Genomic DNA, 57,671 nt, shown 5'->3' with positions numbered 1-57,671 from the left:
TCAATACGGCTATAAAAACGATTGCAAAGCAGGTTCCCAATGCAAAGCTGTCCAATGTAATGTTGGATTTAGCTGATTTGAATTCTGTATCCAATTGCGCAAAAGAAGTTCAACAGACATATGAACGGATCGATCTGCTGATCAACAACGCTGGCGTAATGATTCCATCTTTTTCCCGTACCAAGCAGGGCTTTGAACTTCAATTTGGAACCAATCATTTGGGCCATTTTGCACTCACGGGTCAGTTGCTCCCGCTCATTTTACAAACGCCCAATTCGCGAATCGCATCGATGACAAGTTTAGCAGGCATAGCGGGGTCTATCGATTTTAGCGATCTCAATTATGAGAACAGGCGCTACATGAAAATGCTGGCTTATGGTCAAAGCAAGCTTGCGAATCTTATGTTTATCAACGAATTGGCTAATCGGTTAAAAAATGCTGGTTCAAAAACTATAGCGGTTGCAGCACATCCTGGAGGTTCCCCCACAAACTTACAGCGAAGCGGTGGATTTTTCTTTCGGCGAATATTAACACCTTTAACTTCACAACCGGCATCAAAAGGCGCTCTCCCCATTCTTCGTGCAGCATGTGACCCCAAGGTTGATAATGGTTCTTTTTGGGCACCTTCTGGCTTATTCGGCTTAACCGGGTCGCCGGTGGAAGTTAAGATGCCACCCAAAGCGGTAAATAAAGCCCAATGTGAACAGCTATGGGATATCAGTGAAAGGTTAACTGGAGTATCTTATGCGAAATTCTTGCCTGCTGGTAATTAGTCTGCAATTCTTTGTTATAACCTTAGGTAAACATAGGTCGGTTCTCCTGCTTTCCCAATTTCTCTCCAACCGTTTGTACGATCAAAGTTAACCTGTGGCTTTAGTATTCTATAATGCTATACTTGTTATAAAGATTGGTTTTTAATTGCTATAGTCTTCCGCAAACGGGCGCAATTGTTGTATAACCCTTAGATTTAAACGACTTTATTGTTTTATTTTTGGTATAGAAAAAATGTTTTACATGAAAATTAAACAACTTTATTTAACACCGCCCACATTTACGGACGGTGTTATGCGAGTTTATAGCATTGAAATTAAATAGTCGCCGATCAAATAGATAAAGCTCAGTTCCTCTTTGGAATTGAGTTTTTTAATTTAGAGTTACCACCGTTGTAATCCTAAAAATGAATATTTCTAAAAGTGGGGTAGAGAATATAGATGCTTTTCATTCTGTAAGAAGGAAGCAAAAAACAATTTGAAAGGAAGTAGCCAATTGCAAAAAAACAAGCGCCGCTAACGTCATCCGAACTTGCAACCCTTTGGATCATTTATCAAAAAAAGACCATGATGGTAAGAGTGATTGAATCTTTTTTATCACATAACCAGGATCCAGAAGCTATAGAAATATTGCAGACGTTTCACGAAGGAGAAAGTAATTTTGTTATTGAATTAGGTAATCTTTTTACACAGGAGGGGGCAGTAGTTCCAATTGGGTTTACAGAAAACGATGTAAACCTTAATGCGCCACAATTGTTTGATGACATTTATGAGGTCATGTAGTATGTACTCAATCTTGATTTAATCAGAAATTAATTAAAATTCGAGGCTGGGTCCAATAGTGGTCCAGCCTTTTTCCTTTGTTCAATATCCTTCCAATCCCTTCTCCAATAAGGGTTTCAGTCGCTTTTTTAATCCATAAATCCCTAGGATTTTCAATATCTACTCAGTTAGTTTCCTAACTGTAACACCATCCCAATATTGCTACATTTCCCGTCTTTTCTCCTAATTCTTTCTTCCATTCAGGGAAGAACTTAATAACATTGCCCGAATATTCGATACAATCCAAAACGAAAATATAGCAGAAGGAAGATTGGAAGAAGGAAGAGGAGAGAGGGAAGAGTCTCAGAGCCACAAGGGTTTGAGAGGAGTGCGGGGGAGGGGTTGGGGAGATACCTACTTTTTGGCAGACTAATATAGTAGAGGTAAGAAAAGACAAGGTTTAAGAAAAAGTAGCACCATTGATTGTTAGATAAAAAGAATCCGTTTTGAAAAAGATTGATCAAAATGGATTCTTATCTTGTGAATTAGTACTCATATGGATATGAACTTTTGGCAATTATGAATGAGCGAAATTATGAGTTGTTATTAAATGATTAAGTTGTTATTTATAAAACGGAAAGAAAAATAGATGTATTCAAATCAGGAGTGCCTTTTGGGCACTTTAATTTATTAGTAAAATAGACACCGTTATGCAATGACTTACATGGCATTTGATGCTTTTTTTCACAAGATACCAGTCGGCGGGATAGCTTGTGCAGAAGCCAACTATCATCTCAATTTGCATCATGAACCAAAAGGCTGCGGTTTTTAGTTCAGGCGTTTCAACAAAAAATACATAATGGGTGAGAGCTATCCATCCGAACATGTTAACTGCGTAATCAGTTAAAAGCATTGGGCCTGCAATGAGAAAACCTGTATAAAACACCAGAGGAGCACCAATCATATCACCAAGTGAACAACCGCTGTTGCAATGCGTGGTTGATACAAAAACACTTTGCCAGAACGGCTTTTCCGCATGTGCAAATGATGGTGCATGTCGCCATGATTCTTATGTTCCATGGGCTGTGATCATGACGATTCAAGCTATTTTTAAAACATGAAGTTATTTGTTGACTTTTTATACTATATGGGGGTATAGTATAAATATAACGAAAAGGAAGTGATTGATTTGGATAAATTGCTACATGATCACCCGAGTCAACCAAGAACAAAAAATGAGAATCGTTGTAAACCGTTTAAAGCGAATTGAAGGTCAAGTTCGTGGAATACAAAAGAGGTGGAAGAAGATCGTTATTGTTGGTGCAAATTCCGCATTAATAAATGTCGGTTTTTCTATCGGCGGAACGACAAATCAATCATTGTGTCAGTGATGCAATTCGACAAGGTGAGGGTAAAGAAACCATTGATGAATTAATGTAGTGTATTAAAGCAGTTTTCTAGGTGAGGAGGATGCTATTATGAGCGAAATAAATCATACAACACTTGGAATAACAGGAATGACCTGTGCCGCATGCTCCAACCGTATTGAAAAAACATTAAACAAAATGGATGGTGTGAAGGCACAAGTTAATTTAACTACAGAAAAGGCAACGGTAGACTATGATTCAGGAAAAACTTCCATTGAAGATATTACAAAGAAAATCGAAAATGTCGGCTACGGAGTTTTAATGGAAAAAACAGAATTAGATGTTTTTGGAATGACCTGTGCGGCATGTTCGACCCGTATTGAAAAAGTGTTGAATAAGCAAGAAGGGGTTAAATTTGCAACCGTCAACTTAACGACGGAAAGTGCGACAGTCGAGTACAACCCCGAAATCGTTGATCAAAAGGCTTTGATTGAGAAGATCCGAAATATTGGTTATGATGCAAAACCAAAAACGGAGACAGAGGAAAAACAAACTTATAAAGAAAAAGAGTTACAGCATAAAAAGACGAAGTTAATCATTTCAGCCGTACTATCTGTACCATTATTATTAACAATGCTCGTTCATTTATTTGGCATGAATTTACCGGAAATATTTATGAATCCATGGTTCCAATTTGCTTTAGCAACGCCCATTCAATTTATCATCGGATGGCAATTTTATGTTGGTGCATATAAGAACCTGAAGAGTGGTGGAGCGAACATGGATGTTCTTGTGGCTTTAGGTACGAGTGCTGCCTATTTCTATAGTTTATATGAAGCACTTAAGACCATTGGAAATCCAACTTATATGCCGCATTTGTATTTTGAAACAAGTGCTGTATTAATCACGTTGATTTTATTTGGTAAGTATTTGGAGGCAAGAGCAAAAAGTCAGACAACGAATGCACTATCCTCGTTACTTAATTTACAGGCAAAAGAAGCTCGTATTATAAGAAATGGGAAGGAGATCATGATTCCTACCCATGAAGTGGTTGTTGGTGACCGATTAGTTGTAAAACCAGGGGAGAAAATACCTGTAGACGGTGTGGTTGTAAAGGGAAAAACATCTGTCGATGAATCGATGATTACAGGTGAATCCATTCCAATTGAAAAGGACATAGACGCTAGCTTAATTGGATCGACGATCAACAAAAATGGCTCGATTGAAATGGAAGCGACAAAAGTAGGGAAAGATACTGCCCTTGCATCGATTGTCAAAGTTGTGGAAGAAGCACAAGGATCAAAAGCACCCATTCAACGTTTAGCTGATGTCATTTCCGGTTATTTCGTACCAATTGTTGTAGGGATTGCCATTCTAACATTTATCATATGGATAGCGTTTGTCCAACCAGGTCAATTTGAACCTGCCTTAGTTGCAGCGATTGCTGTACTTGTTATTGCGTGTCCATGTGCTTTAGGGCTTGCAACTCCCACTTCTATTATGGTCGGAACAGGAAGAGCTGCTGAGAACGGAATTCTTTTTAAGGGTGGAGAACATCTAGAAAGAACGCATCAGTTAGAGACAATCGTTCTTGATAAAACAGGGACCATCACAAAAGGAAAACCGGAAGTAACGGATTTTACTGGTGATGAAGAAACATTACAATTATTAGCTAGTGCAGAAAAAGGATCAGAACATCCACTTGCAGGAGCGATTGTGGCATATGCAACAGAGAACGATATTGATTTTGTGGAAGTCGATGAATTTAACGCCATACCAGGCCATGGTATTGAAGCTAAGATTTCCGGAAAAAGTGTCCTTGTTGGGAATCGAAAATTAATGCAAAATCACCAAGTTGATGTCGGTGGTGCGGAACAAGAATTGATTGATTATGAAGTTGAAGGAAAAACAGCGATGTTGATTGCCGTTAATGGAATGTATCGCGGAATTGTTGCGGTTGCAGATACCATTAAAGAAACAGCACCACAAGCAATTAAAGAGTTACAAGAACAAGGCTTAGAAGTGATCATGTTAACAGGGGATAACGAAAGAACAGCTCAAGCTATTGCAAAACAAGTAGGAATCAACCAAGTGATTGCTCAGGTGTTGCCTGAAGAAAAAGCGGATAAAGTCAAAGAAATTCAAGGTAGAGGTAAAAAAGTAGCAATGGTTGGTGATGGTGTAAACGATGCACCTGCCTTAGTTACTGCCGACATTGGAATTGCCATTGGAACGGGTACAGAAGTGGCAATTGAAGCGGCTGACGTAACGATTCTTGGTGGAGAACTATTACTCATCCCAAAAGCAATCAAAATCAGCCATGCGACGATGAAGAATATCCGTCAAAACCTCTTCTGGGCCTTTGGCTACAATACAGCAGGAATCCCGGTTGCTGCCATTGGTTTACTTGCCCCATGGATTGCCGGAGCAGCCATGGCATTAAGTTCGGTAAGTGTTGTTTCTAACTCACTTCGCTTAAAACGAGTGAAATTATAATTATTCCGATTTAAAGGAGGTGGAAAGGTCATGGAGAAAACGTTAAATGTACAAGGCATGTCATGCGGGCATTGCAAAATGTCAGTGGAAGGTGCATTAAAAAAATTAGATGGCGTATCAGCAGCTAAAGTTAATTTAGAAGCAGGTAAAGTCGATGTTACTTTTGATGAATCGAAAGTAAATGTTGATGCCATGAAAGAAGCTATTGAAGAACAGGGCTATGATGTTGAAGCCTAAATATAAGAATGAAAAGCTGGTTTTCTGTTATGAAAATCAGCTTTTCTATTTGAAAAAAGTAAAGCAATGAAAAAAGCTAGCCGTGGTAGGCGGCAGTAATGATGACTTAGCATTAGTCGAAGCCGCTCTTAGGTAACGTGGCTGATTTCAAACAACTGCTGCTATAATGACAAAGGTTTCGCAAACCAATGTCGGGACATCCATATTGGATAAATCAGGTTTATCACATACAAAGTGGAATTGCATGTATCATATTGTGTTTATTCCTAAATATAGACGGAGAACAATGTATGGAAAGCTGAGAAAAGATGTTCGTGAAATAATAAGAAAGCTTTGTGAGTGTAAAGGAATTGAAATAGTAGAAGGAAGTGTATCTATTGATCATGTCCATTTATGTGTCAAAATCCCACCAAAGCCTAGTGTTTCAACATTTATGGGTTATTTAAAAGGTAAAAGCGCGTTAATGATATTCGATAGGCATCCGGAATACAAGAAGAAAGGGAATAGGCACTTTTGGGCAAGAGGATATTATGTGGATACAGTAGGAAGAAATGAAGAGGTGATTAAAAATCCTGAGCTGACACACCGTGCTCAATCTTTTGCCCACCCCCAAAAACACTTTCATTTCCGCTTTGATTTCCCATATTAATCAAGGTGAATCGGTCCAACCTCAATGCCCATTTTCATTTGTGTATTTTATTGCATTATCAAATAAACATTTAATTTGGAAGGGAAATCTAGGGAAAAAGAAAAAGGAATATTCCTTTATTTGTAGAAGTATATATTTGAATTTATGGAGGTTTTAATCATTTAAATCATACAAATGGGAGGAAACTGAAAATGAACTCAATAAAAAAGGTAAACCATCAACCCGAAGGAATGAAAACAGTCAACCCTTACTTAATGGTTGACAATGTGGAACAGCTAATAGATTTCATAGAAACAGTATTCGACGGAAAATTAAAGTATAAACTTGACAGACCGAACGGAACCATTATGCATGCTGAGATTATTATTGGAGATTCTATCATTATGGCAGGTGAGCCTATGGAGAAATATGGGTTAATGCCGGCATCCATTTATCTTTACGTTCCAGACTGTGATGCCATTTACGAAAAAGCTCTTCAAAATGGAGCTGAACCGATAATGCCTCCAACTGATATGAACCACGCAGGTGAAAGGTACGGTGGAGTAAAAGATATTTCAGGTAATATTTGGTGGATTGCGACTCATATTGAAGACTTGACCCCTCAAGAACAGGCTAAGAGAATTCAAGAAATGAAAAATAACTGGGAATAAAAAAAGAATTGTAATGCCTAATTAGCTAAACAGCTCAATCCTCTTATTATTCTGGAATAGCGCGATTGTTAAAGATAAACAGTAGAAAGTGATCAAACTTTTTTATAAAAATTGGGATAATATTTCACAAATGGGAATTTTTGAGCAATCTTTTTTTTAAACGGGTTCTTTACTAATCCTTGAAATTGTTAATAATAATAGAAATGTTAAATCATTTCAATCCTTAATTTGTGCAGTGCATTTTTTTGACGAGGAGGGATTAACCTTGAAGCAAGTTTCGTTATTTGAAAACGATCAAAACCGTCCCTTGGCCAGCAGAGTTCGACCTCAAAGATTGGATGACTTCGTTGGACAAAAACACTTGTTAGATAAAGGGAAGGTTCTTAGGGAAATGATTGAACATGACCGTCTTTCTTCCATGATCTTCTGGGGTCCACCCGGAGTTGGGAAGACAACATTGGCGAAAATTATTGCTAATCAAACCCAATCAAAATTTATAGATTTCAGTGCTGTCACAAGCGGTATTAGAGATATTCGAAACGTGATGAAAGAAGCTGAGGAATATCGTCAATTAGGTGAAAGGACTATTTTATTTATTGACGAGATCCACCGATTCAATAAAGCACAACAAGACGCCTTTTTACCGTATGTCGAGAATGGTAGCATTACCCTGATAGGTGCAACCACTGAGAATCCATCTTTTGAAGTCAACTCGGCCCTGTTATCCCGTTGCAAAGTTTTTGTCCTCCAACAATTAACAAGCAGTGAAATCGTGGAATTATTAAAACAAGCCATCGTAAACCCAAATGGGTATGGAGATCAAAAAATCCAAATCGAAGATCGAACATTATTGGCCATAGCAGAATTTTCAAATGGAGATGCCCGTATTGCGTTGAATACGCTGGAGATGGCCGCCCTGAATGGAAAAAAACAGAACGGCTCAATTAAAATCAGCAAAGAGGCTCTAACTCAGTTGATCAACAGGAAATCATTATTGTACGACAAAAAGGGAGAAGAACATTATAATATTATCTCTGCATTGCATAAGTCCATGCGAAATAGTGATGTCAATGCGGCTATTTACTGGTTATCACGGATGTTGGAGGCCGGGGAAGATCCTCTATACATTGCCCGCAGGCTTGTCAGATTTGCAAGTGAAGATATTGGTTTAGCGGACAGTAGGGCTTTAGAAATTGCGATATCCGTTTTTCAAGCATGCCAATTTATCGGCATGCCTGAATGTACTGTACATTTAACTCAAGCTGTGATTTATCTTTCACTTGCCCCGAAATCAAATTCAGCCTATTTGGCTTACATGAAGGCGAAGAAAGATGCCCTGCACTCTATGAATGAACCTGTCCCCCTGCATATACGAAATGCACCTACCAAGTTGATGAAAGACTTGAACTACGGCAAGGGATATCAATATGCTCATGATGCAGATGAAAAACTAACGACAATGCAGACGATGCCGGATTCGTTAATCGGTCATGAGTATTACCATCCCACAACTCAAGGCTCAGAAGCCAGGTTCAAAAAAAGACTTGAAGAAATTTCAGAATGGCATAAAAGAAATCGTAAAACGTAATTTGAACAAATCGTATTTATCGTGAACAAACACCAACTAAAGTTAGAGCAGGTTAATAAATAACGGGCCAGATTCATCGCAGTGGCTGACTATTGATATGGCTAATCCCCTAAATGATGTACTTACCCTAACTGGCGTTTAAATTGTTTACTGGCGAAGAAGTAAGCGATGACCATGATGCCGATGCACCAGGCAAGCGCGATCCAGATATTGTTGCCAACAGACCCATCATACAAAAGGGCACGAATCGCATTCACGATTGAAGTCACGGGCTGGTTCTCAGCGAATGCACGGACAATTTTAGGATACGGTTTGGGGGACGGCTAATGCGGAAGTTGGAATTGATGCCATATAACGAAGATTGGGCAAGGAGTTTCAGTGAGGAGTCTAAAAGAATTAAGGCAGTTTATGGTGGAGAACTTCTGAATATATATCACATTGGAAGCACTTCAATAGTTAGATAATCAGCGGTTTTGGGGGGATATTTCACTTCAAAATAATATGTTGCAATGAAAACTTAGAGTGAGTTGATAGTAATTTAGCGTAAGGAGGTAAATGATGTTTATTGTAAATGTTGAGGGTGCAATATTTAAAGATGATAAGTGGTTGATTATTGAACGGAGTAAAAAAGAAGAACATGCAGGTGGTTTGCATTCACTTGTTGGTGGAAAAGTTGAACGGGAAGGAAATTCATCAGAGATATTAGAAAGAACGGTAATACGGGAAATTTATGAAGAAGTGGATCTTAAAGTTAAAGAGGATTTAAAATACATACATAGTACTTTATTTGTTACAGATTCAGGTGAAAATGTAGTTGATATTGTATTTCTATGTGAATATGAGTCTGGCAATGCGGCAATGCAATACCGAAAAGTCCAGATGAAGTAGAGGCTGTGAATTGGATGACAGCTCGACAAGTATATGAACACCCCAATGCTCCCGATTATTTAAAAGAGAGTATTAAACGTGCTGAGAACATGAAGAGTGTAAATGGATCCTTGTGAGGTTTAAAGGAGGAAATATGAATACAAATATTTACATAATTAGGCATTGTGAAGCGGAGGGGCAATCTTCTGATTCACCATTAACAGAAAAAGGGTTCATTCAAGCAAATGAACTATCTGATTTATTATCTGATAGAAAGGTTGAAATAAGCAGTTGATCTGTCTCCGAGCGAGGCGGATTTTCTTTTTCCTGGTGGAGGCATGCATATGGAAGAATCCCAATTATCTGGTTCCTGAGGTAGAGCCATTAGCACAACATTCAGAAAAAACCATAGAAGGTGCCTACCCCGAGAACATTACGATCTCAAACCCGCTCAAAAATCCAGAATTTGGTGAAAAGCGGCCAATCCGTATGTATAATGGCAAAAATTAGGTCGTAATAACGGCGAAACTAATTTAATGTGCTAAAAGTAAAAACTCCCTAATAAACCCCGTATCTACTGAGCTTAACAAACAATCCATTATTTCAACAGAAATTGTGTGCCGTTTAATGGCCCTTTTCTTGAATAACCGCTTGCTTAAACAGTACCACATATCCCTTGCAAGCCCTTTTTTTAGTGCCCTTTTTATTACTCAACTGCAATTTTTTTTCAACAACCTAAGTTCACTTCATCAGCTCAAAAAGCTTTATTCAATTATCTGGCTCTTTTCTAGTCTGGCCCATTTCTGTTTTGTTCATTAATTTTAAATAATAGCACTAGCATGTCACCTTCGTTAATGAGTTTTGTAACTCGCTTTCCTTTTAAAAACGCTAGGTAGAGAATGATCAAACTTTTTTATAAAAAAACAAACTTAATACCGCAAGAAAAGAATTCATTTTGATCATCTTTCAAAATGGATTCTTTTTTATTTAACGTGAAATATGGATTTGAAGGGGTGTTTTTGATCACTTTATTTCAAAGTTACAGTATAAAGAAACGGTGCTATTGCTATTGGCGATGTCAAACCTCAAAAATGTGAAAAATGAAAAAATAATAATTTTACATACCATTTACATACCGTTAGTACATCGTTAATAATTACGATTTATTATAGATATATAGCAACTAGACAAATGATACGAGCAAAAAGACCTCCAATTTAAATAAATTCACGTTTTATCTCAGGACTTTTTTATTGCTCTGTATGTATGGAGGTGAAATATGTGAAAGTAGCACTCAATTATATTGGTTGATAAGTTCATAATCTGTAGACTTTCTTATGACGATGAAATGTCTATTTAATATAATATCATCTACGGTTTAAGAGGAGATTTAACTTCAATAATTAAATTATATTATAAGGAGAAAAAATAATGAATTCATTCATAAAACTGTTAAGTATATTTTCACTAGTCTTTACTTTAGCGGCTTGTAATAGCTCAGGAAAAGCATCAAATGATTCATCAACAAAAGACGGTGAAAAAACGGTTATTGAGTACTGGCACGTTAATGCAGAAACTCAAGGTGGACAAGCAGTAAAAGAATTAGTAGAAGAATTTAATGCTCAAAGTGAAACAACAAAAGTTGTAGCTAAATATAACCCAGATATGTATAAAGGGTTAATGCAGAATTTACAAGCCGAAGCAGCGGCAGGAAATTTCCCGGCGGTTGTACAAGTAGGGTGGGCTTTCTTAGACTACTTTTCAAGTAACTTTAGTTATGTGTCGCCGCAAGAAGTAATCGATCAACATTATCCGAAAGATAAAACATTTTTACAAGACTACTTTTTGAAAAATGTTATGAATCTAGCTGTAAATTCAGATGGGAAACAAGTAGGCATCCCCTATTCTTTAAGTACACCAGTACTTTATATTAATAAAGACATTTTAAGAGAAGCAGGATTAGATGAAAAAGGTCCGAAAACATGGGAAGAAGTGAAAGAATTCTCAAAAGTAATAAAAGAGAAGACAGGAAAATTCGGTGTATATATTCAAGAACCAGCTGATAACTGGGCTACACAAGCTTTACTTGAAAGTAACGGCGCTAAAATGATAACAGATGGTAAAGCAACATTTGCTTCAAAGGAAGGGAATGAAGCGTATCAATTATATGCTGATATGATTTTAAAAGATAAAACAGCCACTCATTTATCTTGGGACCAAGGGGTACAAAGCTTTATCGATGGTAATGTAGCCATGGCTTATACAACAATCGCGCAACGATCAAATATTCAAGATAATGCACAGTTTGACGTGGCTGCCATCAAATCGCCGGCTTGGGAAGGGAAAGAAGTAAAACTGCCAGCTGGTGGCTCAATGTTGGCTATCACAGCACAGGAGGAAGAACAACAAAAAGCAGCATGGGAATTTATGAAATATCTTTACAGTGTTGAATCAATGGCGAAATGGACAGAAGAAACAGGATATGTACCGCCACGTAAGGATGTAGCAGAAGCAGAAAATGGACTTAAAACGTATTTAGAAGAAAATGTAATGATGAACGCAGCTATTGAACAAATGGACAATGTTGTTCCTTGGACATCATTCCCTGGAGATGCTGGGTTGCAAGCTGAACAATTATTATTAGACGTACGCGATCAAATCCTTGGGGGTGATATATCAGTTGAAGAAGGATTAACATCAACGGAAGAATCCATTAACAAATTGTTAAAATAATGACTAGGTAATTGATAATGATTAACCTGATGTCTACTAAAGCTGGTTAATCATAACTGTTTTTAGTGGGAGAGGGGTATAAAAATATGAGCGGTTCAACATTAATAAAAAGACGAATGAATAAGGAGAATTGGAAAGCTTATTGTTTTTTATTCCCTTCTATCCTTATCTTTGCAATCTTTATGTTTTGGCCATTTATATACACGGTTTATTTAAGTTTTTTTGAATGGAACTTGATTAGTCCGACAAAAGAATTTGTAGGTCTGCAAAATTATAAAGAGGTTTTGTCTGATCCTAACACATATAAAATATTTGGAAATACATTTATCTATATTGTTATTTTATTACTTTTAAATTGCATCGTACCATATGTTTTTGCATTCGTTATCGATTTAATTTTAAAAAGATTTAATGGTTTTTATAAAGGTGCACTGTTCTTACCAGCATTTATTTCATTAGTAGTAGGTTCCATATTGTTTACTTGGATATTAAATCCAATATCAGGGCCAGTTGCCATCATCTTAGGTTGGTTTGGTCTTGAAATGCCAAATTGGAGTAAAACAGATGGTTGGGTCATATCGGTATTGAGCTTAATTACTTCATGGAAAGTATTCGGTTATAACTTTATTGTACTCTATGCATCTATTAATGGTGTTTCACGGGAGCTAATAGAAGCCGCACGGTTAGATAATGTCCCTTTATGGAGAATCTTTTTTAATATCGTTTTACCAATGAGCAGTGCAACTGGCATCTATGTCCTTATTATTACTATAGTTCAAGGACTGCAGTATGTTTTTACCCCTATCAAAGTAATTACACAAGGCGGACCTAATTATGCCAGCTCAAACGCTATTTATCATGCCTATCACGAAGCCTTTGTTCTATATCGAACAGGACATTCAGCAGCATTATCAATCTTAACGATGGTTATCTTCCTAGTATTATTGATTATTGAATTTAAATATGTTGAGAGAGGTATCTACTATGAAAATTAGCCGCTTAGTATCGATGCCTTGGCACATCATTTTTTTCATAACCGTATTTATTCTTATCTTTCCTATTATCTTTGCGATTGGAACTTCGTTTAAACCATTAGAGGATGCATATAACAATGTATTAAATATCATTCCATTGCATCCTACATTTGAAAACTATATAACCTTTTTTGATAGCTTACCCGCTTTAAAAATTACGATGAATACGTTCATTATTGCGTCTGTCGTTACCATTTTTAAAGTTATAACATCGTTTTTAGCAGCGTATGCGTTCGTATATTTTCAATTTAAAGGAAAAAACATGTTGTATTTTATATTAATAAGTACAATATTTATCCCATTTACCGTAACAATGATCCCTAATTACTTGATCATTTCTGATATTGGGTTAGCCGATAATGTATGGGGGGTTATTTTACCTCAACTTGCAGATGCAATAGGAATCTTTTTAATTAGGCAGTCGATGAAAACAATCCCATACTCTTTAATTGAGGTCGCTAGATTAGATAATATGGGCCACGCATTAATTATGAAAGATATCATTCTTCCGTTAGTTAGACCGGCTGTTACATCAACAGGCATCTGGTTTTTTATTACTTCTTGGAACGAATATGTATGGCCAGTACTCATTTTAAAAACGACAGAAAATTATACATTGCCCCTAGCTTTGCAAATGTATATTAGTTCGGAAGGTGGAACTAATTTTACAGTGGCGATGGCGGTATCTGTTATCACAATGATTATACCTTTAACTTTATATTTAACTTTCCAAAAATATATTATTGGTACATTTACTTCTTCTGGAATTAAGTAACGGAGGTTTAGGAATGAAGGAAATTAGATTTGAAAATGTTTGGAAATCATATGGAAAAACACAAGTCGTAAAAGGGCTAGACCTTACAATTAAAGAGGGTGAACGCTTGATTCTTCTAGGACCGTCTGGGTGTGGTAAATCTACTACTTTACGAATGATTGCCGGGCTTGAGGATATCACATCAGGTGATTTATATATGAATGATAGAAGAGTAAATGATATCCCTAGTGGGAAAAGAGACGTAGCAATGGTATTTCAAAACTATGCACTATATCCACATATGAATGTTGTCGATAATATTACTTATGGATTAAAGGTACAAAAGGTGCAAAAGGATGAAATTATAACAAGATTAAATACAGTATTAGAAATGCTTCAACTTAAAGGTTATGAAGATCGATTCCCTAAAGATTTGTCTGGTGGACAAAGACAACGTGTTGCATTAGCAAGAGCTGTCGTAAAAAAATGCGATTTTTTCTTACTTGATGAGCCATTATCGAATCTAGATGCCCAGTTAAGAGTTTTAGCTCGTAAAGAATTAGTGAAAATCCATGAAATGTATAAACAAACGATTGTTTATGTAACACATGACCAAATTGAAGCGATGACCGTTGGGGACCGCATTGCGTTAATGAATCAAGGTCAATTACAAATGCTTGACACACCGGAAAATGTTTATCATCGTCCTGCAAATATCTTTACAGCTAAGTTCATCGGTTCACCTCCAACTAATATAGTAGATATGGCTTATCAAAATGGCAATGTTGTGATTGGGGAGCAAATTTTCCAATTAACTCCGATGTGGATAAATCAGATGAATCAAAGTAGTGTGGATAAATTTGTATTTGGTATTAGACCAGAACATCTTGAAATATATAAAGCTCCTCTGGAAAATACATTAAAAGGTAATGTGAAATATGTAGAAAACCAAGGAAGCAATTATGCTATTTATGTTGAATTAGAAGGGAATGAAGTGATTGCAATGAGTGAAAAAAACAAGTGGTATCCAAGTGAAGAAGTTTATTTAAGACCAATAGTAGATCACATTCATATTTTTGATAAGGAAACTACGAATTCCATTGGATATCCGAAGGAATTAAATCATTCATTATTATTACCTTAAAACAATAGTTCTTTTATCAACAATATATACGAAAGAAGGATGATTAGAGATGAATCAAAAAATCTGTTATTCAGACTTACTACTTCTAACAAATGATATTTTTGAAAATATGAATGATTTAATGGAATATGGTGCGGATAAAGTGGAACTATTAATGGATGGGGATAAATGGGATTCTATGGAAGAGTTATTTCAGAAATTTTCATCAAAACTAAAAGAACTACCTGTCGGTTATACAATTCATCCACCGGCATGGGATATCAATCTAACGAGTGAAAATAAAGCAATTAGAGAAGCTTCATTTTTTGAATATAAGAAAGCAATCCAATTTGCTGGGATGGTTGGTGCCAATCACGTTGTCATTCACCCTGGGTTCTGCTTTTCTCCGGTTTTTAATAAGAAACTGGCACAACAACGTGCCGAGGATTATATAAACAAATTGTGTGAAGTTGCTAAACCTTTCAATGTAAAGCTTGCCGTTGAAAATGTAGGATATAATGGAAGTTCGATTTTTACTCAAAATGAGTTTACGAGTTTTCTAGAAAATATTGATGAGACGGCCGGATATTTAATTGATACAGGACATGCAAATTTAAATGGGTGGGATATTCCACAAGTAATAAAAGATGTAAAGAATCGACTGCTTGCACTCCACCTTCACGATAATAATGGAACAGGGGATGACCATTTGCCGATTGGTGAAGGAACTATTCAATGGAAAGAGATTTTTTCTGCGATTAATGAAGATTCGATCCATTGCCAACTTATCTTAGAATACGCACCAGGTACTTCATTAGAAAAATTGATCGAAGGGAAGAAGATTCTTCTTAGAGAAGTTTCAACAACTTGAGATTGGTTGGGACTTTTCCTGATCATCAGAGCGTTCTGAGGTTGGGACAAAAGAGTTTCTATCAAAGTAAAATTTGAACGAACTAGAAACTATGGTTGTGCCTATAATCCGCTCCGGAAATATACTTCGCTTTCCGCGGAGCGTTATCGATGAAATTCACCAAGAAAGAGTAAATTCAAAATTAATCCCATTTAAGGATATCGATAATGAGATAATTCAAATGCTTCAAAAGTTGAAAGAACAAAAGTGCAATGCAAATATACCAGGTTTGTGAAGGAGGAAATATGAATACAAATATTTACATAATTAGGCATTGTGAAGCGGAGGGGCAATCTTCTGATTCACCATTAACAGAAAAAGGGTTCATTCAAGCAAATGAACTATCTGATTTTTTATCTGATAGAAAGGTTGACCGAATTATTTCCAGTCCTTTCTTAAGAGCTATTCAAACGATAAAGCCATTTGCAGAGAACAAGAATATAGAAATTGAGATGGATAGCCGTTTAAGCGAACGTGTCCTTAGTTCCAGTTTTTTTCCAGATTGGATGGATAAACTGGAAGCGACATTCAGGCGTATGGATTTAAAGTATGAAGGTGGAGAATCCAGTAACGAAGCCATGAATCGTATTGTAGAAGTTGTAAATGATATTGTGGCAAGTGATTCTAAAAATACGATTATCGTGGCACATGGAGGCATTATATCTTTATTATTAAATCACTATGATAACAATTTTGGTTTTGAGCAATGGAAAGGTCTCAGTAATCCTGATGTGTATTTATTAAGACTTACAAATAATAATGCTAATTATAAACGTTTGTGGAAAGGCTAATTAGTTTGCCGACAAATGTGTGTTAGACATGCTCATTCAACCTATACGCTAGACGAGTTAGAAAGACCTTTGGCTGAACCCAAAATTTTCACTGATGGTACTTTTATATTTCTAGCATACGTTTTAATCATTTTGTTACATGAGAATGAAGATGGTAAACGAAAAGGAAGCAAAAAAAAGGAATTTGCGGTATGATTAAAGGACAAGAAACAAGGACTGGAAGGAAGTAAACTCCAAATCAGGAAAGGAGTGAAACATCATGGCTGAGCGGAAAACTAAATTTGTTTTAAAACATAAGAAAATCTCGGTTGCGGAAATCGAACTAGATGAAGCAACCGGATTTATTGCCAAAATTGGCGAGGTCTTTGATGAGCGACATGTTCCCGTAGGTGTTCCCGTAAAACGGGGGAAAATAGATCGTACTACGCTGAATGAATGGTGGCGTGGACGTGCGATTCCGGCAAGTCGCAATGGGATTCGTGAAGCACTGGAAGAATTGAAATTATCAACAACACAAAAATTGCTTGATAAAAGCTTTGGTCTCAGCTTATCGGATCAATACTGGATTTGCCCAACAGACGCGGCGTTGGAATGGGGCGAGCTGAATTTCTTTCACCATGACTTTTCCGAAGATGTGGGAAATATTTTGCTTGGAAAAAAACGTGGTTCAGGGGAAGAAATCAGTTTGATGTCACCAGACAACACATCAGATGGCTGGCTAAGGAAAAAATGGACAATTCTTAATGGCAAGCGTTGTTTGGTTAAAGGCGGAAGCGGGGCAACCCAACAGGAGCCTTATAATGAAGTGTTGGCAAGCCGAATCATGGAGCGTCTGGGAATTCCCCATGTTTCTTACACGTTGCTGGTACAAGACAATTACCCTTACAGTGTCTGTGAGAATTTTATTACGCCTGATACAGAGCTGGTGACCGCATGGTATGTGATGCAGACGCAGCCAAAACCAAACCATGTTTCTGTCTATCAGCATTACATCAACTGCTGTGAAACGCTTGGTATTCCTCAGATGGTCGATGCACTGGATCGAATGATTGTGTTGGATTACCTGATTGTCAATGAAGATCGCCATCAAAATAACTTTGGTGTCATTCGCCATGCTGAAACGTTGGAATGGGTTGGTGCAGCTCCGATTTATGATAGCGGTTCCTCCCTGTGGTTCTCCAAACCGAATGGCCTGATTTCAGCGACAAGTAAAGTGACCTGTAAACCGTTCAAAACGGACCATGAGGAGCAATTGAAACTGGTCAAGTCATTCAATTGGCTGGACCTATCCAAATTAGACGGAATTGAGGAAGAACTAAGGGAGATCATGAGCGGCTCGCTGTTTGCGGATGAGGCCAGGCAAGATGCTCTTTGCACTGCATTGCGTCAACGTATTGAAATGCTGCAACAGTTTATACAGACGAGTGCGAAACAAATATGGACAGACGATCAGCGCATGGATGTGCAAATGAACCTGGCTTATAGCGGTTCAGAAAGCAAAGAAGATAGGGAGTCAGAGCGTTAGGTTCCAGGTGTTCTCCTTTGCCAGATGCTCTCAGCAAGGATATAGAAGAGGAGTACATTGCGCCGCGTTTTTCATATTTTACTGCTTTCGTCATCTAAGTCAGATAAAACGCCTTAAAATAAATAAAGCGGAACACACGGCCCAAGCGGATAGGTAAGATCATCGCTTGGGCTAGTTCTTCGAGTATATGCTTTAACCCTCACCCAGCAATCATAAAGCGACGAGCCATTCCTACAAGAGGATGTTCAAAAAAGATTGAAATGGCGTTAAATAATTATTTGCAAAAAAATAAATAATGTAGGAATTGGGACACCACACTGCCTGGTGCTAATATGCTGACATCATCAGGCTGTTCCTTGGCTTGGCTCTATTCGAGACATGTTTGCCATAGTGTGCTTTTGGAAACTGTTGCACAATTTATTTCCCATTGTGCAACAGCCCCAATCCATTCATTTTGTAAACTCTTTTTCAAATTGCTGCATCATCATCATTTTCGCCGTCATGCCACCGTTTGCTGCTGCATCAATCAACTGTCCAGCAAAGCTCTCCTTTGCTTCTCCTGCCACAAATAGACCTGGGATACTGGTCTGCCCTAACGAATCGACTTTAAATTTCCCTGTTTCATCCCGCTCAATTGGTAAAGACTTGAGAAAGTCAAAGTTTGTATCCCAATTAACATAGGTAAAGGCACCTTCAATCGGAACCTCAACCCCATTTTCCAGTTGAAGTGCAGTCACTTGGCCATCTTGACCTTTCATTCCGATTACCTTCTGATGGTATAAAGGGATCTGTTTCTTTTTTAATAATTGTTTTTCTGCTTGATCCAATACATCTGTTCCGTCTGTAAATAGAATAATTTCCTTAGCGAAATTCGTTACAATTTTAGCTAGGTGCATGATTGCTTGGGTTGGATTAATAATTGCTAATGTCTTATTTCTCATTTCATAGCCATCACACCAAGGGCAATAAAAGACCGACTTGCCATAAAAAGCTTCTATATTATCAATGTTTGGGAGGCTTTCCCGTAATCCTGTTGCTATTAAAACCTGTTGTGTTACATACGAGCTGTTTTTGGTTGCCACATAAAAAAGATTATTTTTCTTCGTTACTTCTATCACTCGATCATCGGTTTGTTTTACATGCTTATATTTGGTCACATCATTTGCTGCCCTTTGCCGGAATAGCCTTGGAGGAATACCGTCTTGTGTTAAATAACCATGTGATTCATCCGTTACTTGATTACGCGGATTGTGATCATCGATGACTAGCGTATGTCTCATTCCTCTTCCAAAATTCAGAGCTGCACTTAAACCAGCTGGTCCACCGCCGATAATAATTGCTTCATATATCATTAAATCACCTTCCTATATATTATAGATTCACAATATCCCTAATTAGACAAGAAAGATCCTAGGCTATGTTAGATCTTTCAATGACTTGCTTTTTAAAGAATGAAGCAAGTTGTTTTCTGCTTCTTTCATAATGGCCTGGATCTTACATCCATCTCCATGATCGAAGCTATCTTCAAATAAGGTTTGTTCACCGTCAATGGCAACGACGATATCGTAAATGGTGATCGAATCCCAATTCTTTCTTAATTGATATCCTCCTTTTGCGCCGCTTGAGGCGGTTATATAACCGGCTTTGACTATTCTGGTGAGCACCTTTGATAGATAGGTGGCAGAAACATCTAACGAGCCGGCCAATTCTTGAACCGGAACCTTTTGGGTGTCGGCATTATGTTTAATAAGATATAATAATGCATGTAGTGCATAATCCGTTGCCTTGGAGAATTTCATTTGTCAAGATCAGTCCTTCAATTAAAGATATTGTGAATCTATAATAACTTAGTTTATACTTGCTTACAAGAAAAAAGTATTCATACGTTATATAAAGTGGAATAGATGGAACATAATGTTTTCAATTAAATTGCAAAAAATATAATACAGAAGATAGAATAAGATTAGCGAAGATCATTGCTACTAGGAATCTCGCAGTCCAAACCTAACTTTTTAAAAGTTTTCCGTTATAGCAGCGTCTGCTAAGACATGGGGGCGTTGGAGAAGCCAGGCTTACCAATAAAATTATGGGAGGAGAAATGAATGGCAATAAGCAAATACCATTGGATAACATACGGTAGGTTCATTTTGATTGGAATTGCAGCAGTTTGGAATATGATCCGAAATAGCGGGATGATTGAAGTAAGACTTTAAATATGGAGGAACGATCATGTCCAAAACACAGCGTTTAATCGAGTTAATGATGACAGTGAATACCAAGCGTAAGTTCACAGCAAGGGAGTTAGCGGAGGAGTTTGGAGTTTCCTATCGTACCATTCTTCGAGATTTGGATGAATTGAGTGCAATCGGTGTTCCTCTCTATTCCGAAGTTGGTGCAGATGGTGGCTATTATGTACTAAACGAACGAATGCTTCCTCCGGTCTTTTTAAAGGAATCAGAAGCGGTTGCCCTTTATTTTGCCTTCCAATCCCCGCAATTTTTCGGTTCTCTTCCTTTTGAAACGGAAACGGGGTTTGTTTTAAAGAAGCTTTATCAATACTTACCTTCAGATGCAAAAATCCGTATTGATTCAATGAAGGATCGAATTGTTTTTTGGAATCCAAACCGTGTTCAGCCTGCCGATCATCTGGAGATCATATTGGATGCCGCCGTTGATCAATCCGCACTATCTATTCATTATGACAGCCGGGATGGCGTAAGGGAAAGAGTCATTCAACCAATTGGTTTGTACAGCTACAACGGGTTTTGGTACTGTCCTGCCTATTGCTTTCTACGCCAGGATGTTCGCTTGTTTCGTGCCGACCGAATTATAAAAGCGGTAGAAACGGATAAGGAAACATCGCTGGACTTGCCCTATAAATCTGTTATGGATTGGATTGAATTATCCGAAAAGGGATGTCCTGATCCAGTTACTTTATCTGTAGAATTTACAAGAGAGGGTGCCCGTCGTGCGATGTCGGAGTTGGATTTGGAACGTTTTTTGATGATATGCGAGGATGGAGCAGGTTTGATTCATACGAAAATCCCCAAATCGGAATTGACCTATTTTGTAGATCTTATTTGGAATTTTGGCTGCGAGGCTATGATAAAGGAACCTCCAGAAGCTATCACGTACATGAAGGAAAAATTGAAAACGCTTGTAGAACAATACCGTTGACCTTCTTTTTAAAAAAATAAGATGAATGTTGACATGATTTGTCACTATTCCATGATAGATTGAAAAGGAAATCAGAAATGGAAGGATGAGCGCAATGAACGCAGTAAACATTTTAAGGAATGAACTTTTGGATGAACTTGAAGTAGGTGTCCGTTCTATGGAAGGTTTACTGAGAAAAGTACGAGCACGGGATTGGGGATATCAGCCAGCAGACAATATGCGGAATCTAGAAGAATTAGCTAAACATATTGTAGCCATTCCGGAGGTAGACCTTAATATTTGGCAGGAAAAAGATCAAGCGACGATTCAAAAATTGGAAGTAAAGTACGATAACTTGGAATCAGCAGATGCGATGATTGAAGCCATGAACAATGGTTTTGAAGGTTATAAAACTTTTATGCTGTCTTTGTCCGACGAAGACTTTTTAACGAAAAAGTCAAAGCCCTTTTATCTGGAAGAAGGCGCTATTCAAGCTCATTGGCTTGTTGAAGAAGTTTCTCATTTCTTTCATCATCGAGGGCAATTTTTCAATTACTTGAAGCAGCTTGGTTATGATGTAAACATGTTTGATTTATATGTCTAATGATTGTAGTGGTTGGAGGTGAATGCATGTTGAATAAGGAAAGAATCATTTGCGAACGACTGAAAAGGCAAAAGCTCGTGGAGCCACTAAGAGACATTCACGATACAGAAGCTTATGAACAGCTATTTCGTTTACTACAGCCTGTCGCTCCTGTCTCTAATAGTCGTCCCGGCAACCCGCCGCAGTTAGTACACAGGACAACCTTTGATGATTCCTTGTTAGCGGGAAACTTACGCAAAAAACATAGATTAGTAAAAGGGCGTTTCCAAGCTGGGAGAATCGGATATGTTTTGGAAGACGATTTGAGTTTGTATGCTACTATTTATCGAAAACCGATTCAAAAAGTAACACTACTTCATGAAGAAATTTTATCGATGATTCAACTTTCTGGTGGAATATCAAAGGATCAGTTGAAAGAAGAATTGCCCTATAAAGCAAAGGAAATCACCGCTGCGTTGAAAAGGATGCAAGAAGCTTTTTTGGTATATGAATCACAAGTTGATACTGACTGGAATACGGGCTGGTTTGACTTTAGGACTGAATGGGGCGAAATTGAAATACAGAAAGATACCGTATCTCTAGTTTCCGATATGCTCTTGCGTTTCTTTAATGTCATTGTCTTCGCTACCCTAGAGCAAATTAGAAGCTGGTCGCAGTTAAAACTCAAAACGATACAAAGTGCTCTAGACCTGCTAATGGAGCATGGACAGATTGTTAAAATAACAATCAATGATCTCGGTGAAGGATTTATACAAAAGGAAGATCTAGGGTTGATTGACGAAAAAATAACTCCATCGGTTTTCATGCTTGATAAATCGGATTTCCTGGTGAGGGTATATATGAATGAGTTAAAAGAGATGTTCAAAGAACGGGAAGTTCTGCAATATCTTTTGATTGATGGGGAGTTTAAGGGAGCAGTACTTGGGCATTGGCGAATCGGTCCGCATGATATTGATGATGTTGAACTTTGCCTCGCCCAAGAAGAAGCGGAAGATAGGAAAAAAGAAATCATGGATGTCATCAGACAAGTTTATTCCGAGGATACAACCTCTATTCTTCGCTTTAATGGAGAGGGTATTTCGTGAAATCGTGTGACGAAAGTTGAAAATAAAATTGTTGAAAGACAATGCCACTTTCGAGGGATTAACCGAAAATATATGAATTTAAAAAAGAAGTAGGAAAAAGGATCGGAAATAATAGTGATCAAAATCTTTCAAGCAACCTTTCTTCCTATTCCCTTACATCATTTGTAAGTGTTTCTAGTCCTTTATCCTGTTTATAATGTGTATAACTCAACTTTGTTATAAAGGAGCGGTACACAGTGGTCAGACAAGGAAAATTACTAGAAGTTCAAGACTTACAAAAAAACTATGGAAAGAACAACAATATCACAAAAGCTTTAAATGGTGTTAGTTTCGATATTCTCCAAGGAGAATTTTTAGGTATAATGGGTCCAAGCGGCTCTGGTAAAACGACATTGTTAAACTGCATCGCGACGATTATCAAGCCAACATCGGGACGCGTGCTTTTAAACGGGAAAAACATCAGCGCTTTTGACAGTAAGGATTTAGCCGAATATCGAGGGAGTCGGATTGGCTATTTGTTTCAAGACTTTGCACTGCTGGATAATCTAACGGGACAAGAAAATATATTATTACCACTGTCTATTCATGGAATGGATTTTGCAAAAGCACGTGCTAAATTAGAGGAATTAGTAGATTTTTTCGAGATTACAGATATTCTTCATAAATTCCCATCTCAGATGTCTGGGGGACAAAAGCAAAGGGTAGCGGCTGCACGTTGTTTGATTTCTGATCCGGATATTGTTCTTGCGGATGAACCGACAGGAGCATTAGACACACGTTCAGCAAGAATCCTAATGAATAAGTTGGCAGGGATTAATAGAAGTAGTGGAAGAACGATTTTGATGGTCAGTCACGATCCAAATGCAGCTAGTTTTTGCTCAAGGATTCTCTTTATTCAAGATGGTGTCATCTTTCATGAACTGCGTCGCAAACATGATGAGTCACAAGAGAAATTTTATGAAAGAATTTTGCAGTTACTCGCTCAGCTTGGGGGAGGAAGCGCAAATGTTCTCTAGGCTGATTTATCGTAATGCGAAACGAAGTCGTAAGGAGAATTTAATCTACTTTGCGACACTAGTTACAGCAGTAGCCTCGTTTTATATTATTCTTTCACTTGGGAGACAAGATGTTATTTTATTCTTAAGGGAGTTTGAAAGTGATGCGATCGATAAACTTTTAGCTCAGATGCCAATTGTATATGTTTTTGCCTTATTTTTATTGTTTTTCTTGATTTTATTTGCTAATCGGTACCAATTAAATCGAAGGAGTAAAGAGTTTGGTCTTTATCTTATGTTAGGAATGCGCAAGGAGCGCCTTGTTCTGGGGCTTTTAGCAGAGGGGGGCATTACGTCTGCTTTGGCCCTGATTGGTGGCCTTTTAATCGGTGGATTTTTAGCAGAGATCATCAGTTTGACGGTTTCTAAATTAGTTGGACAAGGAATTATCGGTCATCAAATTAGCTTTTCGATAGGTGCGATAATATTCACCATTATTGGTTTCTTATTGATCCAGTTTATCGCATTAGTCATTCTTGGTGGAAAATTATTTAATCAAGAGGTCCAGCAATTACTTTATGAGCAAACGGACAAGAAACAAGATATGGGGCATTTGAAAGGCAACGTATTTAATCTATTAGTAGGTGCTGTCTTACTAGGTGTGGCATATTGGATTGTTTTATATCGTTTGATGGATTTTGCAGGATTGCTTCTGTTTGTGGCATTGACACTTGGAAGTTTAGGAACGATCCTTTTTATGAGGGGATTTGGAAAATTACTGGGGTTACTTACAAGCTTATCCGAGCGTAAATCGACGAAAGGGTTGCACACATTTACATTAAGGCAGTTCCAAGAGAACGTGGCTAATAAATCCACTTCAGTTGCAGTCACATCGATTCTCATCACGTTGTCAATCATTTTGCTAGCAAATGGTGCTTCAACGATTATGGGTTTAGAAAATGTCCTTACTAGGGATTCCTCGTTATATGATTTTACTGTGGAGGGGGATGATCAAAAGGTCGAGCAATTCCTTACTTCAGAAAAAATGGCACCATATGTAGAGGACTTAAATTTTCTAAAAATCGGACGAATGAACTATCGGGCTGAACGTGGGGAAGATGACTTGCCTTTATCGTTAGTTGATTGGTCTAAATTAAGAGAGCAAATTATTATGGCGCTGCCAAGCGACTATAAAGAGCAAATTTTATCTGGAGAAATGCAGGGTTACACGATCAGTTCGGAAAACCCTGAAGCATTGAATCTGCTTGGGGTCCTAGAAATTGATGCAACAGCACCTTACCTTATTCCGGAATCATCTTATAATGGGCTCTTAGAAGCGATAGGGGAAAAACCACTGAATCTGCATGCAGATGAAATTGCTTTATACTTTAATCCAGATTTTATGCCTATGGATAATTTAGATCGCATGCCTGTACTAGATCATATTCTCGAAAAGGCGGAAAAAGAAGGGCAAAATTTGATGAGTATTCATGATCAGGAAATGTTTATACGCCCATCCATCCCAAAGAGAGGATTAGTCGCAGACCGTTCCGTAGAAATAACTTCAGCCTTTATCGTCCCTGATCCTATGTTTGAACAATTATTAGATACGGAAACTTATGCGTCCTATTGGAATTTTCGCATCCCACAAAAGCTGCAAGACGAACAAGGTTTAATGAAACCAATGATGGAGGCTAGGGACTTATTAAAAACTTCAGGCTTCCAGTTTGAAAGTTATTTACAAAACTTTGGACGTAAACTTTTCTATGTTGTTGCTGGAAGTTATACGACACTATATATGGGATTCTTATTCTTGATTAATGCTTGCACGGTATTAGCTTTACAATTTTTGACACAGATGAAGCAGACAGGCGGCCGCTATGTAACGCTTTCCATGTTAGGGGCAAAACGTCATCAAATGAAAAAATCGGTGCATCGACAGGTGTTGTTGACCTTTCTGTTACCTATGTCTCTTGCATGTGTTAGTGGAGCTATTGGTATATGGGCCATGATTTCAAATGTTATTATTGACATCGAAGACAATGCGTTACTATATCCTATTGCCTTTAGCTTTGCATGTATGGTAGTCTTAATTTTCGCGATTTATGGAGTAGCCGTTGCCCGTTCTGCTGATCATGAGATTGATAAATTGCGTTGGAAGCCAAATATAGATTAAGGGAAAAATCGAAGGAGGTGCTGAAGTGGCGAGGATTACAATTGTCGAAGATGATGTATGGATGAGAGAAGAGTTAATGGATATATTGCAAAAGGCCGGGTTTGAAGTGCTAGCCATTACAGGTTTTCAAGATATCGTTGCTCAAATCGTCACTTTGGCACCAGACCTAGTCTTATTAGATATCAATTTACCGGACCAATCAGGATTTGACATATGCAAAAGTCTAAAATCAAAAGGGATTGGTCCCATCTTGATTCTTACATCTAGAGATAAGTTACAAGATGAGTTACATAGTCTCGATTTAGGGGCAGATGATTATCTCACAAAACCATGCAATCGAGATCGATTATTAGCGCGCATTCAGAACTTGCTCAGAAGATTTGAAGGACAACCAGGCTTGATCGATGGTGGCAGTTTTTTGCTAGACCCCAATACCTTTACTTTATATAAGGGATCGCAATCATTATTGTTACCAGCTAATGAAGGGAAAATTTTATTGGCTTTAGTGCAGCATAGACCTGAGATTGTATCCAAAAGGGCACTGAGTGAATTTTTATGGGGAACAGATCAATATATAGACGAAAACGCCCTGCAAGTGAATCTAACTCGCTTACGAAAAACACTGCGGCAAATAGACTTGGAGAATCAAATTGAAACAATAAGGGGTCAAGGTTACCGACTTAGGGGGTAGGGGAAGCCATGAAAGGGATAAAGCAAATCTATGATTGTGTTCATGCATACAAACATTGGTTCCTTATGTTGATGGCTACAAGTCTCCTTTTTAGTTTTTTAGCTTGGTTGGCCTATCCCGAAACGTTTAAGGTTTTAGTAGGGCTCATGATTGTTTTTACTATAGCCATGATATCGCTGGCTGTCTTCATGATCATTAGAAAGCAAAAAATAATCGAAGCTGCCTTTCAGGATTTTTTGTTAGAAGCGAATGAGACGAACGAAGAAAGATTATGCCGGGTATCTCCTAAGACACATTGGTCGTTTATCCGTAGAATGGGGGATCTTATAAGATCCTATCAGTCGGAACTGAATGAGCAAGTGATTGAGCTGGCCGATTATGAAAACTATATAGAAGGATGGGTGCATGAAATTAAAAAGCCTCTATCATTGATGACATTGGTATTAGATAATCGCAGTGACGAAATGTCTCCCCTTGTTAGACAACGTATGCTTCATATTAGAGATCAAATGCTTGGAGACGTAGGGAGAATTCTATATTTTGCAAGACTTGGGGCTACGCATAAAGATTATATTTTTGAGCCGATAAACTTAGGCCAATTTTGTAAACAGACAATAGAAGACCATCAAACACTACTAGACGAATCCGGTTTTCATATACGGATTATAGGTGAAGAACAAGAAATTTTATCTGACCGCAAAGGATTAGCTTTTATATTAGAACAAATAATCTTTAATAGTACGAAACATGTTGCACGGAACCAGGATCGTCCAGTTCTGAAGTTTGAAACGGTTTATGATGAAGTGAGTGATCAACCCATTTTACATATTTGTGATAATGGACCTGGTGTATCTAAAGAAGATTTACCATTTATCTTTGATAAGGGCTTTACTGGAGGGCGAGGTACTTATACAAGGCAAGCAACAGGGATGGGACTCTTTTTAGTAAGCAAGATGGCTCATGATTTAGCCATTCAGTTGGATGCAAAATCAGAGCTTGGTTCGGGGTTGACCATATCGCTCATATTTCCAAATGTGAAGCAATAAACTGTTTCACTTTATTCCAAGTGATAGAGGATAGTATATTATACTTAGCTTGTGGAATAACACAGCTGATGGATTAGACTAAAAGTCGGAAATAGATTGTGAAGAATTATACTTAAACTAGCAAGACATAACAGTCTAATTTAAGGAAATAGTGAAATTCAAATGTTAGATACAATGAGGGGAGAAAATGGAATCTAAGCTAATTATTATACGAGGGAATTCTGGGAGTGGAAAAACAACGACTGCGAAACGTCTTCAAAATCATTTGGGACATGGAACATTATTGGTTTCTCAGGATGTCGTTCGCCGTGAAATGTTGAAGGTTCACGATAGAGAAGGGAACCTTTCAATTGATTTGATTCGCCAAATTGCAGAATATGGCAAAGATAAGTGTGAATTTGTTATTGTGGAAGGAATCTTGTATAAAAGTCGTTATGGTGAAATGTTAAATAACTTAATCCAGTTTTATCACCAAAAGACATATACCTATTATTTTGATTTATCCTTTGAGGAAACCGTTATACGTCACAATTCTAGTGCAAAAAGGATGGAATTCGGAGAAGATTCTTTGCGTGCCTGGTGGAATCCAAACGATTATCTTGGCGTGGGTGGAGAAACAATACTGACGAATGATATGTCACAGAACGATGTATTGAAACTGATTTTAAATCAATTGCAAAAGTAATTATATCGATTGGTTTGAAATACTAATGTTCTTCTTCGACTAGCAGCGTCTCGAATATTAAACGTCGCATCAAATCTGGTCCAAAACTGTAGAATCCATTTTGATTGATCTCTTTTTATATATACTTAAATCATTACAAGTAAACACAATAAGGGGGAAACGAACATGACAAAGAGTGATATAATCGGCAATAAAAAGGAGTTGTCACTAGAACAACGTGAAGCATTACTCAGCGTATTGAAAGCCCGTTTTGAGAAAAACATGCACCGACATAAAGGTCTTGAATGGGTTAAAGTCCAAGCAAAGCTGGAAGCGAATACTGAAAAACTGTGGTCGCTCAATGAAATGGAAAGAACTGGCGGTGAACCGGATGTTGTAGGTTATGATAAAAGTGAGGACGAATACATTTTTTATGATTGTTCAGCGGAAAGCCCTAAAGGTCGCAGAAGTGTTTGCTACGATCGAGAAGGGCTGGAGTCAAGGAAAAAACATAAACCGGAAAATAACGCTATGGATATGGCAACCGCCATGGGCATTGAACTTTTAACGGAAGAACAATATCGTTCGTTGCAGAAACTTGAAAAATTCGATATGAAAACGTCAAGTTGGGTGCAAACACCCTCTGATATTAGAAAACTCGGCGGTGCCCTTTTTTGTGATTATCGCTTCGGTCACGTATTCGTGTATCACAACGGTGCGGACTCCTACTATGGTGCCAGAGGATTCCGTGGCTCGTTAAGGGTCTAAACTTTGCACAGACAGCTACATTTGAATTTAAGAACGGATTACCTAGGGAAAGGCTTTCATTTCATTCTTCCTTCCTATCTGTCCCTAATGGAATAACACAAGTAGCAAACGATATTGTTAGGACAGAAAAATACCCCCACTTTAGAGATGGCTAAGAAACCATCTCTAAAGTGGGGATATTACATGGTTAAAAGCACAAATATGGAATGCAGCATATACGCTAGTATTATTGTTTCTGCGCTTCATTCTCTTTCCAATAATAATCTGCAAATACTTCGGCAAAAGCATCAATAGTTCTATTAATTTCCTCAATCGTGTTGTCAACACCTCCTAATTCTATTAATATGGCTCTGTCAGAGACATCTTGGTTGTATACTCCATCTCCGTCATTTTTAGTTTTCAAGAAAATTCCACGACTGATACCGGGATATCTTTTCTCAAGTTCTGTATTAATTTCTTTAGAGAATTCTAGGTTTCTTTCGTAATTTTTGTTTTCTTTCCCTATTATAAAATATAATCTAGCATATGACTTTCCTTCTATATTTTTTGTAGTTACTTCTTTTCTAGCTGAATCACGATGCAGATCTATAAAATATTTATATTTTTTATTACTTGATATCGCTGCATTCACAATTTCATTGGATACTTTGTAAGAATCAGAGTAACTCCATTGCCTTTCTAGTAATTCATTATTCACATTAGTTTTATCATGGCCTGTCCCTATCCCCATTTTACTCAGGTTATTACTTAATCTGGCTCCAATCGCGATAACATTTGCATTATTATTAGAGCTAATAGCTTCATTAGGCTTAGACGCATCTTTGAGTAAAGGAAGGAAAGATTCACGACTATGTGTATGATAGATAAATACACTTTTAGGACCATTCTCCTTCTCATGCTCTTGCTCGGTTTTTTTTTCGTTCGTGTCTTTGTTAAAATGGTCGGAAACTTCTTTTTCTTTAAAGTTTATAGGTGGTGGTGATTCATACGGTAGGGTAGTTAAATCGGTTCCTTCTCCCGCAACTATTATCTTTGTGTCATAGCTTGCTAATCCAGGGATTTCATTAATCATAAAGCTATTGAAATCGGTTGGTTTTATATTAATCGTTAATTTAAGAAGTACCTCTGATATATTTCTAAATGTAAAATAATCATTTTGCTGTGTAGAAAAAAATGTACGGTTTTCAGATTTCATCACTTGCATAAATAATTCTTCTGCTTTTATATCCTCAAACAAATTTCGCAATCCTTCTGATTTATATTCAAATCTTAAGATAATACCAAATATTAGGATTGCAATGATAATTATTATGATGAATAAGGGAAGATCCTTATTGGTATGTACTTTCATTATTATCCAACTCCTAGTATAGTAAGGTTTAAAGTCTAGTTTTTTCTCTTATATCTATCAATATGTTTTTATAGGATTAATATTCATAGGATTTTGATCAGAGCCGTCAAGATATGGATAAGATTAAACAAATGATTGTTTCACATGCCCGTAGGATATGGCATACGAAAATAAGTAAAATCACTTTAAGTTCTTTTTCGATGGTTGGATTTTAACAGACAAAAAAGAAAAGTTCATTATATTTATTAGACGAACCAACCACTAGATTACATCCAAATGATGTCACTCAATTATTAAAATTATTGGATAGACTCGTAGATGCTGGGAATACCGTTATTATGGTGGAACATAATAGCCAAATGATAAGAGCCTCTGACTGGGTTGTTAATTTAGGCCCAGAAGGAGGAGAAAAAGGTGGTCAAATTATTGCTGAGGGAACACCAGATGAGATTATGAAAAGTCTGAAATCTCATACAGGGGAGTATTTGTAACATATGGAACAGGGGGCAGGAAACTCGTTCCACCATTTTTTACAGGGACAACAAACCTGCCCCTCTGTCCCAACAGGATGGCCTCAGGAAATGGTATGAATACGAAAGAGGATGCAGCTAAGGCAATTGGTGCTGAAACTCCACTACCACCCCACGTTGGTGCTGCAGAAGATATTGCAAATGGAATTATCTATCTAGCAAGCGATGACTCAAAATTTGTAATGGTGTTTATAAAGAAAAAAACTAGTTGTTACTCGTAGCTAGTTAATCTTTTTCAAGCTATAAAGGAAAAGCCTAGAAATCTCCATCCTAATAACCTAGGCTCTTTTATCATACCTTCATGCAGGTTGTGCCTCATTATTGGGTTCAGGTGCCAGGTACTGAAACAGTTCCGAATGGTTTCAGTACCTGGCACCCATGCATAAAAACTGGTGGATTATAGTTTGGCAACTCCCAATTCAATTAATAATGTTTGGATTGTGGTAAGGAAGACGAGGTACCTGAATATGTAGTGGAAGAATTTCATTTTGATTTGAAAGAAAATGAAGAAGTGGAGGCAGTCTGCCCTTTTTTGTCATTTCACCATGCGACAAGTGAGGAATATCCCAAGTGAATAATCTTCATTTGGGACACGGAGAGGACTTGCTTTGAAAAAAGTTGCACCGGAACTCCAATTGTGATATTGTATGAATGAAAAATAAAATATTCATTCAGAGGTGTGTAATATGAAGGATATAAAGGCAGAAATATTCAACTGTGGTAAGGCTATATTCCAATCTAAAGGATATAAAGACACAAATATCTCAGACATTACTAAAATGGCTGGGACAGGGGTCGGAACTTTTTATAACTACTACTCCTCAAAAGAGCAACTCTTCTTAGACGTTTATATGAGTGAAAACAAACAAATAAAAAATCGGATTGTAGAATCGCTTGATGTAAATGAAGATCCCATCACGCTTGTGAAGGAATTCATGACACAGAGCTTCGAGGCCATGCATTCAAATAGGATACTGCAAGAATGGTATAACAGAGATGTCTTCCGTAAATTGGAAAAGCACTTCCGTGAAAACCCAAGTATAGATGATGATTCGATCCGCAGCTTCTTCGTGGGGCTGTTAAAACAGTGGAAAGCGGATGGGAAAATAAGAAGTGATATAGATGATGATCTTTTAGCAGCCTTTTTTGACTCCTTAGCTTATATCGATTCCCATAAGGAAGACATCGGGATTCAGCATTTTCCTGAGATTATTCAATACCTTGTAGAGTTTATCATGAAAGGTTTAACCAATTGCCGTAAATAGAGAGAGAAGCGGCATTCTTTATCGCCATAATGTGAATGAATTAAAATATATTCATTCTAATTTCCGAAGGACTATTTTATTTAAACGGAGGTTTATTCATATGAAACGTACAGTAGAAATCGTATTAAGTGTCCTGGGATTTATAACTAGTCTTGTCATGGTTGGAACGGGTGTCGTTTTTTTGTACCTCAAAGATAATGAGGCTTTTCTACGATATTTGGATTCCGGTTGGAGTGAGAGCCAAAATGCTTACACCCTGGAACAGTTGGGTCAAGCTGGTACGATGTTTATTTTGCCCGGAATTATCGGCATTGTACTTGGAGTAGGTGCTGCAATGATATTGAAAGGAAATCGTAGCCCAAAACTTGTAGGATGGGGACTGATTATAGTATCGGTAGTGATTAGTATCATTTCAGTAATCGGAATGATTCCCGTTTTATTCTTTATTATTGCAGGGATTATGGCTTTGGTTAGAAAGCCAAAAGGTAATGCGGAAAGGCAAAAAAATTCCCAGTGGTTCGTTGAGGAGAAGGAGTGAAAGAAATGAAAAATGACGGCTGGATCGCTACTTTTGAAACTTATGTAGAAAAGGTAATGAAAGAATCTCACCTTCCCGGTGTTGCCGTCGGGTTGGCAAAAGATGGGCAGGTCTTTTATGAAAAGGGTTTTGGTTACCGTGATGTAGAAAATCAATTGAAAGTTACGAGGGATACTGTATTTGCCATTGGATCGATTACAAAATCATTTACATGCGTTGCCTTAATGCAATTACAGGAGAAGGGTCAGCTTTCTTTGCATGATCCCATCAAAAAGTATTTACCTGATTTCCACCTTAAAAATGGGAAATATGCCAATCAAATGACCATTCATCATTTTATGACCCACACAAGCGGTATCCCTGATCTTCAAACGTTTCCGATGGTATTGTACGAAAGTTTGACGGAAGACGATTTCAAGTATGATCCAACGATCCAAGGGAACAAAGAAGCGTTTCAACCGATTCGCACGTATGAAGAATATCTCGTCCATATCTCCCAATTGGATTTCGAGTTGTTGGGTAAGCCCGGGGAACAGTGGCATTACAGTAATGATTGCTATGGCTTGTTAGGAGCAATTATCGAACAAGTAAGCGGGCAAAAGTATGAAAAGTACGTCCAAGAACACATTTTAGATCCTTCCGGGATGAAGCGTACCTCCTTTTTTCTGAATGACATTTGTGATGAAAATGTAACAAAAATCTATGTATCCCGTGAGCAGAATGGAAAAAAAACTGTCGTTCCTTCCCCAAACTGGTGGGACACTCCTGTGCAACGAGCCTCCGGTTTTCTGAAGTCGACCGTTTCCGACATGCTGAAATTCACAGAACTTTTCCGGACGGGCGGAAAGGTAGGAGCCGAGCAAATTTTGACAAATGATAGTGTCAAACAGATGACAGAGGTTCATATCTGGAGAAATCCAATAATCAAACAAGGTTACGGGTACGGCCTGTCTATCGTTTCCGATTACCATGGAGCAAAACTGGTGGAACATGCTGGTGGTATCAAAGGCGGGGGAGCACAAATGTATATTATTCCTGAAAAAGGTTTAACAGGAGTAGTTCTCACTAATTTTTTGAGTACGACACCAACTGCAATCATGAATGGGGCATTTAATCGCATGGAGAATCGATTAGCGGAAGCTTCCCATGTCATGTATGACAAATCCGTAGGGGCGAAAGAAGTGTCACAGTACGTTGGCCATTATCAATCAGAGTCGATGAACTTGTCTCTCTCAGTTGAATTGAAAAAGAATCAGCTTCAGACATATGTGCTTGGTTCTCCAATTGTTTTAAAGCCTATTGATAAAGACACCTTTTTATTAGAAGGGACAATGGATTGTGTCAAATTTAATAGAAATGTGCAGGATCAGATCGTAGAAATGGATTATAAAGGGCTAAAATTCAAGAAGGAAAAGGTATGAAGCCTGACCGATAATCCATATTAGTGGAAACCTCATTTCAAATCAAGTAACACCGTACTTAGAAAATAGTGATGAAGGAGTGTAATACATGCATCAATTATATACTTTTTTAGTGGCGATTCACATTTTTGCTGCCATTATTGGAGTGGGACCTGCTCTGGTATTTAATCGGATTTTAAAAACAGCCGGAAATATGCATGAGTTAAAAAGTGCTCACAAAATCATTGGAAAACTGAATCCTTTATCTAGTATCGGCTTTGGCTTGCTTGTAATCACTGGCTTATTAATGGGGCTTATGAATCCGTCATTGTTTAAGACAGTTTGGTATGTGGCGGCACTAGGCTTATTCATCATTTTAGGTATTTACAGTGCGTTTACCATAGAACCCAAAATGAAATCCATGTTGAATATTTCCGAGGCACACGTTGGTGAAAATATTCCACAGGAGTATATACAATTATTAAATAAAAAGGCCCCGCATGATTGGGTACAAAACGCATTACTCATTACTATTTTTATTCTGATGGTTTTTAAACCGTGGTAATTAAAAATAAACGGTTCAAGAGTAAAGCTATGTCTTAGGAGAAAATGTTAATTTATTGGGGAGATAAAATAATGGGTAGAATTAAGATCACTGTCTTTTTTAGTGTTTTTGTCGCGATGTTGGGGGTTATGCTTCTTGCGCCGATAACCCCTTCGCTGATCCGAGAATTGGGGTTAAAAGAAATCCACTCTGGAATTTTGATATCAACCGGATCGATTATGACGGCCGTTATGGCTCCGGTATGGGGGAATATCAGTGATGCGAAAGGTCGGAAACCGGTTATTCTGATCGGATTTATCGGCCTGTCCATCAGCACTTTATTGTTGACGATCACTTTTTATTGCGGTCTCCACCACTGGATTAGCGGCGGACTGTTGCTGTCTTTGATGATCGTAATGCGAAGCATGGTCGGCATGTTCATCCCTGCCATCCTGACAGCATCTCAAGCGTTTATGGGTGATGTAACAGAGGATAAGGAAAGAGGGAGCGCCATGGCAATCATAAGTGCCGCCAACGGGATGGGGTTAATTTTCGGACCAGCCATTGCCGGTATATTCACCTTGATTGGCTTGTTATGGCCGTTATATTTTGGCATAGTGATCACAGCAGTTGCCTTGTTTATCACACTGCTTTTGATGCCCGCAACAAAGCCGATAATCCAGAGAGGGGCGATAAAAGTCAGCCCATTACAACCCGGTTTGCGAATTTATTTATTCGTTGCGTTAGTAACGATGATTGGGCTTTTCACGATTCAGGTCATAGGCGGGTTCTATCTGCAGGATCAGCTGGGTCTCCCCTCTGATCAGTTGGCGGTGACGGTTTCCTTCGGTTTAATGTTTACAGGCTTGGCTGTGCTTATTGCACAGATTATTCAGTCCAAATGGCTAAAATGGGAGCCGCGGCCCATGGTACTGATCGGTTCCTTGATTCTCGTTGCAAGTATGATCATATTCCTTCTTACAAAGCAGCTTTCATTTTACTACTTGGCGTTTTTTGTCTTTGGATTAGGATCGGGATTCATGATGACCGGTTTTATGACTGGCGCTTCTCTTTCCGTGAGAAACGAACAGCAGGGTGGAGTTGCCGGTCTGGTTACAGCGGTGCAGGGAGTTTCGGCTATCATCGCCCCCATTCTAAGCACCTCTCTCTATCATGCAAATAAACATATCCCCATGGGATTGATTGTCTTGCTGGGAACGCTTTTGAGTGTGTTTATGCTGAGCGTATCTCAAAAGAAATTTTTCAAGAATGAAACTCGGGAGATGAACGATCAACCATAAATTCCCATGCCATTTATTTGCCAGGCTGATTTACCGATCGAGATAGGTCTCTAAATTGATCGATTATGTGTTTCTTGTGTTTTGAACGAATCAGCAGGGTTTCATGTTCAATTATGTGGTTCGTCTTTAATTTGTTGCTTCACATGAGATATCCATTCAAATTCAAGCTTCCACCGATTCATTTGATGATCCATTAATCCTTGGATTGTTTGGAAGAAGTAGGTGTTTTGCATGGGTTGTATTTGGTCAGGGTTTTCATCAAACTCTAATTGCTGTTCTTTAATATGATCGATAGCTTTCTGACAATATCGTATATAGTGATCTACCAAATATACTTGATCTTCATAGCATAAGAAATCAAGGTAGGCAGTTTTAGTATGGAAACTCTTTTGGTAGTTCCCAAGGCCTTTTTCAGTTTCCATCATTAATTCATAAAAACGATCTTTTCCCTTATCAGTAATTTCATAGGTGCGGGATGACCGTTCAGATGGAAAGGGGGCATTCTCTGGATTCGCCTCTTGAATAAGCCCTGTTTTATTCAGTTTGTTTAACAAAGTGGAAAGGGTACCCCTGCTAATTGTTTCCCATTGGCTATTTTCGAAATGAGATAGGCATGTAATGGGAATTTCATTAATAATGATAGGACTAGAAGTTCATACAATCGTCATTTCACCTCTTTTTCTAATTTTTGTTTTTTATAAAACCATTTTAAAGATAGTTAGTGATGACGCTTCTTATGTAAACGGTGCAAGTCTGATTGTTGATGATGCTTGGGCTATAAGTGGTTATCCAGATATAAGCAAATTCATGTAAATTCGGGTTTTACCATTACCGAATCATAACTCACGTGGGCTGGATCCAATAGTGGATTCGGTCCTTTTTCGGCAACCGGTTCAGTAAGTTTGGAAAAATCAGCAAGAAAAGCTGTTAAACGGTATCTTGCCAGAGGAACGTCTGCTATTGCGTCGTCTTATGCAACAAATGCTTGAAAATATTTCTTAATATGGATAGCCTTTATATTGAAAAAAAGTTAGCTTGCTAATGAGTTTAGAATGAGAAGGAATAATGTATGCGGTAGACCTTTGAGAAGGCTGAACTTCGGTTTCCAATGAAATACCTAGGAAAAATGGCAGGATGGTCAGGTTTTTCAGGAAAGCTTTTAAGCTACAAAAAATGCAAAGGAAGCGATTTAGTATGGTCAATCACCAAGCAAAAGATGTACAATTATCCATTTTAGATTTGGCAACAATGTTTAACGGAGAATCAGCAACGCAAACATTACAAAATTCCACGGAACTCGTGCAGTTAGCCGATCGTCTTGGTTATACCCGCTACTGGTTTGCAGAACATCATAATACAAAACATCAGATGAGCACCTCTCCGGATTTACTAAGTGCTCATGCAGCGGCTGTTACGAAAAACATTCGTATCGGTTCTGGTGGGATTATGTTGCCCAATCATAGTCCCCTTAAGGTTGCAGAAAATTTTTCCTTACTGGAAGCATTGCATCCCGGGCGAATTGATTTGGGAATTGGGCGGGCGCCTGGGACTGATGGTCTGACTGCACTGGCATTAAGACGGTCGCGGGAAGCGGTTACGACTTATGATTTTCCAGAGCAATTAAATGAATTGCTTGCCTTTTTTTCACATGAATTTCCGAATGACCATCCTTTCAAAGATATTACTCCTTCACCAGATAAGAGTTTGACACCAAATATTTATATGCTTGGGTCAAGTAATGGGGGAATGCAATTCGCTTCACACCACGGGCTTGGGTTTGTCTTTGCAGCCCATATTTCCCCTCAGTTAGCAGTTCCAATGCTGCGTGCTTATCGTGAAAACTTTACCCCATCTTCTTTCATGCCTGAGCCTAAAAGCGTACTGGCTATCATTGTCATTGCTGCAGAGACAGAGGAAGAAGCAGAGTATCTGGCAGGACCAGCAGAATTGCAATGGGTAAGATGGGGAACAGGTGCCTTTCATCTTGCTCCTCCAACGCTTGAAGAAGCGAGTTCCCATGTCTATACACCCCAAGAGGAAGCAGTGCGACGAGAAAATAAAGGTCGCTTTGTGATAGGCAGTGTGGAAAAGGTAGAGAAAAAATTAAGAGAACTTGCGAAAGATGCGATGGTAGATGAAATTATGATTTTGAATATGTTGACCGAAAAAACTACACGGCATAAGTCCTATGAACTTTTGGCAGATGCTTTTGATCTTTCCCCTTCAAATGACGAAAGGGTGTAGTGGCCAAGGAAGGGGAAGGGGATATAAATATAACATTTTTAAATTTTAGTGAGTATTCCACATAATAGGAATGCTTTTTATAGTTACATAAAATAAACATTATAATAAAAACATCATAAGATAGAATAAAAATTTAATGTGAAATTCCGGACATATGGGATCTTGGATTATCCAGAGGAAGGCTATTTTAAAATTTTTGGAGTGCCTTTGTATAGCGGATTCAATGTACGCAAGTGTAGCGATTTATCTTTGGCAGGCGTGGAGAAGGTTGAAGATCGAACTGTTTAGGTGGCCACCGTTTTTAGTCGTTGCCCCCTTGTAAAAATTTTAACGGATCCTTCGAAAATTCAACAAGTGACACATATGAAAAGATCGTTACCACAAAAGGCCCTCCAATCGCACAACTGCCATTGGAAGGCCCTTAAAGCGCGCATATAATTACCTACCGTTACTAAAAACGGTTATTGGCGGTAGATCACATTTAAAGTATCGGCCGATAGCATTATAATGCAGGAATGAAACTAAATTTGGCTATAGATTTTATAGCCTATGAATTATAATGCTGCAAGGTATTTCACAGTACGAATCATTTGGCTGGTAAAAGAGTTTTCGTTATCATACCATGCGGCTATTTTCACTAGTGTATCTGTTCCTAAGTCCGCTACTTTCGTTTGTGTTGCATCAAACAATCCGCCATAATTCATGCCAATTATATCCGATGATACAATCGGTTCTTCTGTATATCCGTATTGCTCGGATTGGGATTGCTTCATCTTCTGATTGACCTGTTCTGCTGTTACGGAGCCGCCCACTACCGCGGTCAATTCTGTGAGTGAACCTGCCATAACCGGCACCCTTTGGGATGTTCCATCCAATTTTCCGTTTAAGGCTGGGATAACCTGTCCGATAGCCTTTGCCGCTCCGGTTGTAGTGGGAATGATGTTTCCGGCCGCAGAGCGTGCTCGGCGCAAGTCATCTTTGGCATGGGGGCCATCAAGGGTATTCTGATCATTTGTATAGGCGTGTATTGTTGTCATAAAGCCTTTTTTGATAGGCCTAAGCTCGTTCAAGAAGTATGCCATTGGAGCAAGACAGTTCGTGGTACAAGACGCAGCCGAAACAATGGTATCTTCTTTTGTCAACGTGTGTTCATTGATGCCGTAAACAATAGTGGGAATATCTTTTCCCGCAGTGGTGGATATCAATACCTTTCTTGCGCCCGCATCAATATGTGCAGCCGCTGCACTTTTTGATGCAAAAAAGCCTGTACATTCCAGAACCACATCAATTTGCAATTCTTTCCACGGAAGTTGGCCGGGATCTTTTTGGGCATAGATGGGAATAGCCACACCGTCCACAATTAAGCTGTTCTCATTGTAACTAATTGCTTTGTTATAATTCCCCTGTGTGGTATCATATTTTAGCAAATTCGCAAGCATTTTGGGGCTTGTAAGATCATTGATGGCCGCAATCCTATATCCCTCCGCATTAAAAATCTGTCGGAACGCAAGCCTTCCAATTCGACCAAAGCCATTTATTGCAATGTTAATATTCATAATAGACACCTTCCTTTTTTAATAAAACCTCGTATTTAACACATTTTTATTATATCATTTGAATTTTGCGGTAAAATGTTGTAAATGAAGTTTTTAACTATACTATCTGTTAGGAGAACGCTATGCCACAATTTGATCGATATAAAAATAGAAGCGTAGATATTGAATTTGCCGCAGTCGAAGATTTTGAAAATCTCCCTTATCCAGAGCGGTTTACTCTGATATTTATTACAAATGGGATTATAAATGCGCAGTTGAATGAACGACCAATAGAAATTTCTGCTCCTGGCGTTTTATGCCTGTCTATGGATGATAAACTGCAAGTTACTAACAAGGATAGTATCTCCGCACAATCCTTTAGTTTTCATCCGGACTTTTTCAAAACATCCCGAATTTCTGAAACACAAACCTACAAGCCAAGCAACGTAAAGATACAAACTGGTCTTTCACTTTTTCAAAGGGACAGTGCTCAAACTGGTGTAACTCATATATCTAGCAAAGCATATCCACGACTGTTTGAATGGTTTTTTGTACTGGGAACAGAAGTGTATGCGCAAAGTAATGCCCTTTGGGTATGCAGAATTAAAAAATATCTTATACAGATATTAGAGCTGCTTGAGAACTTAAACCGCCAATGCGAGCAATCCCCAATTGATTTGGTTTTAGATTATATATACACAAACTACTCCAACAAGGTCACATTGGAGGATTTAACGAACTGTGCACATTTGAATCGTGTATCTCTTAATAAAATGTTTCAAAAAAGATGTGGGTGTACTGCTATGGAATATCTACTGTTATATCGGCTAAAGGTTGCGGGGCATCTTCTCGTTCATACAGATATGACCTTAGATGAAATTGCTCGTTCCATCGGATTTCAGTATGATACTTACTTTATAAAGCAATTTACAGCCAAAAGAGGAATGTCACCCACAGCGTTTCGGAACACCTATCGAAACCCGCAGCTTTATTATATAGGAATTGACTCAAACGGTGACAGGTGAAGCATTCCAGCAAAATGGCAAGCAGGGTCTGTCCGAAAAGTGGAAGTGCCCTCAAGTGTAATAATCAGGAATGTTGATACATCAAGGTTTGAAACATGAAAAGGGGCATCCAAAAGTCGAAAATACGACTTTTTGGACAGCCCTATTTTTAAGAATTTCCCTGCGGTCAACTCTTAAAAATTACTTGTTGGGGCAAGCCGCCCCAACCCTTGCGACTTCGGGCCAAGTTGACCCGAAGTCATACGCATAAGGCTTTAATTTTCCTGCTCCGCTATCCAGATACAGAAACACCGCCCATCTTGTCTAATCGGGCGGTATCCTGTGTAATGTGATGGCCCATATTTTATTTTGATATCCCCTTATTCCGCATAGAATAGGTTTTTTCAGTTTTCCTAATACGTTTGGCTCATAATACCCTCTTGCCCGAAGTGTCTTTTCCCTTTCTTCCTTATATTCTTGATGACAAATTACCAACGTTTTTACCTTTTTCAAAAACCGTTCTAAAGCCCTTTGTTTGGACGTTGAGGAATGTGTTACGCTAGAATTGACTAAATGGTCATTAGGGAAACCACTCAGTCAAATCCTGGTCTTTCCAAAAAAGAATAGAAAGAAGGTTTTTACTGTGGCAAAATACGCGATCATTAACCAAGAAACATGTATTTGCTGTGGAAATTGTGAGGGGTTGGCTCCAGACATTTTCGACCTTGATAAAGATGGACTAGCGTTTGTGAAGTTGGACCAAAATCAAGGAACTGTTCCTGTACCAGAGGATAAAATTGATGATCTGCTAGATGCCATGGAAGAGTGCCCCACGGATTCAGTCAAGGTAGCTGATCAGCCATTTAAAAATGAATAAGATAAACACACGTTTAAATTTTGAAGGGAGTCCTCCTAATGGCTAAAGAAATCATTTCATTGAAAGAGGTCAAAAAGTTTCAGACACGTTCGGAAGAGTTTTTCCCACTTCATTGGTATAAAGACATGCTCAGCTCTCAGCCTGTTTATTTTGATGAGGAAACAAATACGTGGAACGTCTTTAAGTATGAGGACGTTAAACAAGTATTGAATAACTATGAATTCTTTTCAAGTGAAGGACCTAAAACAACCATTTCTGTGGGAGCAAATAACAAAGAAGGAACGATTCCGGATAATATCAACATCATGGTGGATCCTCCGGTACACCGAAAGAGACGCTCCTTGTTATCAGCCGCTTTTACACCGCGCAGTTTAAAAAATTGGGAACCCCGGATCGGGCGGATTGCAACTGAACTTGTCGAAGACATAGAGGAAAATACTACTATTGACATCGTTCAAGCATTGACGGCCCCTTTGCCTGGTATGGTTATCGCAGAATTATTTGGTGTCCCTATCAAAGATCGATCTCGATTTAAACATTGGGTTGATATCCTTTTCCAACCTTTTGACAAAGAAAACCAGGAAGAAATTGAGTACAGAAAACAAGTAGCCGCTAAAGAATATTACCAATATCTCTACCCGATTGTTGTTCAGAAACGATCAAATCCAGCGGAGGATATTCTCTCTGATCTAATCAAAGCTGAAGTAGAGAATGAAAAGCTTACCGATGATGAAATTGTACGAATATCCATGTTTATTTTAGGTGCAGGTGTTGAAACAACCAGTCATGCGCTGGCCAATACGTTTTATTCCTTGCTTTACGATGATCCATCCCTGTATGAAGAACTTCGAAATGACTTAGAATTGGTTCCAAAAGCTGTGGAAGAAATGCTACGCTACCGTTTTCATAACGCAAAGAGAGACCGCACCGTAAAACAAGACAATGATTTATTAGGTCCTGAAATGAAAAAAGGGGATGTGGTCATTGCTTGGCAGAGTGCAGCCAATATGGATGAAGAGATGTTTGAAGATCCCTTCTCTCTCAATATTCATCGTTCAAACAATAAAAAGCACTTGACATTTGGAAAAGGTCCGCATTTTTGTCTAGGTGCACCTCTTGCACGGTTAGAATTAAAGCTTACATTGGAGGCGTTTTTACAAAGGTTTTCTCGTATTGAACCCGTGGAATCCTTTGATTTGGAGGGAAATTTAACGGATTCAGCTCCAGGGCAGTCCTTAACGCATCTTCCTATGAAAGTGTATAAATAAAACACCCGTAATAAGGAAACGAATGTGCATTTAAAATTCAGAACGACGTTGTCAATGAGGCCAGAAGTAATCATGAACCACTCTAACACTTGTTGAGAAAGGAAGATTGTTATGAACACTCCAGACCAAACCATACCAGAAAAAGTAGCATCCAACCTGTTTAGCGATGATGGAGGTGAATTGACTACGAACCCATTTCCGTTATTCGCAGAGCTGCGGTCAATAGGCCCCGTTGTTCCTATTCCGTTCCCGATGGAGGGAACGGACCGCAAAGGATGGATGGTCACGCAGCTAAAAGAAGCTGTGCAAATTCTGAAAGACCATGCGCACTTTACCGTGGACCCTCGCTCCATCGATGGTAGTGTTCCCATAAAGCAAAAGCAAAACTTGGACAAGAGCGATGAATCATCCGATTCCCCTACTTTCTTTACAGGCAGTACGATGCTCACTGTGGATGACCCCGATCATCGACGGTTACGTATGCTAGTATCCAAAGCCTTTACACCCAGATTTATAGAGGGCTTACGGCCTCGAGTGCAAGAAATTGCCGACGAATTGCTCGACCAGGTGCAGGATCAGGGTGAAATGGATCTCATCAAGGACTATGCCTTTCCCTTGCCGATCAATGTTATTTCTGAGATGCTCGGGGTTCCTAAAGAAGATCGGGCGCAGATCCGTATCTGGTCCAACGCACTGGCGCACGGTCAGGGCCTGGGAAAGCAAGATGAGGGGGTCAAGGCTCACATGCAAGCATTTGGAGAATACACAGCAAAACTGGTAGCCGAAAAACGGCTGCATCCAGCTGATGACCTGATCAGCCACATGATTGCGATCGAAGAAGAAGGGGAGCGGCTTAGCGAGGAAGAACTGCTCTCGACGATTACGCTCTTAATCTTTGCAGGCCATGAGACCACCTCCAACCTGATCGGCACAGGCACTTTAATGTTATTGGATCATCCCAACCAGCTTGAGAAGCTCAAAGCGGATCTCAGTCTCGTTCCTTCGGCTGTCGAAGAATTGCTGCGCTTTAATGGGCCCGCCACTATAGTGGGACCGCGTTATGCCACCGAAGATATCGAGATCGCCGGCCAGCAGATCAAAACGGGGGATATGCTCCTTGTCATCCCGGCTTCGGCAAATCGGGATGAGACCCAGTTTACGGACCCAGAAGAGCTGGATATTGCCCGCAAGCTCAATCGTCATCTCGCCTTTGGTCATGGCATCCACGCCTGTTTGGGAAAGCCGCTGGCTCGCCTAGAAGGAGACATTGCCTTTACCACCCTGCTCAAGCGCATGCCCAACCTGCGGCTTAGTGTCCCCCGGGAGAGCATCACCTGGAGCTTCAGTCTTAACTCACGGAGTTTGACTGCCCTGCCGGTGGCTTTTTAGACCAGAGAAAAACCTCCTACATCGTAGGGGACTGATATATTATTCCCTTTAAGTAGATACTTGCTTAGAGGGGAATTTCTATGGGAAGGCTAACTTTATATTACATCCTCATTAAAACACGTTTTGAATAGCGGGGTCTATTCGGATTCTTTTTCTAATTTGCTTGGGTGCTATTTAAATGCGGGTGTAATTAGTCAGGACTCCTCCGATTATATTTTTTCTAATAAAACAAAAAAGCCTAAGAGATAACTGTTAAACAGCATCTCCAAGGCGTTTATCCTTCCGTGGCACAGCAGGGCGGGGAGTTCTTACTTCGTCCAGGAAAACAATGGTTGTTGCGGAATCTAGAAAACCTTTCACATATACAATCATCTGCAATATTTATTAGCCTGTTATTAGGATCACAACGAAATAAGCTGCCATAGCAATCAAACCTACGGGAAACGCAAAGCGCGCATATTGTAAACTAGTAATTTTTAGCTTTCCTGCAGCGATGATATTAGGAATATTTCCTGGAATAAGCATCCCCCCACTAATAAGGAGACCAAGCAATATTGCCTTAATGGTTGGTTCGCTCATGGCTGGACTAATTTCGGCTGCAGCCAGAGTAGCATTGTCCAATACAGCGGAAATCATGTTAATCCAGTATAGTGCAAGTGGACTCATATCAAGCAGGAACTTTTCAATGAAAGGTTGGAACCCCGCTCCCAAGAACGTCAAGGCCATGACGAAAATGTAAATTTTTAAACTACGGACAATAATTTCCGCGTAAGACTCTTTTCCAGCTAGGGAATCCTCATTCGTTTCCGTTTGTATGTCACTATTGTCATGATTAGCATTTTTGTCTGAATTGTCTTTTGGCTTGATCATCCATGCGGCAAGTATCCCGAACACAATCACACCAGGAATCACATAGATACCAACTAATCTCAATAAATAAAGAAAGCTTTCATTTAAACTTCCCACGACAATGGTTGACAATGGTTCACCAATGGGAGTCAACACAGCCCCCATCCCAATCGCATAACATGCTAGTATAACAAGTTTAATTTCGGATTGACGATCTAGCTTTAGAACACTAATGACCGATACGAGAATAACTGCAGCAACAATGGCTGTAATCAGACTGGAAAGCAGTCCAAGGACAATTACAAGCAAGGCAATAAACAAACGAAAGTCAATAGCATTGCTAACGCTTGCGATTCCTTTTTCGATTGGGGTTTTAAACCAGCGGAATAGGAGTCCTGCGACTAGTACGGCTATGGTGATGTTTATTGGATGGAGCAATGCTTCCTTCATTAGATCCCAATCCATTACTCGGCTGACTATTACAGATAGGACCCCCATGATAAACAAGAATACTTCCAAGTTGCGTTCTACCAACTTTGTAAATGGAAGCAACAGAACTAACAACAATATGATCGTTAATCCAATGATCATAATCATTTCTCCCCTCTATTTAAAAATAATTCAATATATCTTCATTTAAGATTCCATTCCTCCTTTCAGTAGAAAGTTGAAAAAACACAAAAAGAGCCCATCTACCAAAGGGCATAATTCCCCCTTGGTGACAGACTCCTCCTAGAAAATTTACATAGTATTTAAATTTAGTTATGGATCCTATTGAGTTTTAGTCTAACATATCCTGAATTGTTTGGCAAAGCCTTTTTTAAAAGTTCCTCGTAAAAAAAAGTCGTAACAAGCGAAAAGCTGCACGGCCAATCCAACCTTTTTACAAAAACAGATCCAAAGTGGAGTTGGATGTACGAAAAGTCGATGGCTCATCGAAAACGTAGATCCAGAGTGGAGTTGGATGTACGAAAAGTCGATGGCTCATTGAAAACGTAGATCCAAAGTGGGTTGGATGCACGAAAAGTCAAGGGCTCATCGAAAATGTAGATCCAAAGTGGAGTTGGATGTACGAAAAGTCGATGGCTCATCGAAAACGCAGATCCAAAGTGGAGTTGGATGTACGAAAAGTCGATGGCTCATCGAAAACGTAGATCCAAAGTGGGTTGGATGTACGAAAAGTCGATGGCTCATCGAAAACGTAGATCCAAAGTGGAGTTGGATGTACGAAAAGTCGATGGCTCATTGAAAACGTAGATCCAAAGTGGAGTTGGATGTACGAAAAGTCGATGGCTCATTGAAAACGTAGATCCAAAGTGGGTTGGATGTACGAAAAGTCGATGGCTCATCGAAAACGTAGATCCAAAGTGGGGTTGGATGTACGAAAAGTCGATGGCTCATCGAAAACGCAGATCCAAAATGGGGTTGGATGTACGAAAAGTCAAGGGCTCATCGAAAATGTAGATCCAAAGTGGAGTTGGATGTACGAAAAGTCGATGGCTCATTGAAAACGTAGATCCAGAGTGGGTTTGGGTGTACGAAAAGTCAAGGGCTCATCGAAAATGTAGATCCAAAGTGGAGTTGGATGTACGAAAAGTCGATGGCTCATCGAAAACGTAGATCCAAGTGTGTTGATTTAAATAAAAAACGCACGGATTGGAAGAACCTATGATGTTTATAGCAAAGCTGAACCGGTTTCACCCCTTTGTATAAGAATCTCAGTCGATTCAATTAGTTCCTTTGTATAAGAGTGTCTTTCTGCATTTTTCCAATCATTTGCTGCAAAACGATCTATTATTTTGCCTTCTCTAAGGACCAAAATCTCGTCACACAATTCCTGGACTAACGAAATATCATGAGAAATGAAAATAAGCGATAATTGCTGTTCCTTAACGATTTTCTGTAACAGTTGTATTATTTTTATCTGTGTTGTCATATCCAAACTTGTTACAGGTTCATCACATATAAGAATTTCAGGATTTGCTAGTAAAGCCCTTGCAATACAAACTCGTTGTGCTTGTCCTCCGCTTAGTGAAATACTTTTCTTTTCTAAAACACTGATTTGGAGATTTACCTCTTTTAAAATAGCCACTATCTTTTGTTTCCTTTCTTCGGTTGAAAGAGAAAAAAAGTTAATCAAAGGCTCTTCTAAAATTTGTTGAACAGTTTGCCGAGGGTTTAGGGAAGAAAGGGAAGTCTGAAAAACTAACTGCATTTTTTTGCCTATCCATTTTCTATCCTTCACACGCGCCTGAATCACTCGATTTTCAAGTTGTACCTTACCATCATTATATGGAAGAAAACCAGTCAAAATTTTAGTAAGAGTACTTTTTCCGCTCCCTGATTCTCCTACAATTCCTAATTTCTTTCCTTTTTCCAGAAAAAAAGACACATTTTCTAAGGCCATTTTTTCTGAATTCTGGTATTTTGCTGAAATATTATGGAGTTCTAGAGACATGAAAACCTTCCTTTCTAAAAAAAGTTGAAGCCTGCTTCCATAATTCTTCCGTATAGGGGTGATGTGGCCGTTCCAGAATGACAGAAAGGGGTTCTACTTCAACAAATTCTCCATCTTTCATTACGGCTACCCGATCTGCAATTTGACTGACAATTCGCAAGTCGTGTGTAATAAACAAAATGGACATTTTATATGTTTCTTTTAACTCTACTAATATCTTAATTATTTTCTTTTGATTAATCGTGTCCAATCCTGTTGTTGGTTCATCCGCTATTAATAAAGCGGGTTGTAACAATAATGACATACAAATCATGACCCGTTGATTCATTCCACCACTTAGTTGAGAAGGAAAGGAGTTTGCAATTTTTATAGGATCAGAAAAATTCATCAGGGACAATTGTTTATGTACCTCTTCCAAAGCCTTCTTCTTACTTAACATCCTTCTGCTTCTTAAGGTATCTACCATCTGAGTTCCTATTTTCAATAATGGATGAAGGGCTAAGGTAGGATTCTGATAAATAAGTGCGATTTCTTCTCCTCTTATTTTTTGCCATTCTCTTTTTGTTTGTTTTGTTAACTCTATTGGCTTTGCTTTATTTAAAAGGATATTTCCTTCTACCTTAAATCTATTTTTGTTTAATAATCCCATTATGGCGCGAGAAGTGATAGACTTACCACTACCTGATTCCCCAACCAAACAAAATATCTCATTTTTGTAAATAGGAAAAGTAATATGATTCACAATGATATTCTCACCTTGCTTAATCGTGAGATTCTCTACTTGGAGTAATGGATCAGTCATCCACTTTTACCCCCTTTCCTATGAAATAAAACAGCATCACAACCACCGCAATAAACGTTGCGGGAATTAATGTAATCCAAGGAGCAATCTGAAAATAACTTTTACCATCCAACATCATTCCTCCCCATTCCGGCAATGGCGGTTGGGCACCTAAGCCAAGAAATGATAAACTAGAAACCATCAAAATAATCGATCCCATGTCTAAAAAAATCATTTCTCTAATAAATGGAAATACATTAGGAAAAAGATGTCGGTAGATTAATTTAGATCCAAATGTTCCACTTAACTGTGCTGCGTGCATATAGGGTTGACTAAGTGTCACGATTGAAAGATTTCGAACAACCCGCGCATATTGAACCCACCAAGATATAAGAATAGCTAATAATGTATGGATGAACCCCGGACCAAGTAAGCCAGTAATAGCAATCGCTAGCAATAAATTTGGAATGGCACTAAAGGAATCCATTACAGCCGTTATAGCAGAATCAATTTTTCGTCCAGTATAGCTGCTGATGAGTCCGATACATGTGCCCATAAAGGTCGAGAAAAGGAGAACAATGGCTGGAAATAGGATAGTATATGGGGTTCCTACCACTATCCTCGTAAATATATCTCTCCCTAAGTGATCTGTTCCAAACCAATGGAGCGAATTTGGAGCAATTAATTTCTCCGTTGGATTTACTTTATACGGATCATATGGTGAAAATACAAGACCGAGTAGAAGACCAAACAACAATATTGCAAAGCATATTGCTGGAATAACCCAGGCTTTCTTCTTTACCATTCAGAATCCCTCTCTTTCCACCTTTGTCTGGGATCTGTCCATCTTAAGAGTAGATCTATGATTAGATACATAAACATTGTTGAACACGCCATTATTAATGTAAAGCCAATGATGACTGGGTAATCCCTGACAGAAACAGCATTAATAATATAACTTCCGATTCCTGGCCAAGCAAAAATCGTTTCCGTCACAATGATCCCGCCCCACAAACTGCCAATATTCGTAGCTATTATGGTTAAAAAACCATGTAAACAGGGAAAAAATAGAATTTTACCATATAAAATTGTATTTTTTACTCCTCTTGATTGTGCAGCCTCAAAATAGTGACTCTCTAGTACTTCCTCCATAATTTGACGAAATAAATGATAAAATACTGCAATTAAAGGTACACATATAGTAAAAACAGGAAGAATAAGATGCACCCAAGAATCATTTCCATATACAGGGAAAATACGCCAGTGAATGGAGAATAATAGAACACAGAAAAGGCCGATTAGATAATTTGGGAGTGATGATAGAAAAATTGCAACATGGCTAATGAATCCGCTCCATTTTTGTTCCCTATGTAAAGAGGAATAGAAGGCAATCATAATTCCACTTAATGTAGAAATAACTAATGATACTGAAGTTAATAAAAGGGTAGGAGTAACCCGTGATAAAATTTCTTCTAATACTGGAAGCCCGGACTGGTATGAGCTACCAAAATCAAGCCTGATCACATTTTTAAACCATTCCATATATTGGTAAAATACAGAAGTATTTAATCCAAGTTCTCCTCTTATAATAGTTAGTTCCTCGTTATTTATAGCCCCTCCTCGGTTCATTAATAGGACCATTTCTGGCGAACCCGGAATGGCTCTAACAAGAAAAAATAAAAATAGGCTAAGGAGACATATAGTGAATAAAATATTACTTAACCTTTTCAAAATAAAACGAGACATCATTTATTTAACCTTTTTAATTTATTCCAAATGACGGGATCATCAATAATTGGACCCCAAGTAAAGTGATCAATCTTTGTGCTATGAACAATAATATCGTTTGGATAAAAGAGAGGAACGGTTACGGCTTCCTCATTCATATAAGACAGTACTTTGTCATATGCAACTTGACGATCCTCTTTACTGATAGCTTGACCCGCATCTATAATCGCATTGGATAGAAATGTATCTGTGTATGCGATCCCTTGCCCATTATCTTGAATGACAAATAAAGAATCTAAAAGTCCCTGCGGGTTAAGACCATCGGAAAATGTTCTGTAAATGAATAAATCATAATCCCGTTTACTCCATAAGGTATCATAATAAGCAGTTGATTCTAAGCTATCTAACGTTATTTCAACACCAATTTCCCTCAGATTATTCTGTATGGTTTCCGAAATTTGTTTCCATTCTGGGAATTCCTCTGTTTGTAATGCAAGCTTCAATTTTAATCTCTTTCCGTTCTTACCGTATCCCGCTTCCTTTAATAATTCCTTTGCCTTTTCTAGGTTATATGTATAACCGGGGCTATTTTCCTCTGTAACAAAGGGAACAGTTTCTGCAAATAACCCTTTTGCCGCTAAACCGTTTTGATCTAATACTTGATTAGCTAAACTTGATTTATCAATCGCGTAATTCAGAGCCTGTCTCACTTTAACATCTTGCAGACTTTCATTTTGATTATTAATAATGAGAAAATAACTGATAGTACCTGGTTGAGATTCTACTTTATAGTCCTCGTTTTCTTTAAAAATATTTAATGACTCGTATGAGATTTTACTCATTTCGCCACCAGCTAACTGGATACTACCTTCTTGTAAGGCTAAAGCACGAGTTTGGGGGTCAGCGATAACTTTCCAAACCATCTCTTTAACTTCTGGTTTCTGTTTCCAATAATATTTATTTGCGGCTAAAACTGTTTCTTTATCTCGTTCATACGATTTAATCGTCCATGCGCCGGTACCAATAGCCTTTACAAATTTACCATTTGGATCTCCAGCAGGCTCAACGGAGTTGGGACTCATAACACGTAGAGGTCTTCCTGCTGTCAGCTCATTCAAAATTAAAGCACTAGGTTCTGAAAAATACATCTTAACTGTATAATCATCTATTTTTTCTACTTTTTCTAATGTAGAAGCAGTCTTTAACCATGCATGTGCTTCTTTTCCCTTCCATCGATTAATGGAAAAGAGGGCAGCATCTGCATTAAATATAGAGCCATCAGAGAATTTTACATCTTTACGTAAATGAAAAGTGTACACTTTTCCGTCATTTGAAATATCCCAAGATTCTGCTAAGGCAGGTTTTATCTCTCCCTTTTCTCCATATTCAACGAATGGATCGTATACAGCTGTATATAATGCCATGGCTCCATCATAATTAGCGGCATCTAGTTTGTCTGCACCACTATCAGTTGTTAGTGCTACATGAATAGATGAATTTTGATCCTCTTTAGAGGTATCCTCTGTTTTACCATTGCAAGCTACCAACATTATAGATAAAGCAGTGAATACGACGATCAGTAAGGTTACTCTTTTTCTCACTTTTAAAACCTCCTCTTAAATAAAATAATTGCAAATCGTAACGATTCCGATTATCATATATTAATAAAAGAAAAAAAGATTGTCAATTACTTTATTTATAAGTGCATGTTCAAAAAGGAGGATAAAAAGGACCAAGAAGTTCGAGGCGGCGTAGCTTTGAGCAGCGGAACGTATGCAGTTAATACGTGAGCAGCGGAAAAGCAAGCCAACGAAGAAATTCGCAGCGTCATTTTTACCGGACTTTTTGAACATCCTCTATAAGGAGAGTGTTCAAAGTGGAACAAATAAAAAGGCACCAATCCTACTGGGATAATAGTACAGAAATATATGATGAAATTATTCAAGAAGAACTTAGTGGATTTAAAAAGGACGCTTGGATACATATTCTTCAGGAACATTTACAAAATAAGCGGCCGCTACAGATTCTTGAAATGGGTACCGGGCCAGGTTTTTTTGCTATATTACTAGCAAAAATGGGACATGAGGTAACGGCTTTAGATTTCTCTGAAAATATGATTAAAGCTGCAAAGAAAAACGCCTCAGACAATAGAGTTTTTGTCCATTTTGTCCATACATCTACTGAATCGCCTTTTTCTAGTACGGATACATATGATGTGATTATTTCACGCAATGTTACATGGACGCTTCATTTTCCAGAGAAAACATATACAGAATGGTATAAATGGTTAAAAGAAGAAGGCCGTTTGCTGATCTTTGACGCAAATTGGAATATTGGTTTAGCAAATAGAGTACATGGGGAGATTTACCAATCAGATATTGAAAGAGCAAAAAAGTTAGGCTTTTTAACGTATGATAATCAAGAACTATTTGACGAAGGGGATGATATTTCAAAAAATTTACCAATGACTTTTGCAATGAGACCCGATTGGGATAAAGCAGTACTATCTCAGTTAGGTTTTAGAGATATTAAAATTAGACAGGACTTTCAAGAACAGATCTATACGGAGGCAGAACAATTAGCTTATGCTTCAATTCCGTTTTTTTCTATCACGGCAATTAAGTAAGTCCATTTGTTAGAATTAAATTTCCTGAGGAAGCGGCAGAATTTCCGATCTATTTGTTTTTTGAGGTTTTTCTTAGTAAAGAAAGGTTATGTTCGTGTTTGCGGCTTTGAGGAGTAAATTTACACTACTTCTTCGTAAATATTTACTTGTGAATAGCCACAACAGGATAATGTAATCCTGCTGTGGCCATTTTGTTGAAAAACAGATTATTTTGGGTTCTCAAAATCACTACTAGTAGATTATCCTACCACATTTACCTTGTATACATAATTGGATAACCTGTAGATTTCAACTGTTACACCATATTGATTTATTAATGTTATACTTAACCTACGAAGAAGAATTTTGCTTAATATGAAAGGGGAATGTATATATGGCAAACAAATTACCTTTGAAAGGTGACCATGTCGGGAGTTTTCTAAGAACGGAACCGATTAAACAAGCAAGAGCAGCTTATACAAATGGGAAAATCGATAAAGCTTCTTTAAGGGAAGTAGAAGATAGAGAAATTGAAAAACTTGTACAAAAACAAATTGAGGTAGGCCTGAAAACCATCACAGACGGTGAGTTCAGACGAATTATTTGGCATCATGATTTCTTTTCCGGCTTTGAAGGGATTGAATTGATCAAAAATGAGAGAAAAGCAACATTTGGTGGTGGTAATAAGCCAAAACCAATTACTATTGTCATAACGGACAAGATTAAAAATCATCATCATTATATGATCGAACACTTCAAATTCTTGAAGAAAACAGTAGATAAATATGGCGATGGAACACAAGTTGCCAAATTTGCCATTCCCGCACCAAGTGTGATTATGTACCGCTCGATTAATGAAAGGGAAAAAGAAGTTTATCCGAATTCGGTGGATATGTTTCATGACTTAGGGGTTGCGTATCGGGAAGTAGTGAATGCTTTATATGAAGCAGGTTGTCGTTATATACAATTTGATGATACGACTTTTACGGCATTTAATGATCCGACCTTTACCAAACGTATGATGGAATCTACCGGATTAAGTAAGGATGAGATTTTAGATTTAATCATTAACACAACGAATGATGCTTTGCAAGATAAACCGGAAGATTTAATCACGACTGTCCATATGTGTCGTGGAAACTTCCGTTCAAAACATCTACATACAGATGGTGGGTACGATTATGTCGCACCTATCTTTGATCAATTACATTACGATGCATTCTTTTTAGAATATGATGATGAACGCAGTGGTGATTTTGAGCCTTTAAAAAATATCAAACGTCGCGATGTAGAAATTGTCCTTGGATTGATTACTTCTAAATTCCCAGAATTGGAAGATCCTATCGCCATTAAAGGAAGAATTAAAGAAGCAAGCCAATATATTCCTCTAGAAAACCTAGCCATAAGCCCTCAATGCGGATTTGCTAGTTCGGAGGAGGGAAATGTTTTAACAGAAGAGGAACAATGGAATAAGATCCAACACGTGATTCAAATTGCTGAAAGTGTATGGGATAAGGTACCTGCCAATAAATGAAAAACATGAAATGAAAGTTGCACCGTTTTCCCCTTTGATTAAAATTATTTAAAGGGGTTTTTTATGTTAAAAGAATCTAAATATTACGTGGGTATAGGAACCGGTACAGACCCTGTGCAGTCGAAAGTTGAGGAACATTAGAAAATACGAGGAAGATGTATGAAGAATGATTATGGTGAATAAATTCTTTAGTATAGAAAACTTTTTTAGCGGTTGAAAGGGGCTGTCCGAAAAGTGGCATCCAAAAGTCGAAAATACGACTTTCTGAACAGCCCCTTTCAGTTAATATAATAAAAAAATAATAGAAATGCTTTTTTTCTAATGATCAATTCGGCCATAAGCAAGTTGATCATCTAACATTTACACTCGTCTTTTCCGATAACATGTTTTTTTTTACTATATCTTCCCTATTTATCGTTGTTTTGAAGCGTATTGATTACTTCCTTTGTTGCCTGTTCGATCAGTTTATCGTCGTAATCTGTTTCCTTTTGGTCGCGACTGGAAAGTATGGCTAGAACAATAGGGTCTCCTTTCGGTGGCCAAATAATTGCAATGTCATTGCGCGTTCCATATGATCCGGCTCCGGACTTATCCGCAACTTCCCAGCCTTTCGGTACCCCGGCGCGAATTAATGTATCTCCAGTAGCATTTCCCTTCAGCCAATCTATTAACATTAAACGTTTTTCCTTTGGAAGTGTCTCTCCGATTGTGAAAGCTTGAAGGCTGGTCGCGAGCGCCTTAGGGGTGCTAGTATCATGGGTTTCTCCAGGTTCAACCTCGTTTAAATTTGGTTCAAATCGCTCTGGATTTGTAATCTGATCACCAATCTCTCTGAGTGATTTTTTAAATTCACTAGGCCCCCCCAGTTGCGCAAGGATGAGATTTCCCGCTGTATTGTCACTGTATCGAAGAGAGGCTTCGCATAACTCGCTAAGGGTCATTCCTGTATCAACATTTTTCTCTGTAATTGGATTATAGTTTACAAGATCATCATGGGTATAGGTAATCCTTTGATTAAGATCTTCTATTGACTTTTGCTGCAACAAAGCACCTACAGCTAAAGCCTTATGAGTAGATGCATATGCAAAGCGCTCCTCTGGTCGATAAGTTACGGTTTCGCCTGTACCTGTATCAAGTGCAAAGATTCCAAGTCTCGCATCAAATTTGTTTTCGAGTTTAGCAAAGTTATTGTTTTTTTGTTTAGGTTGAGTAGAATGGGCGCTGTCTTCTGAACAACCAGCAAACGCTACACAGGAGAGAAGCAGTACAGATACAACTTTCTTACATTTCATTGTGCTAAACATCGAGTTCCTTCTTTTCATTAAAACTAACCTCTTTCTATCCTTTTTATTTTTTTGCTCCATGCCGGTTACACAATAAGAGAGTGTTCACAAAGGGGGGTAAGAAAGGACCGAGGGCGTCCTGTACGGGTAAAACCTTGTGTGATGATCGACCAAACGTGGCGACATCTCAAACTCTATTAAAATATGCAACCAATGCATGTAATAAAATACTACAACTGTAGTAGTTAAATGTCAAACAATTTTTCATTAAAATCTTCCCTTCATTGTTAAACTCCCGAAAGTTAGTCTCTAGTCATAAATTCTGAATGTACATTTGAAAGAAATCTACACAATAGAAATTACTAAAACTTTGTTCCTTCAATCGTAATCTATAGTTGTATAAAAAAAGCAGGTTGATGATTCTGCTTTAAAGACATCAAGAAAAGGGATGATTGACAAAAACTTATAGAATTGATATATTGTTGACATATCAACGTTGACCAATCAACAACTTTTTCTGGAGGTGATGCCCTTTGAATTCGAATGATCATATTGGTGTTTTAATACACCATGCGGATTTAACGATTGCAAATTATGTAAGAAGACATTTAAAGCCTTTCAATCTCGCTCCGGAGCAAAATTTAATTATGATGTTGCTTTGGAACAAAGATGGAATATCATCCAATGAACTCGTATTACAACTTAAAAAGGATAAAGCTAGTATCGCACGTATGATCACTAGCTTGAAAGAAAAAGGATACATCAAAAAAGTTGAACATCCCGCTGATAAACGTACCTTTAGGGTCCATTTAACGGATGAAGGCAAACGGCTTGCTCATTTAGTCGTACCAGTTCAACAAAAAATGCTTGAAACGATTACCGCCGGGATGACTAAAGAAGAGATTAGCGAACTCCAAAAATTAATCACGAAAGTTATTCATAATGTTTCAGAAGCTTAAACGAAAGGAGTGGTCATAGAATGGGGACCATGATGAGTCTTGGGATTTTGATTATTCGTCTAGTAATGGGATTAACCTTTGCGGCACATGGTACACAAAAGATGTTCGGTTGGTTCAAGGGTACAGGTTTAAGGAAATTTGCTGAAACCCTAGCATCCATAAATGTAAAGCCACCTATGTTGAATGCATTTTTAGCAGCGTTGGCTGAAATCATCGCTGGGCTTTTCATTGCAACTGGGGTCTGGATGGAACTTGGGGCTGTATTAGTGGTGATCACGATGCTGGTTGCCATCATGAAAGTGCATGGTAAAAATGGATATTTACAAAAAGGCGGTTACGAATATAATCTTCATCTTATCGCCATTGCAATCGGACTTGCATTTATAGGTCCAGGAAAATATGTGCTGTTTTCTTGATACTAAATATCAAAAATGTTGATTTATCAGTATTCTTGAGCATGAAAAGGGGCATCCATAGCCGAAAAAAATCGACTTATGGGACAGCCCCTTTTTTCTACTTGTGGCAACATGTGGGTTTAAAAGCCATTTTTGCTCAAATTTTTTTCAAAACCTTAATTTTTCAACGTATAGGTACCATCCTGATATACCTTATATACACCTACAGTTCCAGTTCCTCCATTTTCTTGCATAGATTTAGAGATTAATTTACTCAAGTTTCGGACATGCTAAATAAGCCTTAACGCTTGGTATGAAAGGGATAGGTACAATTCTATTATCATGCTGTCCCAGCATGAAGTAGTGGATTTCGCAAATAGTCAGGTAATTTG

Annotated in this window: 58 protein-coding genes and 2 pseudogenes (1 of these 60 running past the window's edge); 46 read left to right on the top strand and 14 right to left on the bottom strand. The window is 38.3% G+C overall.

Translation table 11 applies throughout. The features are described from left to right. Positions 1 to 773, top strand: the 3' portion of a protein-coding gene (locus MUB24_RS08380; RefSeq protein WP_244703070.1) for an oxidoreductase. It extends 157 nt beyond the left edge of the window; only the last 773 of its 930 coding nucleotides appear in the window; the start codon falls outside the window, past its left edge; it ends in the stop codon at positions 771 to 773. A 492-nt stretch (positions 774 to 1,265) separates the two neighbouring features. Continuing rightward, on the top strand, positions 1,266 to 1,553 hold the full coding sequence (locus MUB24_RS08375; protein WP_313898433.1) for a DUF3231 family protein: 288 nt from the start codon (positions 1,266 to 1,268) through the stop codon (positions 1,551 to 1,553). Between the two features lie 661 nt (positions 1,554 to 2,214). On the opposite strand, the gene MUB24_RS08370 is transcribed toward MUB24_RS08375, so the two are convergent. Then, a complete protein-coding gene (locus MUB24_RS08370) occupies positions 2,215 to 2,496 on the bottom strand; it encodes a DUF4396 domain-containing protein (protein ID WP_244703069.1) in 282 nt (93 codons plus the stop codon). Between the two features lie 241 nt (positions 2,497 to 2,737). Between MUB24_RS08370 and MUB24_RS08365 the strand changes: the two genes are divergently transcribed. From MUB24_RS08365 to MUB24_RS08340, 6 genes are all read left to right on the top strand, one after another. Continuing rightward, positions 2,738 to 2,923, top strand: a complete 186-nt coding sequence (locus MUB24_RS08365) for a metal-sensing transcriptional repressor (protein WP_396426716.1) — start codon at positions 2,738 to 2,740, stop codon at positions 2,921 to 2,923. Positions 2,924 to 3,010: 87 nt separating this feature from the next. Beyond that, positions 3,011 to 5,395 (top strand): heavy metal translocating P-type ATPase, encoded by a 2,385-nt coding sequence (locus MUB24_RS08360; protein WP_244703068.1) that lies wholly within the window; start codon positions 3,011 to 3,013, stop codon positions 5,393 to 5,395. 30 nt (positions 5,396 to 5,425) lie between these two features. Beyond that, positions 5,426 to 5,632, top strand: a complete 207-nt coding sequence (copZ, locus tag MUB24_RS08355; protein WP_244703066.1) for a copper chaperone CopZ — start codon at positions 5,426 to 5,428, stop codon at positions 5,630 to 5,632. Positions 5,633 to 5,798: 166 nt separating this feature from the next. After that, positions 5,799 to 6,281 carry an IS200/IS605 family transposase gene (tnpA, locus tag MUB24_RS08350; RefSeq protein ID WP_244703064.1) on the top strand — a complete coding sequence of 161 codons (483 nt, stop codon included), beginning with the start codon at positions 5,799 to 5,801 and terminating at the stop codon, positions 6,279 to 6,281. A gap of 191 nt (positions 6,282 to 6,472) precedes the next feature. Further along, on the top strand, positions 6,473 to 6,931 hold the full coding sequence (locus MUB24_RS08345; protein ID WP_244703062.1) for a VOC family protein: 459 nt from the start codon (positions 6,473 to 6,475) through the stop codon (positions 6,929 to 6,931). A gap of 265 nt (positions 6,932 to 7,196) precedes the next feature. Then, complete coding sequence (locus MUB24_RS08340) at positions 7,197 to 8,519, top strand: replication-associated recombination protein A (RefSeq protein WP_244703059.1); 1,323 nt, start codon at positions 7,197 to 7,199, stop codon at positions 8,517 to 8,519. 122 nt (positions 8,520 to 8,641) lie between these two features. On the opposite strand, the pseudogene MUB24_RS08335 reads toward MUB24_RS08340, so the two are convergent. Beyond that, positions 8,642 to 8,824, bottom strand: a pseudogene (locus MUB24_RS08335) (ABC transporter permease); the annotation flags it as partial. Between the two features lie 21 nt (positions 8,825 to 8,845). Here MUB24_RS08335 and MUB24_RS23625 point away from each other — a divergent pair. The 10 genes and pseudogenes from MUB24_RS23625 (at position 8,846) to MUB24_RS08290 (ending at position 18,256) form a co-directional block, all read left to right on the top strand. Continuing rightward, a complete protein-coding gene (locus MUB24_RS23625; RefSeq protein ID WP_396426715.1) occupies positions 8,846 to 8,983 on the top strand; it encodes a GrpB family protein in 138 nt (45 codons plus the stop codon). Between the two features lie 94 nt (positions 8,984 to 9,077). Continuing rightward, positions 9,078 to 9,523, top strand: a pseudogene (locus tag MUB24_RS08330) (NUDIX hydrolase). A 17-nt stretch (positions 9,524 to 9,540) separates the two neighbouring features. Further along, positions 9,541 to 9,681, top strand: coding sequence for a histidine phosphatase family protein (locus MUB24_RS08325; RefSeq protein WP_244703057.1), 141 nt, complete (start codon positions 9,541 to 9,543; stop codon positions 9,679 to 9,681). Between the two features lie 1,136 nt (positions 9,682 to 10,817). Beyond that, positions 10,818 to 12,119 (top strand): ABC transporter substrate-binding protein, encoded by a 1,302-nt coding sequence (locus tag MUB24_RS08320; protein WP_244703056.1) that lies wholly within the window; start codon positions 10,818 to 10,820, stop codon positions 12,117 to 12,119. 86 nt (positions 12,120 to 12,205) lie between these two features. Continuing rightward, the gene (locus tag MUB24_RS08315; RefSeq protein ID WP_244703055.1) at positions 12,206 to 13,114 is read left to right on the top strand and encodes a carbohydrate ABC transporter permease; all 909 of its coding nucleotides are present in this window, start codon (positions 12,206 to 12,208) and stop codon (positions 13,112 to 13,114) included. Beyond that, positions 13,104 to 13,928: a carbohydrate ABC transporter permease gene (locus MUB24_RS08310; protein WP_244703054.1), complete on the top strand. Its 825-nt coding sequence runs from the start codon at positions 13,104 to 13,106 to the stop codon at positions 13,926 to 13,928. Before MUB24_RS08315 ends, MUB24_RS08310 begins: the two co-directional genes overlap by 11 nt. Positions 13,929 to 13,941: 13 nt before the next feature. Beyond that, positions 13,942 to 15,051 carry an ABC transporter ATP-binding protein gene (locus MUB24_RS08305; RefSeq protein WP_244703053.1) on the top strand — a complete coding sequence of 370 codons (1,110 nt, stop codon included), beginning with the start codon at positions 13,942 to 13,944 and terminating at the stop codon, positions 15,049 to 15,051. Between the two features lie 49 nt (positions 15,052 to 15,100). Next, on the top strand, positions 15,101 to 15,901 hold the full coding sequence (locus MUB24_RS08300; protein WP_244703052.1) for a sugar phosphate isomerase/epimerase family protein: 801 nt from the start codon (positions 15,101 to 15,103) through the stop codon (positions 15,899 to 15,901). Between the two features lie 284 nt (positions 15,902 to 16,185). After that, positions 16,186 to 16,731, top strand: a complete 546-nt coding sequence (locus MUB24_RS08295; protein ID WP_244703051.1) for a histidine phosphatase family protein — start codon at positions 16,186 to 16,188, stop codon at positions 16,729 to 16,731. 259 nt (positions 16,732 to 16,990) lie between these two features. Then, positions 16,991 to 18,256 carry a HipA domain-containing protein gene (locus MUB24_RS08290; RefSeq protein ID WP_244703049.1) on the top strand — a complete coding sequence of 422 codons (1,266 nt, stop codon included), beginning with the start codon at positions 16,991 to 16,993 and terminating at the stop codon, positions 18,254 to 18,256. Positions 18,257 to 18,705: 449 nt separating this feature from the next. Here MUB24_RS08290 and MUB24_RS08285 read toward each other — a convergent pair whose 3' ends face one another. Both MUB24_RS08285 and MUB24_RS08280 read right to left on the bottom strand, forming a co-directional pair. Then, a complete protein-coding gene (locus MUB24_RS08285; RefSeq protein WP_244703047.1) occupies positions 18,706 to 19,608 on the bottom strand; it encodes an NAD(P)/FAD-dependent oxidoreductase in 903 nt (300 codons plus the stop codon). Between the two features lie 63 nt (positions 19,609 to 19,671). After that, positions 19,672 to 20,055: an RrF2 family transcriptional regulator gene (locus tag MUB24_RS08280; RefSeq protein ID WP_244703045.1), complete on the bottom strand. Its 384-nt coding sequence runs from the start codon at positions 20,053 to 20,055 to the stop codon at positions 19,672 to 19,674. Between the two features lie 430 nt (positions 20,056 to 20,485). Here MUB24_RS08280 and MUB24_RS08275 point away from each other — a divergent pair, with 430 nt between their 5' ends. The 9 genes from MUB24_RS08275 (at position 20,486) to MUB24_RS08235 (ending at position 29,441) form a co-directional block, all read left to right on the top strand. Further along, positions 20,486 to 21,433, top strand: coding sequence for a helix-turn-helix transcriptional regulator (locus tag MUB24_RS08275; RefSeq protein ID WP_244703043.1), 948 nt, complete (start codon positions 20,486 to 20,488; stop codon positions 21,431 to 21,433). Between the two features lie 94 nt (positions 21,434 to 21,527). Beyond that, the gene (locus tag MUB24_RS08270; protein WP_244703041.1) at positions 21,528 to 22,016 is read left to right on the top strand and encodes a DinB family protein; all 489 of its coding nucleotides are present in this window, start codon (positions 21,528 to 21,530) and stop codon (positions 22,014 to 22,016) included. A gap of 26 nt (positions 22,017 to 22,042) precedes the next feature. Then, the gene (locus tag MUB24_RS08265) at positions 22,043 to 23,101 is read left to right on the top strand and encodes a hypothetical protein (protein WP_244703039.1); all 1,059 of its coding nucleotides are present in this window, start codon (positions 22,043 to 22,045) and stop codon (positions 23,099 to 23,101) included. A gap of 236 nt (positions 23,102 to 23,337) precedes the next feature. Continuing rightward, the gene (locus MUB24_RS08260; protein WP_244703037.1) at positions 23,338 to 24,117 is read left to right on the top strand and encodes an ABC transporter ATP-binding protein; all 780 of its coding nucleotides are present in this window, start codon (positions 23,338 to 23,340) and stop codon (positions 24,115 to 24,117) included. After that, entirely contained in the window at positions 24,107 to 26,272 is a 2,166-nt protein-coding gene (locus tag MUB24_RS08255) for an ABC transporter permease (protein WP_244703035.1), read from the top strand. Before MUB24_RS08260 ends, MUB24_RS08255 begins: the two co-directional genes overlap by 11 nt. Before the next feature lie 25 nt (positions 26,273 to 26,297). Then, on the top strand, positions 26,298 to 26,963 hold the full coding sequence (locus tag MUB24_RS23450; protein WP_244703033.1) for a response regulator transcription factor: 666 nt from the start codon (positions 26,298 to 26,300) through the stop codon (positions 26,961 to 26,963). An 8-nt stretch (positions 26,964 to 26,971) separates the two neighbouring features. Then, entirely contained in the window at positions 26,972 to 28,009 is a 1,038-nt protein-coding gene (locus tag MUB24_RS08245; RefSeq protein ID WP_244703031.1) for a sensor histidine kinase, read from the top strand. A 187-nt stretch (positions 28,010 to 28,196) separates the two neighbouring features. Beyond that, positions 28,197 to 28,694, top strand: coding sequence for a kinase (locus MUB24_RS08240; protein WP_244703029.1), 498 nt, complete (start codon positions 28,197 to 28,199; stop codon positions 28,692 to 28,694). Positions 28,695 to 28,859: 165 nt separating this feature from the next. After that, a complete protein-coding gene (locus tag MUB24_RS08235) occupies positions 28,860 to 29,441 on the top strand; it encodes a DUF4256 domain-containing protein (protein ID WP_244703027.1) in 582 nt (193 codons plus the stop codon). A gap of 226 nt (positions 29,442 to 29,667) precedes the next feature. Here MUB24_RS08235 and spoIIP read toward each other — a convergent pair whose 3' ends face one another. Continuing rightward, a complete protein-coding gene (spoIIP, locus tag MUB24_RS08230; RefSeq protein WP_244703025.1) occupies positions 29,668 to 30,792 on the bottom strand; it encodes a stage II sporulation protein P in 1,125 nt (374 codons plus the stop codon). A 338-nt stretch (positions 30,793 to 31,130) separates the two neighbouring features. On the opposite strand from spoIIP, the gene MUB24_RS08225 reads away from it, so the two are divergent. From MUB24_RS08225 to MUB24_RS08195, 7 genes are all read left to right on the top strand, one after another. Beyond that, positions 31,131 to 31,283, top strand: a complete 153-nt coding sequence (locus MUB24_RS08225) for a hypothetical protein (RefSeq protein ID WP_244703023.1) — start codon at positions 31,131 to 31,133, stop codon at positions 31,281 to 31,283. A 95-nt stretch (positions 31,284 to 31,378) separates the two neighbouring features. After that, a complete protein-coding gene (locus MUB24_RS08220) occupies positions 31,379 to 31,543 on the top strand; it encodes a hypothetical protein (RefSeq protein ID WP_244703021.1) in 165 nt (54 codons plus the stop codon). 465 nt (positions 31,544 to 32,008) lie between these two features. Beyond that, positions 32,009 to 32,587, top strand: coding sequence for a TetR/AcrR family transcriptional regulator (locus MUB24_RS08215; protein WP_244703019.1), 579 nt, complete (start codon positions 32,009 to 32,011; stop codon positions 32,585 to 32,587). A gap of 100 nt (positions 32,588 to 32,687) precedes the next feature. Then, positions 32,688 to 33,125, top strand: a complete 438-nt coding sequence (locus MUB24_RS08210; RefSeq protein WP_244703018.1) for a DUF4064 domain-containing protein — start codon at positions 32,688 to 32,690, stop codon at positions 33,123 to 33,125. Positions 33,126 to 33,130: 5 nt separating this feature from the next. After that, positions 33,131 to 34,546 (top strand): serine hydrolase domain-containing protein, encoded by a 1,416-nt coding sequence (locus MUB24_RS08205; RefSeq protein ID WP_244703016.1) that lies wholly within the window; start codon positions 33,131 to 33,133, stop codon positions 34,544 to 34,546. An 88-nt stretch (positions 34,547 to 34,634) separates the two neighbouring features. Then, entirely contained in the window at positions 34,635 to 35,090 is a 456-nt protein-coding gene (locus MUB24_RS08200; protein WP_244703014.1) for a DUF2269 family protein, read from the top strand. 71 nt (positions 35,091 to 35,161) lie between these two features. Beyond that, positions 35,162 to 36,370 carry an MFS transporter gene (locus tag MUB24_RS08195; protein ID WP_244703013.1) on the top strand — a complete coding sequence of 403 codons (1,209 nt, stop codon included), beginning with the start codon at positions 35,162 to 35,164 and terminating at the stop codon, positions 36,368 to 36,370. Between the two features lie 107 nt (positions 36,371 to 36,477). Here MUB24_RS08195 and MUB24_RS08190 read toward each other — a convergent pair whose 3' ends face one another. Then, positions 36,478 to 36,924, bottom strand: coding sequence for a hypothetical protein (locus tag MUB24_RS08190; protein WP_244703012.1), 447 nt, complete (start codon positions 36,922 to 36,924; stop codon positions 36,478 to 36,480). A 64-nt stretch (positions 36,925 to 36,988) separates the two neighbouring features. Here MUB24_RS08190 and MUB24_RS08185 point away from each other — a divergent pair, with 64 nt between their 5' ends. The 3 genes from MUB24_RS08185 (at position 36,989) to MUB24_RS08175 (ending at position 38,936) form a co-directional block, all read left to right on the top strand. Further along, positions 36,989 to 37,183, top strand: a complete 195-nt coding sequence (locus MUB24_RS08185) for a hypothetical protein (protein WP_244703011.1) — start codon at positions 36,989 to 36,991, stop codon at positions 37,181 to 37,183. A gap of 381 nt (positions 37,184 to 37,564) precedes the next feature. Then, positions 37,565 to 38,614 carry an LLM class flavin-dependent oxidoreductase gene (locus tag MUB24_RS08180; protein WP_244703010.1) on the top strand — a complete coding sequence of 350 codons (1,050 nt, stop codon included), beginning with the start codon at positions 37,565 to 37,567 and terminating at the stop codon, positions 38,612 to 38,614. A gap of 154 nt (positions 38,615 to 38,768) precedes the next feature. Beyond that, positions 38,769 to 38,936 carry a DUF817 family protein gene (locus MUB24_RS08175; RefSeq protein ID WP_396426713.1) on the top strand — a complete coding sequence of 56 codons (168 nt, stop codon included), beginning with the start codon at positions 38,769 to 38,771 and terminating at the stop codon, positions 38,934 to 38,936. A gap of 232 nt (positions 38,937 to 39,168) precedes the next feature. Here MUB24_RS08175 and gap read toward each other — a convergent pair whose 3' ends face one another. Next, a complete protein-coding gene (gap, locus tag MUB24_RS08170) occupies positions 39,169 to 40,170 on the bottom strand; it encodes a type I glyceraldehyde-3-phosphate dehydrogenase (RefSeq protein ID WP_244703009.1) in 1,002 nt (333 codons plus the stop codon). A gap of 122 nt (positions 40,171 to 40,292) precedes the next feature. On the opposite strand from gap, the gene MUB24_RS08165 reads away from it, so the two are divergent. The 4 genes from MUB24_RS08165 to MUB24_RS08150 all read left to right on the top strand — a co-directional run bounded on the left by MUB24_RS08165 (position 40,293) and on the right by MUB24_RS08150 (position 44,687). Beyond that, complete coding sequence (locus MUB24_RS08165; RefSeq protein WP_244703007.1) at positions 40,293 to 41,174, top strand: helix-turn-helix domain-containing protein; 882 nt, start codon at positions 40,293 to 40,295, stop codon at positions 41,172 to 41,174. Positions 41,175 to 41,796: 622 nt separating this feature from the next. Further along, positions 41,797 to 42,030: a ferredoxin gene (locus MUB24_RS08160; protein ID WP_244703005.1), complete on the top strand. Its 234-nt coding sequence runs from the start codon at positions 41,797 to 41,799 to the stop codon at positions 42,028 to 42,030. A gap of 38 nt (positions 42,031 to 42,068) precedes the next feature. Further along, entirely contained in the window at positions 42,069 to 43,298 is a 1,230-nt protein-coding gene (locus MUB24_RS08155) for a cytochrome P450 (RefSeq protein WP_244703003.1), read from the top strand. A gap of 111 nt (positions 43,299 to 43,409) precedes the next feature. After that, on the top strand, positions 43,410 to 44,687 hold the full coding sequence (locus MUB24_RS08150) for a cytochrome P450 family protein (protein WP_244703002.1): 1,278 nt from the start codon (positions 43,410 to 43,412) through the stop codon (positions 44,685 to 44,687). A 384-nt stretch (positions 44,688 to 45,071) separates the two neighbouring features. Here MUB24_RS08150 and MUB24_RS08145 read toward each other — a convergent pair whose 3' ends face one another. Continuing rightward, a complete protein-coding gene (locus MUB24_RS08145; protein ID WP_244703001.1) occupies positions 45,072 to 46,127 on the bottom strand; it encodes a DUF1646 family protein in 1,056 nt (351 codons plus the stop codon). A 734-nt stretch (positions 46,128 to 46,861) separates the two neighbouring features. On the opposite strand from MUB24_RS08145, the gene MUB24_RS08140 reads away from it, so the two are divergent. Further along, a complete protein-coding gene (locus MUB24_RS08140; protein ID WP_244703000.1) occupies positions 46,862 to 47,044 on the top strand; it encodes a hypothetical protein in 183 nt (60 codons plus the stop codon). Positions 47,045 to 47,211: 167 nt separating this feature from the next. On the opposite strand, the gene MUB24_RS08135 is transcribed toward MUB24_RS08140, so the two are convergent. The 5 genes from MUB24_RS08135 to MUB24_RS08115 are packed head-to-tail and all read right to left on the bottom strand — an operon-like array spanning position 47,212 to position 52,104. Next, a complete protein-coding gene (locus MUB24_RS08135) occupies positions 47,212 to 47,943 on the bottom strand; it encodes an ABC transporter ATP-binding protein (RefSeq protein WP_244702999.1) in 732 nt (243 codons plus the stop codon). A 31-nt stretch (positions 47,944 to 47,974) separates the two neighbouring features. Next, the gene (locus tag MUB24_RS08130; protein WP_244702998.1) at positions 47,975 to 48,796 is read right to left on the bottom strand and encodes an ABC transporter ATP-binding protein; all 822 of its coding nucleotides are present in this window, start codon (positions 48,794 to 48,796) and stop codon (positions 47,975 to 47,977) included. Beyond that, entirely contained in the window at positions 48,789 to 49,580 is a 792-nt protein-coding gene (locus MUB24_RS08125) for an ABC transporter permease (protein WP_244702997.1), read from the bottom strand. Before MUB24_RS08125 ends, MUB24_RS08130 begins: the two co-directional genes overlap by 8 nt. Continuing rightward, complete coding sequence (locus tag MUB24_RS08120) at positions 49,574 to 50,524, bottom strand: ABC transporter permease (RefSeq protein ID WP_244702996.1); 951 nt, start codon at positions 50,522 to 50,524, stop codon at positions 49,574 to 49,576. The genes MUB24_RS08125 and MUB24_RS08120 overlap by 7 nt, the downstream gene beginning before the upstream one ends. Next, positions 50,521 to 52,104, bottom strand: coding sequence for an ABC transporter substrate-binding protein (locus tag MUB24_RS08115; protein ID WP_244702995.1), 1,584 nt, complete (start codon positions 52,102 to 52,104; stop codon positions 50,521 to 50,523). Before MUB24_RS08115 ends, MUB24_RS08120 begins: the two co-directional genes overlap by 4 nt. A 275-nt stretch (positions 52,105 to 52,379) precedes the next feature. Between MUB24_RS08115 and MUB24_RS08110 the strand changes: the two genes are divergently transcribed. Both MUB24_RS08110 and MUB24_RS08105 read left to right on the top strand, forming a co-directional pair. After that, positions 52,380 to 53,129, top strand: coding sequence for a class I SAM-dependent methyltransferase (locus MUB24_RS08110; protein WP_244702994.1), 750 nt, complete (start codon positions 52,380 to 52,382; stop codon positions 53,127 to 53,129). A gap of 373 nt (positions 53,130 to 53,502) precedes the next feature. Continuing rightward, positions 53,503 to 54,642, top strand: a complete 1,140-nt coding sequence (locus tag MUB24_RS08105; RefSeq protein WP_244702993.1) for a 5-methyltetrahydropteroyltriglutamate--homocysteine S-methyltransferase — start codon at positions 53,503 to 53,505, stop codon at positions 54,640 to 54,642. 407 nt (positions 54,643 to 55,049) lie between these two features. Here MUB24_RS08105 and bla read toward each other — a convergent pair whose 3' ends face one another. After that, positions 55,050 to 55,964 (bottom strand): class A beta-lactamase, encoded by a 915-nt coding sequence (gene bla / locus MUB24_RS08100; protein ID WP_396426712.1) that lies wholly within the window; start codon positions 55,962 to 55,964, stop codon positions 55,050 to 55,052. 494 nt (positions 55,965 to 56,458) lie between these two features. On the opposite strand from bla, the gene MUB24_RS08095 reads away from it, so the two are divergent. Both MUB24_RS08095 and MUB24_RS08090 read left to right on the top strand, forming a co-directional pair. After that, the gene (locus tag MUB24_RS08095) at positions 56,459 to 56,884 is read left to right on the top strand and encodes a MarR family winged helix-turn-helix transcriptional regulator (protein WP_244702990.1); all 426 of its coding nucleotides are present in this window, start codon (positions 56,459 to 56,461) and stop codon (positions 56,882 to 56,884) included. Positions 56,885 to 56,913: 29 nt separating this feature from the next. Continuing rightward, on the top strand, positions 56,914 to 57,300 hold the full coding sequence (locus tag MUB24_RS08090) for a DoxX family protein (RefSeq protein WP_244703212.1): 387 nt from the start codon (positions 56,914 to 56,916) through the stop codon (positions 57,298 to 57,300). Positions 57,301 to 57,671: the final 371 nt, after the last annotated feature.

Source organism: Lederbergia sp. NSJ-179, from assembly GCF_022867885.1.
Classification (GTDB): domain Bacteria; phylum Bacillota; class Bacilli; order Bacillales; family Bacillaceae_C; genus Lederbergia.
Note: the sequence above shows the minus strand (reverse complement) of the source record. Positions and strands in the feature narration are given on the sequence as shown.

What these genes read in the sequence shown, in the direction of transcription:
- MUB24_RS08370 (WP_244703069.1), bottom strand. Translation starts at nt 2,496, where the DNA reads ATGATTGGTGCTCCTCTGGTGTTTTATACAGGTTTTCTCATTGCAGGC.
- MUB24_RS08365 (WP_396426716.1), top strand. Translation starts at nt 2,738, where the DNA reads ATGATCACCCGAGTCAACCAAGAACAAAAAATGAGAATCGTTGTAAAC.
- MUB24_RS08360 (WP_244703068.1), top strand. Translation starts at nt 3,011, where the DNA reads ATGAGCGAAATAAATCATACAACACTTGGAATAACAGGAATGACCTGT.
- copZ (WP_244703066.1), top strand. Translation starts at nt 5,426, where the DNA reads ATGGAGAAAACGTTAAATGTACAAGGCATGTCATGCGGGCATTGCAAA.
- tnpA (WP_244703064.1), top strand. Translation starts at nt 5,799, where the DNA reads ATGACAAAGGTTTCGCAAACCAATGTCGGGACATCCATATTGGATAAA.
- MUB24_RS08345 (WP_244703062.1), top strand. Translation starts at nt 6,473, where the DNA reads ATGAACTCAATAAAAAAGGTAAACCATCAACCCGAAGGAATGAAAACA.
- MUB24_RS23625 (WP_396426715.1), top strand. Translation starts at nt 8,846, where the DNA reads ATGCGGAAGTTGGAATTGATGCCATATAACGAAGATTGGGCAAGGAGT.
- MUB24_RS08325 (WP_244703057.1), top strand. Translation starts at nt 9,541, where the DNA reads ATGAATACAAATATTTACATAATTAGGCATTGTGAAGCGGAGGGGCAA.
- MUB24_RS08320 (WP_244703056.1), top strand. Translation starts at nt 10,818, where the DNA reads ATGAATTCATTCATAAAACTGTTAAGTATATTTTCACTAGTCTTTACT.
- MUB24_RS08315 (WP_244703055.1), top strand. Translation starts at nt 12,206, where the DNA reads ATGAGCGGTTCAACATTAATAAAAAGACGAATGAATAAGGAGAATTGG.
- MUB24_RS08310 (WP_244703054.1), top strand. Translation starts at nt 13,104, where the DNA reads ATGAAAATTAGCCGCTTAGTATCGATGCCTTGGCACATCATTTTTTTC.
- MUB24_RS08305 (WP_244703053.1), top strand. Translation starts at nt 13,942, where the DNA reads ATGAAGGAAATTAGATTTGAAAATGTTTGGAAATCATATGGAAAAACA.
- MUB24_RS08300 (WP_244703052.1), top strand. Translation starts at nt 15,101, where the DNA reads ATGAATCAAAAAATCTGTTATTCAGACTTACTACTTCTAACAAATGAT.
- MUB24_RS08295 (WP_244703051.1), top strand. Translation starts at nt 16,186, where the DNA reads ATGAATACAAATATTTACATAATTAGGCATTGTGAAGCGGAGGGGCAA.
- MUB24_RS08290 (WP_244703049.1), top strand. Translation starts at nt 16,991, where the DNA reads ATGGCTGAGCGGAAAACTAAATTTGTTTTAAAACATAAGAAAATCTCG.
- MUB24_RS08285 (WP_244703047.1), bottom strand. Translation starts at nt 19,608, where the DNA reads ATGATATATGAAGCAATTATTATCGGCGGTGGACCAGCTGGTTTAAGT.
- MUB24_RS08280 (WP_244703045.1), bottom strand. Translation starts at nt 20,055, where the DNA reads ATGAAATTCTCCAAGGCAACGGATTATGCACTACATGCATTATTATAT.
- MUB24_RS08275 (WP_244703043.1), top strand. Translation starts at nt 20,486, where the DNA reads ATGTCCAAAACACAGCGTTTAATCGAGTTAATGATGACAGTGAATACC.
- MUB24_RS08270 (WP_244703041.1), top strand. Translation starts at nt 21,528, where the DNA reads ATGAACGCAGTAAACATTTTAAGGAATGAACTTTTGGATGAACTTGAA.
- MUB24_RS08265 (WP_244703039.1), top strand. Translation starts at nt 22,043, where the DNA reads ATGTTGAATAAGGAAAGAATCATTTGCGAACGACTGAAAAGGCAAAAG.
- MUB24_RS08255 (WP_244703035.1), top strand. Translation starts at nt 24,107, where the DNA reads ATGTTCTCTAGGCTGATTTATCGTAATGCGAAACGAAGTCGTAAGGAG.
- MUB24_RS08245 (WP_244703031.1), top strand. Translation starts at nt 26,972, where the DNA reads ATGAAAGGGATAAAGCAAATCTATGATTGTGTTCATGCATACAAACAT.
- MUB24_RS08240 (WP_244703029.1), top strand. Translation starts at nt 28,197, where the DNA reads ATGGAATCTAAGCTAATTATTATACGAGGGAATTCTGGGAGTGGAAAA.
- MUB24_RS08235 (WP_244703027.1), top strand. Translation starts at nt 28,860, where the DNA reads ATGACAAAGAGTGATATAATCGGCAATAAAAAGGAGTTGTCACTAGAA.
- spoIIP (WP_244703025.1), bottom strand. Translation starts at nt 30,792, where the DNA reads ATGAAAGTACATACCAATAAGGATCTTCCCTTATTCATCATAATAATT.
- MUB24_RS08225 (WP_244703023.1), top strand. Translation starts at nt 31,131, where the DNA reads ATGGTGGAACATAATAGCCAAATGATAAGAGCCTCTGACTGGGTTGTT.
- MUB24_RS08220 (WP_244703021.1), top strand. Translation starts at nt 31,379, where the DNA reads ATGAATACGAAAGAGGATGCAGCTAAGGCAATTGGTGCTGAAACTCCA.
- MUB24_RS08215 (WP_244703019.1), top strand. Translation starts at nt 32,009, where the DNA reads ATGAAGGATATAAAGGCAGAAATATTCAACTGTGGTAAGGCTATATTC.
- MUB24_RS08210 (WP_244703018.1), top strand. Translation starts at nt 32,688, where the DNA reads ATGAAACGTACAGTAGAAATCGTATTAAGTGTCCTGGGATTTATAACT.
- MUB24_RS08205 (WP_244703016.1), top strand. Translation starts at nt 33,131, where the DNA reads ATGAAAAATGACGGCTGGATCGCTACTTTTGAAACTTATGTAGAAAAG.
- MUB24_RS08200 (WP_244703014.1), top strand. Translation starts at nt 34,635, where the DNA reads ATGCATCAATTATATACTTTTTTAGTGGCGATTCACATTTTTGCTGCC.
- MUB24_RS08195 (WP_244703013.1), top strand. Translation starts at nt 35,162, where the DNA reads ATGGGTAGAATTAAGATCACTGTCTTTTTTAGTGTTTTTGTCGCGATG.
- MUB24_RS08185 (WP_244703011.1), top strand. Translation starts at nt 36,989, where the DNA reads ATGGGAATTTCATTAATAATGATAGGACTAGAAGTTCATACAATCGTC.
- MUB24_RS08180 (WP_244703010.1), top strand. Translation starts at nt 37,565, where the DNA reads ATGGTCAATCACCAAGCAAAAGATGTACAATTATCCATTTTAGATTTG.
- MUB24_RS08175 (WP_396426713.1), top strand. Translation starts at nt 38,769, where the DNA reads ATGGGATCTTGGATTATCCAGAGGAAGGCTATTTTAAAATTTTTGGAG.
- gap (WP_244703009.1), bottom strand. Translation starts at nt 40,170, where the DNA reads ATGAATATTAACATTGCAATAAATGGCTTTGGTCGAATTGGAAGGCTT.
- MUB24_RS08165 (WP_244703007.1), top strand. Translation starts at nt 40,293, where the DNA reads ATGCCACAATTTGATCGATATAAAAATAGAAGCGTAGATATTGAATTT.
- MUB24_RS08155 (WP_244703003.1), top strand. Translation starts at nt 42,069, where the DNA reads ATGGCTAAAGAAATCATTTCATTGAAAGAGGTCAAAAAGTTTCAGACA.
- MUB24_RS08150 (WP_244703002.1), top strand. Translation starts at nt 43,410, where the DNA reads ATGAACACTCCAGACCAAACCATACCAGAAAAAGTAGCATCCAACCTG.
- MUB24_RS08145 (WP_244703001.1), bottom strand. Translation starts at nt 46,127, where the DNA reads ATGATCATTGGATTAACGATCATATTGTTGTTAGTTCTGTTGCTTCCA.
- MUB24_RS08140 (WP_244703000.1), top strand. Translation starts at nt 46,862, where the DNA reads ATGTACGAAAAGTCGATGGCTCATCGAAAACGTAGATCCAAAGTGGGG.
- MUB24_RS08135 (WP_244702999.1), bottom strand. Translation starts at nt 47,943, where the DNA reads ATGGCCTTAGAAAATGTGTCTTTTTTTCTGGAAAAAGGAAAGAAATTA.
- MUB24_RS08130 (WP_244702998.1), bottom strand. Translation starts at nt 48,796, where the DNA reads ATGACTGATCCATTACTCCAAGTAGAGAATCTCACGATTAAGCAAGGT.
- MUB24_RS08125 (WP_244702997.1), bottom strand. Translation starts at nt 49,580, where the DNA reads ATGGTAAAGAAGAAAGCCTGGGTTATTCCAGCAATATGCTTTGCAATA.
- MUB24_RS08120 (WP_244702996.1), bottom strand. Translation starts at nt 50,524, where the DNA reads ATGATGTCTCGTTTTATTTTGAAAAGGTTAAGTAATATTTTATTCACT.
- MUB24_RS08105 (WP_244702993.1), top strand. Translation starts at nt 53,503, where the DNA reads ATGGCAAACAAATTACCTTTGAAAGGTGACCATGTCGGGAGTTTTCTA.
- bla (WP_396426712.1), bottom strand. Translation starts at nt 55,964, where the DNA reads ATGAAAAGAAGGAACTCGATGTTTAGCACAATGAAATGTAAGAAAGTT.
- MUB24_RS08090 (WP_244703212.1), top strand. Translation starts at nt 56,914, where the DNA reads ATGATGAGTCTTGGGATTTTGATTATTCGTCTAGTAATGGGATTAACC.